This window comes from Streptomyces sp. NPDC046939, assembly GCF_040644575.1.
Lineage (GTDB): Bacteria > Actinomycetota > Actinomycetes > Streptomycetales > Streptomycetaceae > Streptomyces.
Genome location: NZ_JBEYWV010000032.1, coordinates 57672 through 114865, shown reverse-complemented (window position 1 = coordinate 114865; position 57194 = coordinate 57672). Strand labels below are relative to the sequence as shown.

General features: G+C 72.1%; 48 protein-coding genes (2 of these 48 cut by a window edge). 26 read left to right on the top strand and 22 right to left on the bottom strand.

Going from position 1 to position 57194, the window contains the following annotated elements; translation table 11 throughout:
* From ABZ877_RS30245 to ABZ877_RS30235, 3 genes are all read left to right on the top strand, one after another.
* Positions 1-670, top strand: partial view of an iron chelate uptake ABC transporter family permease subunit gene (locus ABZ877_RS30245; protein WP_361077422.1) — the 3' portion only. Its footprint begins 380 nt before the window's first position; only the last 670 of its 1050 coding nucleotides appear in the window; its start codon lies off the left edge, out of view; the stop codon is at positions 668-670.
* Positions 671-871: 201 nt separating this feature from the next.
* Positions 872-1738 carry an ABC transporter ATP-binding protein gene (locus tag ABZ877_RS30240; RefSeq protein ID WP_361077419.1) on the top strand — a complete coding sequence of 289 codons (867 nt, stop codon included), beginning with the start codon at positions 872-874 and terminating at the stop codon, positions 1736-1738.
* 75 nt (positions 1739-1813) lie between these two features.
* Entirely contained in the window at positions 1814-2830 is a 1017-nt protein-coding gene (locus ABZ877_RS30235) for an iron-siderophore ABC transporter substrate-binding protein (protein WP_361077416.1), read from the top strand.
* Between the two features lie 18 nt (positions 2831-2848).
* Here ABZ877_RS30235 and ABZ877_RS30230 read toward each other — a convergent pair whose 3' ends face one another.
* The 5 genes from ABZ877_RS30230 to ABZ877_RS30210 form a co-directional block, all read right to left on the bottom strand.
* Positions 2849-3664 carry an ABC transporter permease gene (locus ABZ877_RS30230; protein ID WP_361077413.1) on the bottom strand — a complete coding sequence of 272 codons (816 nt, stop codon included), beginning with the start codon at positions 3662-3664 and terminating at the stop codon, positions 2849-2851.
* Between the two features lie 17 nt (positions 3665-3681).
* Entirely contained in the window at positions 3682-4542 is an 861-nt protein-coding gene (locus ABZ877_RS30225) for an ABC transporter permease (RefSeq protein ID WP_361077410.1), read from the bottom strand.
* 1 nt (position 4543) lies between these two features.
* Complete coding sequence (locus tag ABZ877_RS30220; RefSeq protein ID WP_361077407.1) at positions 4544-5746, bottom strand: ABC transporter substrate-binding protein; 1203 nt, start codon at positions 5744-5746, stop codon at positions 4544-4546.
* 34 nt (positions 5747-5780) lie between these two features.
* On the bottom strand, positions 5781-6833 hold the full coding sequence (locus tag ABZ877_RS30215; protein ID WP_361077404.1) for an ABC transporter ATP-binding protein: 1053 nt from the start codon (positions 6831-6833) through the stop codon (positions 5781-5783).
* Positions 6834-6927: 94 nt separating this feature from the next.
* Entirely contained in the window at positions 6928-7989 is a 1062-nt protein-coding gene (locus ABZ877_RS30210; protein ID WP_361077465.1) for an oxidoreductase, read from the bottom strand.
* 241 nt (positions 7990-8230) lie between these two features.
* Here ABZ877_RS30210 and ABZ877_RS30205 point away from each other — a divergent pair, with 241 nt between their 5' ends.
* From ABZ877_RS30205 to ABZ877_RS30185, 5 genes are all read left to right on the top strand, one after another.
* Entirely contained in the window at positions 8231-8644 is a 414-nt protein-coding gene (locus ABZ877_RS30205; protein WP_361077400.1) for an SsgA family sporulation/cell division regulator, read from the top strand.
* Positions 8645-8945: 301 nt separating this feature from the next.
* Positions 8946-10580: an ABC-F family ATP-binding cassette domain-containing protein gene (locus tag ABZ877_RS30200; protein ID WP_361077396.1), complete on the top strand. Its 1635-nt coding sequence runs from the start codon at positions 8946-8948 to the stop codon at positions 10578-10580.
* A gap of 41 nt (positions 10581-10621) precedes the next feature.
* A complete protein-coding gene (locus tag ABZ877_RS30195) occupies positions 10622-12937 on the top strand; it encodes an excinuclease ABC subunit UvrA (protein ID WP_361077393.1) in 2316 nt (771 codons plus the stop codon).
* 133 nt (positions 12938-13070) lie between these two features.
* Entirely contained in the window at positions 13071-14048 is a 978-nt protein-coding gene (locus ABZ877_RS30190; protein WP_361077390.1) for an acyl-ACP desaturase, read from the top strand.
* Positions 14049-14202: 154 nt separating this feature from the next.
* Positions 14203-14829, top strand: coding sequence for a TetR/AcrR family transcriptional regulator (locus tag ABZ877_RS30185; RefSeq protein WP_361077387.1), 627 nt, complete (start codon positions 14203-14205; stop codon positions 14827-14829).
* A gap of 18 nt (positions 14830-14847) precedes the next feature.
* On the opposite strand, the gene ABZ877_RS30180 is transcribed toward ABZ877_RS30185, so the two are convergent.
* The 3 genes from ABZ877_RS30180 to ABZ877_RS30170 are packed head-to-tail and all read right to left on the bottom strand — an operon-like array spanning position 14848 to position 17296.
* A complete protein-coding gene (locus ABZ877_RS30180) occupies positions 14848-15537 on the bottom strand; it encodes a response regulator transcription factor (RefSeq protein ID WP_361077384.1) in 690 nt (229 codons plus the stop codon).
* The gene (locus ABZ877_RS30175; protein WP_361077381.1) at positions 15534-16745 is read right to left on the bottom strand and encodes a histidine kinase; all 1212 of its coding nucleotides are present in this window, start codon (positions 16743-16745) and stop codon (positions 15534-15536) included. The genes ABZ877_RS30180 and ABZ877_RS30175 overlap by 4 nt, the downstream gene beginning before the upstream one ends.
* A 2-nt stretch (positions 16746-16747) precedes the next feature.
* Positions 16748-17296 carry a hypothetical protein gene (locus tag ABZ877_RS30170; protein ID WP_361077378.1) on the bottom strand — a complete coding sequence of 183 codons (549 nt, stop codon included), beginning with the start codon at positions 17294-17296 and terminating at the stop codon, positions 16748-16750.
* 131 nt (positions 17297-17427) lie between these two features.
* Here ABZ877_RS30170 and ABZ877_RS30165 point away from each other — a divergent pair, with 131 nt between their 5' ends.
* A complete protein-coding gene (locus ABZ877_RS30165; RefSeq protein ID WP_361077375.1) occupies positions 17428-19905 on the top strand; it encodes a hypothetical protein in 2478 nt (825 codons plus the stop codon).
* Here ABZ877_RS30165 and ABZ877_RS30160 read toward each other — a convergent pair.
* Together ABZ877_RS30160 and ABZ877_RS30155 are read right to left on the bottom strand one after the other, a co-directional pair.
* Positions 19896-20150 (bottom strand): WhiB family transcriptional regulator, encoded by a 255-nt coding sequence (locus ABZ877_RS30160; RefSeq protein WP_361077372.1) that lies wholly within the window; start codon positions 20148-20150, stop codon positions 19896-19898. The two genes, ABZ877_RS30165 and ABZ877_RS30160, sit on opposite strands and share 10 nt — an antisense overlap.
* Positions 20151-20234: 84 nt before the next feature.
* A complete protein-coding gene (locus ABZ877_RS30155) occupies positions 20235-21026 on the bottom strand; it encodes a VOC family protein (RefSeq protein WP_361077369.1) in 792 nt (263 codons plus the stop codon).
* Between the two features lie 274 nt (positions 21027-21300).
* On the opposite strand from ABZ877_RS30155, the gene ABZ877_RS30150 reads away from it, so the two are divergent.
* Entirely contained in the window at positions 21301-22521 is a 1221-nt protein-coding gene (locus ABZ877_RS30150) for a glycoside hydrolase family 64 protein (RefSeq protein ID WP_361077366.1), read from the top strand.
* 64 nt (positions 22522-22585) lie between these two features.
* Here ABZ877_RS30150 and ABZ877_RS30145 read toward each other — a convergent pair whose 3' ends face one another.
* Positions 22586-23530 carry a multicopper oxidase domain-containing protein gene (locus tag ABZ877_RS30145; RefSeq protein WP_361077463.1) on the bottom strand — a complete coding sequence of 315 codons (945 nt, stop codon included), beginning with the start codon at positions 23528-23530 and terminating at the stop codon, positions 22586-22588.
* Between the two features lie 276 nt (positions 23531-23806).
* Here ABZ877_RS30145 and ABZ877_RS30140 point away from each other — a divergent pair, with 276 nt between their 5' ends.
* Both ABZ877_RS30140 and ABZ877_RS30135 read left to right on the top strand, forming a co-directional pair.
* Positions 23807-26320: a ThuA domain-containing protein gene (locus ABZ877_RS30140; protein WP_361077364.1), complete on the top strand. Its 2514-nt coding sequence runs from the start codon at positions 23807-23809 to the stop codon at positions 26318-26320.
* A gap of 6 nt (positions 26321-26326) precedes the next feature.
* The gene (locus ABZ877_RS30135) at positions 26327-28555 is read left to right on the top strand and encodes a family 16 glycoside hydrolase (protein ID WP_361077362.1); all 2229 of its coding nucleotides are present in this window, start codon (positions 26327-26329) and stop codon (positions 28553-28555) included.
* A gap of 28 nt (positions 28556-28583) precedes the next feature.
* Here ABZ877_RS30135 and ligD read toward each other — a convergent pair whose 3' ends face one another.
* A complete protein-coding gene (gene ligD, locus ABZ877_RS30130) occupies positions 28584-29615 on the bottom strand; it encodes a non-homologous end-joining DNA ligase (RefSeq protein ID WP_361077360.1) in 1032 nt (343 codons plus the stop codon).
* 92 nt (positions 29616-29707) lie between these two features.
* On the opposite strand from ligD, the gene ABZ877_RS30125 reads away from it, so the two are divergent.
* Together ABZ877_RS30125 and ABZ877_RS30120 are read left to right on the top strand one after the other, a co-directional pair.
* Complete coding sequence (locus tag ABZ877_RS30125) at positions 29708-30769, top strand: ATP-dependent DNA ligase (RefSeq protein ID WP_361077357.1); 1062 nt, start codon at positions 29708-29710, stop codon at positions 30767-30769.
* A 49-nt stretch (positions 30770-30818) separates the two neighbouring features.
* On the top strand, positions 30819-31727 hold the full coding sequence (locus ABZ877_RS30120; RefSeq protein WP_361077460.1) for a DUF3048 domain-containing protein: 909 nt from the start codon (positions 30819-30821) through the stop codon (positions 31725-31727).
* Between the two features lie 10 nt (positions 31728-31737).
* Here ABZ877_RS30120 and ABZ877_RS30115 read toward each other — a convergent pair whose 3' ends face one another.
* Positions 31738-32193: a MarR family transcriptional regulator gene (locus tag ABZ877_RS30115; RefSeq protein ID WP_361077457.1), complete on the bottom strand. Its 456-nt coding sequence runs from the start codon at positions 32191-32193 to the stop codon at positions 31738-31740.
* A 154-nt stretch (positions 32194-32347) separates the two neighbouring features.
* On the opposite strand from ABZ877_RS30115, the gene ABZ877_RS30110 reads away from it, so the two are divergent.
* From ABZ877_RS30110 to pcaD, 6 genes are all read left to right on the top strand, one after another.
* Positions 32348-33103, top strand: a complete 756-nt coding sequence (locus ABZ877_RS30110; protein WP_361077354.1) for a CoA transferase subunit A — start codon at positions 32348-32350, stop codon at positions 33101-33103.
* Positions 33104-33105: 2 nt separating this feature from the next.
* A complete protein-coding gene (locus ABZ877_RS30105; RefSeq protein ID WP_361077351.1) occupies positions 33106-33756 on the top strand; it encodes a CoA transferase subunit B in 651 nt (216 codons plus the stop codon).
* A gap of 6 nt (positions 33757-33762) precedes the next feature.
* On the top strand, positions 33763-34536 hold the full coding sequence (gene pcaH, locus ABZ877_RS30100) for a protocatechuate 3,4-dioxygenase subunit beta (RefSeq protein WP_361077348.1): 774 nt from the start codon (positions 33763-33765) through the stop codon (positions 34534-34536).
* Positions 34537-34542: 6 nt separating this feature from the next.
* Positions 34543-35148, top strand: a complete 606-nt coding sequence (gene pcaG, locus ABZ877_RS30095; RefSeq protein ID WP_361077345.1) for a protocatechuate 3,4-dioxygenase subunit alpha — start codon at positions 34543-34545, stop codon at positions 35146-35148.
* Entirely contained in the window at positions 35145-36455 is a 1311-nt protein-coding gene (gene pcaB, locus ABZ877_RS30090; RefSeq protein ID WP_361077342.1) for a 3-carboxy-cis,cis-muconate cycloisomerase, read from the top strand. Before pcaG ends, pcaB begins: the two co-directional genes overlap by 4 nt.
* Before the next feature lie 299 nt (positions 36456-36754).
* Positions 36755-37882 (top strand): 3-oxoadipate enol-lactonase, encoded by a 1128-nt coding sequence (gene pcaD, locus ABZ877_RS30085; RefSeq protein ID WP_361077338.1) that lies wholly within the window; start codon positions 36755-36757, stop codon positions 37880-37882.
* On the opposite strand, the gene ABZ877_RS30080 is transcribed toward pcaD, so the two are convergent.
* On the bottom strand, positions 37879-40467 hold the full coding sequence (locus tag ABZ877_RS30080; RefSeq protein ID WP_361077335.1) for an AAA family ATPase: 2589 nt from the start codon (positions 40465-40467) through the stop codon (positions 37879-37881). The genes pcaD and ABZ877_RS30080 overlap by 4 nt on opposite strands.
* A gap of 230 nt (positions 40468-40697) precedes the next feature.
* Between ABZ877_RS30080 and ABZ877_RS30075 the strand changes: the two genes are divergently transcribed.
* On the top strand, positions 40698-41738 hold the full coding sequence (locus ABZ877_RS30075; RefSeq protein WP_361077332.1) for a DUF2510 domain-containing protein: 1041 nt from the start codon (positions 40698-40700) through the stop codon (positions 41736-41738).
* Between the two features lie 177 nt (positions 41739-41915).
* Here the strand turns inward: ABZ877_RS30075 and ABZ877_RS30070 are convergent, their stop codons facing one another.
* Positions 41916-42551 carry a TetR/AcrR family transcriptional regulator gene (locus ABZ877_RS30070; RefSeq protein WP_361077329.1) on the bottom strand — a complete coding sequence of 212 codons (636 nt, stop codon included), beginning with the start codon at positions 42549-42551 and terminating at the stop codon, positions 41916-41918.
* Between the two features lie 276 nt (positions 42552-42827).
* On the opposite strand from ABZ877_RS30070, the gene ABZ877_RS30065 reads away from it, so the two are divergent.
* Both ABZ877_RS30065 and ABZ877_RS30060 read left to right on the top strand, forming a co-directional pair.
* The gene (locus ABZ877_RS30065; protein ID WP_361077326.1) at positions 42828-43820 is read left to right on the top strand and encodes a phosphatase PAP2 family protein; all 993 of its coding nucleotides are present in this window, start codon (positions 42828-42830) and stop codon (positions 43818-43820) included.
* Positions 43817-44743 carry a DMT family transporter gene (locus ABZ877_RS30060; RefSeq protein ID WP_361077323.1) on the top strand — a complete coding sequence of 309 codons (927 nt, stop codon included), beginning with the start codon at positions 43817-43819 and terminating at the stop codon, positions 44741-44743. Before ABZ877_RS30065 ends, ABZ877_RS30060 begins: the two co-directional genes overlap by 4 nt.
* 519 nt (positions 44744-45262) lie before the next feature.
* Here the strand turns inward: ABZ877_RS30060 and ABZ877_RS30055 are convergent.
* From ABZ877_RS30055 to ABZ877_RS30030, 6 genes are all read right to left on the bottom strand, one after another.
* Positions 45263-46093: a phospholipid scramblase-related protein gene (locus ABZ877_RS30055; protein ID WP_361077320.1), complete on the bottom strand. Its 831-nt coding sequence runs from the start codon at positions 46091-46093 to the stop codon at positions 45263-45265.
* A gap of 66 nt (positions 46094-46159) precedes the next feature.
* On the bottom strand, positions 46160-48214 hold the full coding sequence (locus ABZ877_RS30050; protein ID WP_361077316.1) for a phosphocholine-specific phospholipase C: 2055 nt from the start codon (positions 48212-48214) through the stop codon (positions 46160-46162).
* A 157-nt stretch (positions 48215-48371) separates the two neighbouring features.
* A complete protein-coding gene (locus ABZ877_RS30045) occupies positions 48372-49823 on the bottom strand; it encodes a carboxylesterase family protein (RefSeq protein WP_361077313.1) in 1452 nt (483 codons plus the stop codon).
* A gap of 545 nt (positions 49824-50368) precedes the next feature.
* On the bottom strand, positions 50369-51394 hold the full coding sequence (gene tgmB, locus ABZ877_RS30040; RefSeq protein WP_361077310.1) for an ATP-grasp ribosomal peptide maturase: 1026 nt from the start codon (positions 51392-51394) through the stop codon (positions 50369-50371).
* A gap of 13 nt (positions 51395-51407) precedes the next feature.
* Positions 51408-51599: a putative ATP-grasp-modified RiPP gene (tgmA, locus tag ABZ877_RS30035; protein WP_361077307.1), complete on the bottom strand. Its 192-nt coding sequence runs from the start codon at positions 51597-51599 to the stop codon at positions 51408-51410.
* Positions 51600-51806: 207 nt separating this feature from the next.
* The gene (locus tag ABZ877_RS30030; protein WP_361077304.1) at positions 51807-53156 is read right to left on the bottom strand and encodes a 6-phospho-beta-glucosidase; all 1350 of its coding nucleotides are present in this window, start codon (positions 53154-53156) and stop codon (positions 51807-51809) included.
* Positions 53157-53214: 58 nt separating this feature from the next.
* On the opposite strand from ABZ877_RS30030, the gene ABZ877_RS30025 reads away from it, so the two are divergent.
* From ABZ877_RS30025 to ABZ877_RS30015, 3 genes are all read left to right on the top strand, one after another.
* Positions 53215-54072, top strand: coding sequence for a hypothetical protein (locus ABZ877_RS30025; protein WP_361077301.1), 858 nt, complete (start codon positions 53215-53217; stop codon positions 54070-54072).
* A gap of 51 nt (positions 54073-54123) precedes the next feature.
* Positions 54124-55428 (top strand): MFS transporter, encoded by a 1305-nt coding sequence (locus tag ABZ877_RS30020; protein WP_361077298.1) that lies wholly within the window; start codon positions 54124-54126, stop codon positions 55426-55428.
* An 86-nt stretch (positions 55429-55514) separates the two neighbouring features.
* Positions 55515-56981 carry a glycoside hydrolase family 43 protein gene (locus tag ABZ877_RS30015; RefSeq protein WP_361077295.1) on the top strand — a complete coding sequence of 489 codons (1467 nt, stop codon included), beginning with the start codon at positions 55515-55517 and terminating at the stop codon, positions 56979-56981.
* A 4-nt stretch (positions 56982-56985) separates the two neighbouring features.
* On the opposite strand, the gene ABZ877_RS30010 is transcribed toward ABZ877_RS30015, so the two are convergent.
* On the bottom strand, positions 56986-57194 hold the 3' portion of the coding sequence (locus tag ABZ877_RS30010; protein ID WP_361077292.1) for a glycoside hydrolase family 3 C-terminal domain-containing protein. The gene runs 2635 nt beyond the window's last position; only the last 209 of its 2844 coding nucleotides appear in the window; its start codon lies off the right edge, out of view; its stop codon occupies positions 56986-56988.

Here is a 57194-nt window from a genome sequence, read left to right as displayed (position 1 = left end):
CGGGCTGAGCGGGACGCCGCTGTCGTTCGTGGCGCTCGCCGGGTCCCTGGCCACGGGGACGGCGGTCTATCTCCTCGCCTGGCGCAAGGGCGTGAGCGGATACCGGCTCGTCCTGGTCGGCCTGGGCATCGGCACGGGCCTGACGAGCGTGATCTCGTACCAGATGACACGCTCCGAGGTCACCGAGGCGCAGACGGCGTTCCTGTGGCTGGCGGGCAGCCTCAACGGGCGCTCCTGGCCGCACTTCTGGCCGCTGCTCGCCGGCGCGGCGCTGCTCGTACCGCTGACCGCCCTGGCCGCGCGGGCGCTGCCCGCGCTGCAACTCGGCGACGACACGGCGGGCGGGCTCGGCGCCCGCGTCGAACGGGACCGGCTCGCCCTGCTGGCCTGCGCCACCGCCCTCGCGGGCGTGGCCACCGCCGCCGCGGGCCCCGTCGGCTTCGTCGCCTTCGTCTCGCCGCCGATCGCCCGCCGCCTCGTCCCCGGGCAGGGCGCGGCGCTGCTGCCGTCGGCCGCCACGGGCGCGCTGCTCGTCCTCGTCGCCGACTTCACTGCGCAACACCTGATCCCGGGCACCCAGTTGCCGGTCGGCATCGTGACGAGCGTGATCGGCGCGCCATACCTGCTGTGGCTCCTGGCCCGCTCCAACCGCGCGGGGCAGGGCGGTTGACGTGCGCCCCGCGGCGAGACAGGACCGACCGGACGACCCGCTCAAGCCCGCACCACCCCGGGGGCCGGAACACGTCCTAACGCCCTTCAACAGCCGCACCGGTCACGGCTGCCAACCGTCACACCCGCCCCACCGTCACCCGTCACACCCGCGACACCGTCACACCCGCCACACCCCACCCCCTGACCTCACCCGCACCCCATGACGCCCCGCCCCGCACCCCCCGACCACAAGGAGACGACGACCCCCGTGGCTTCCGTGCACAGCTTGCAGGCCCGTGGTCTCGCGCTCGGTTACGGCGAGCGCCGGATCGTGTCCGGTCTCGATGTCGACATCCCGGCCGGGCGGATCACCGTCGTGGTCGGCCCCAACGCCTGCGGCAAGTCGACCTTGCTGCGCGCCATGGCCCGGCTCCTCACCCCGACCGCGGGCACCGTGCTGCTCGACGGGCGCAGTGTGCACGCCATGTCCACCAAGGATGTGGCCGCGGTACTCGGCGTGCTGCCGCAGACCCCGGTGGCGCCCGAGTCGATCACCGTCGCGGACCTGGTCGGCCGGGGCCGCTACCCGCACCAGGGCTGGTTCCGGCGCTGGACGCCCGCCGACGACGAGGCCGTGGCCACCGCCCTCCACGCCACCGACGTCCTCGATCTCGCCGAACGCTCCCTCGACGAGCTCTCCGGCGGCCAGCGCCAACGCGTCTGGATCGCCATGGCGCTCGCCCAGGAGACCGACGTACTGCTCCTGGACGAGCCGACGACCTACCTCGACATCAGCCACCAGCTCGACGTCCTCGACCTCCTCACCGACCTGAACCGGGAGCGCGGCGTCACCCTCGTCGTGGTCCTGCACGACCTCAACCTCGCCTGCCGCTACGCCGATCACCTCGTCGCGATGAAGGACGGCCGGATCGTCGCCGAGGGCGCGCCCTCCGACATCGTCACGGAGTCCCTGGTCGAGGAGGTGTTCGGGCTGCGCAGCGCCGTCGTCCCCGACCCGGCGTCCGGCACCCCGCTCATCGTCCCCATGGGGCGCCACCACATCAGCGCCACCACCCCGCGCAACTAGCAAGACCCAACTAGCAAGACGCAACTGACAAGACGCAACTGACAAGACGCGACCAGCAAGAAGAGAGAGCCCCTCATGTCCTCCCCCACCACCCCCCGCTCCGGCCGCCGCGTCCTCGTCGGCGCCGTCGCCCTCGCCCTGGCCGGTTCACTCGCGGCCTGCGGCTCGGGCTCGGACGACGAAGGCAAGGACACCGGCGCGGCACAGGCGGGCGCCGGCGCGTTCCCCGCCGAGGTCTCCACCAAGTTCGGCACGGTCACCGTCAAGGAGCGCCCGAAGCGCGTCGTCGCCCTCGGCTGGGGCGACGCCGAGACCGCCCTCGCGCTCGGCGTGCAGCCGGTCGCGGCGAGCGACTGGCTGGCGTTCGGCGGCGAGGGCGTCGGCCCCTGGGCCGAGGGCAAGTACGACAAGGCGCCGCAGCGGATCGGCACCTTGGAGCCCGAGTACGAGAAGATCGCCGCGCTCCGGCCGGACCTCATCCTCGACACGAAGGCGAGCGGCGACAAGACCCGCTACGACACCCTCAGCAAGATCGCGCCGACCGTCGGGGTGCCGAAGGGCGGCGACCAGTACAAGATCTCCTGGGAGAAGCAGACCACGATGGTCGCGCGGGCGCTCGGTGTCCCCGAGAAGGGCGAGAAGCTGATCGCGGACACCGAGAAGCAGTTCGCCGACGCCGCCGCCGCGCACCCCGAGTTCAAGGGCAGGACCATCACCGTCGGCTCCCGTACGGCCTCGTCCTGGGGCGCGTACGTGCACGGCACCGGGCGTCTGGACTTCGTCGAGCGGCTCGGCTTCACCAACAACCCGGAGGTGGAGAAGAAGGCGGGCAAGGCGTTCTCGGTGCCGGTGTCGGAGGAGAACCTCCAGATGCTCGACGCGGACCTGATGGTGATGGCGCCCATCGGCACGACCGCGAAGAAGATCACCTCGGACCCGCTGTTCGCGTCGGTCCCGGCGGTGAAGAAGGGCCACGCGGTGGTCTTCGACGACAAGGACCTCAGCTCGGCGTTCGCCACCGACTCGGTGCTCTCGGTGCGGTACGCGCTCAAGAACGTGGTGCCACTGTTCTCGGACGCCATCAAGAAGTGAAGGAGGGCACCGGGAGCGCTAAATGCGGCTGCCCGCCGTCGTGTCGGAGGACAGCCGCTGGGCCGCGTACACCGGCACGACCGACAGCAGGACGAGGACGACGGCGACGACGTTGACCACGGGTGCCTGCTGCGGTCGCGCCATGTTGGAGAAGATCCACAGCGGCAGGGTCTGTACGCCGGGGCCCGCCGTGAACGTCGTCACCACGATCTCGTCGAAGGAGAGCGCGAACGCGAGCAGCCCGCCGGCCGCGAGCGCCGAGCGGGTCAGCGGGAACGTGACGTCGCGGAACGTGCGGAAGGGCCCCGCCCCGAGGTCCATGGCCGCCTCCTCGTAGGAGCCCTGGAGCCTGCGCAGCCGGGCGGCGACGTTGTTGAAGACGATGACGACGCAGAACGTGGCGTGCCCGACGACGACCGTGAACAGGCCGAGCCCGATCCCGAGCGGCTCCAGGACCGTACGGAACGCGGTGTTCAGCGCGACCCCCGTGATGATGCCCGGCAGCGCGATCGGCAGGACGACGGCGAACGAGACCGCCTCCCGGCCGAAGAACCGGTACCGGGCGACCGCGAAGGCGACGAGCGTGCCGAGGACGAGCGCGATGAGCGTGGCGCCGAGCCCCGCCTTCACCGAGGTCCACAGCGCGTCCCTGGCGCCCGCGCTGTGCCAGGCGTCGCGCCACCAGCGCAGGGTGAGTCCGCTCGGCGGCCAGCCCGCGCTCCGGTCCCGGTTCAGCGAGTTGACGACGACCAGGAGCAGCGGCACGTAGAGGACGGCGAAGCCGGCGCAGGCGGCGGCGCGGAGCGCGATGCGCGCGGGGCGGGACAGGTGCACCACGGGCTCCCTACGGCTCAGAGGCTGCCCAGCGCGCCGGTGCGGCGCACGGCAAGGAGGTACAGGACGATCACGGCCACCGGCACGGTCCCGAGGGCGGCGGCGAGCGGCAGGTCGAGGGTGATGTTGGCGTAGACGACGTTGCCGATGAGCTGGGTCTTCCCGCCGACGATCTGTACGGCGATGTAGTCGCCGAGGCTGAGCGAGAAGGTGAAGACGGAGCCCGCCGCGACCGAGGGCAGGACGAGCGGCAGCAGCACCGTGCGGAAGGTGTGCCAGGTGCGGGCGCCGAGGTCGGCGGAGGCGTCGAGCAGGGCTTCGGGGACGCGTTCGAGCCCGGCGTGGATCGGCAGGATCATGTACGGCAGCCAGAGGTAGGTCAGGACGAGGACGGCGGCGGTGAGTCCGTAGCCGGGCCCGTCCAGGCCGAACGGGGACAGCAGCCAGTCCAGGAAGCCCCCTTCGGCGAGCATCACGCGCCACGCGTACGCCTTGACCAGGTAGCTCGCCCACAGCGGCGTGAGGATGGCGACGACGAGCAGCGGGCGCCACCGGGGGCGGGCGACGCGCGCCGTGCAGAAGGCGATCGGGAAGGCAAGGACGACGCACAGCGCCGTGACGGCGAGTGCGACGCCGACGCTGCGGAGGACGACCTGCCGGTAGACGTCCGTCGTGAACAGGGTGCGAAAGTTGTCCAGGGTCCAGGTGCGCACGATGTCCGAGGTGAACGGGTCCGTGGTCCACAGGCCCGACAGGAACAGCACCGCGAGCGAGCCGAGGTAGGCGACGACGAGCCAGGTCAGGGGCGCGGCGAGGAGCAGCGCGAGCCGCAGCCGGGGGCTGCGGTGCAGCGCCCCGGCGGCTTTTCCGGTGCGCATCTCAGCCCTTGATCTCGGTCCACGCCTGGACCCATTTCGCGTACGGCACGCACGTGACGTCGGTGCGGCCGTCGAGGCACTGCGGGAGGGGCGTGGTCCAGAAGTGGACGCGCTTCCAGTAGGCGGCGTCGTCGGCGTGGTACGTGGCGCAGTGCTGCTTGTCGGCGGTCTCCTGGCACGCCTTCGCGTTGGCGGGGGCCTCGCCGAAGTACTCGGCGACCTGGGCGTTGGCCTTCGGCGAGACGATCCAGTCGAGCCACTTGTAGGCGCAGTTGGGGTGTTTGGCCTTCGCGGAGACCATCCAGGTGTCGGACCAGCCGGTGGCTCCCTCCTTCGGCAGGACGGCCTTGACCGGCGCCTTCTCCGCCTGCGCGGTGTTGACGATGACCTGCCAGCTCGTGCCGATGACGGAGTCGCCGCTCTTGAAGGCGGAGATCTCCTTGAGGTAGTCGCTCCAGTACTCGCCGATGCTCCGGTTCTGCCGCTTCAGCAGGCCGACGGCGGCGTCGAACTGCTTCTGGTCGAGCGCGTACGGGTCCTTGATGCCGAGGCCAGGCTTGGTCTTCATCAGGTACAGCGCGGCGTCGGCGAGGTAGATCGGGGAGTCGTACGCGGTGACCTTGCCCTGGTGCGCGGGCGCGTCGTCGAAGACGGCCTTCCACGAGTCGGGCGCCGGGCTGACCTTGTCGGTGCGGTACATGAGGAGGTTGGCGCCGCGGCCGTGCGGGATGCCGTAGGCGACGTTCTTCACCGAGTTCCACGGCTGCATCTTCAGACCCGGGAAGACGTCCTTGTAGTGGGGTACGAGGTCGGTGTTGACCGGCGCCGCGTCGCCGGAGGCGATCAGGCGCAGGGAGGCGTCGCCGGACGCGGAGACGGCGTCGTACTGGCCGGTCTTCATCAGGTTGACCATCTCGTCGGAGGTTCCGGCGATCTTGGTGTTGACCTGGCAGCCCGTCCGCTTCTCGAACGGGGTGACCCAGTCGGCCTTCGGGTCGTTGGAGCCGTCCTCGGCGTATCCGGCCCAGGCGATGAGGTTCACCTGGCCCTCGGTCCTGCCGAGCGCCGCGGGCGCGGACATCTTCGGCGGGGTGAAGCCCCGCCCTCCCGGCCCGCCCTTGTCGTCGTCCCCCGAGGATCCGCAGGCGGTGACGAGCAGCAGTCCGCCGACTGCGGCGGCCAGACACGTTCGGGTTGCGCGCACGAGGTCTCCCTGTCGGTCGGTTCGCGTGGGTCGCTCAGGGTTTCCGGCTCAGTGGGACGTTGTGCCGCCGGTGCCAGCGCAGCAGGACGCGGCTGCCCGGCAGGGCGAGGGCGTCGGAGGCGGTGGTGTCGAGGTTCTGCCGTACGACGACGAAGCGGGCGCCGGCGTCGGTGTCGACGACGACGCGGGTGCTGTCGCCGAGGTAGACGGCGTCGGTGACGGTGCCGCGCACCTCGCTGTGGTCGCGGCCCCCGACGCCCGCGCCGCCCGCCGGGTCGCCGTCGGGCAGGAGCCTGATCTTCTCCGGCCGCACGCCGAACGTCCCGGGTTTGCCCGCGATCAGTTCGGCGGCGGCGCCGGTGAGGGTGTTGGAGGTGCCGACGAAGGACGCGACGAACGGGGAGGCGGGCGCCTCGTACAGCTCGCCCGGCGTGCCGACCTGTTCGACGCGGCCCGCGTTCATGACGGCGATCCGGTCGCTGAGCGCCAGCGCCTCGGCCTGGTCGTGGGTGACGAGCACGAAGGTGATGCCGACCTCGCGCTGCAACTCCTTCAGCTCGCCCTGCATCTGCTCGCGCAGTTTCAGGTCCAGGGCGCCGAGCGGTTCGTCGAGGAGCAGCACGCGGGGGCGGACGACGAGGGCGCGGGCGAGCGCGACGCGCTGGCGCTGGCCTCCGGAGAGCTGCCCTGGCCTGCGCGCGCCGAACCCTTCGAGGCGGACGGAGGCGAGCGCGGCGCGGGCCCGCTCCGCCTGCTCCCTGCGGCCGACGCCGCGCACCTTCAGCCCGTAGGCCACGTTCTGCTCGACGCTCATGTGCGGGAACAGGGCGTAGTCCTGGAAGACGGTGGTGACGTCGCGCTCGAAGGGGGCGCGCCGGGTGACATCGGCGCCGCCGAGGGCGACGGTGCCTCGGGTCGGTGTCTCGAACCCGGCGATCAGGCGCAGCACGGTCGTCTTGCCGGAGCCCGAGGGGCCGAGCAGTGAGAAGAACTCGCCCTCGGCCACGTCGAGCCCGACACCGGCGACGGCACGCACGTCACCGAAGGACTTGTGCACATCGCGCAGCGCGATCGCGGGCATGGCCATATGCGTAGATCATGCACACTTCAATCAGCCCCACAAGACCGCCGACGGCGCGCCGGTCCCGTTCGTGGCGCAATCGGAATGGTGCGCGGAGCGCTCAGCGCAACCCGTGTCCCATGCGCGCCACGCGCCCCTTCTCCCCCGCCGCCCAGCAGGCGCCGTCACGCGCGCAGTCGACGGTGTCGTACGAGCCCGGGTCCACGGTGCGCCAGGTGCGGCCCGCGTCCGTGGTGAGGTCGGTGCCGGTCGGGCCGACGGCGAGTGCGGCGGTGCGGCTGTGCGGGAGCCAGGCGACGCCGGAGCGGTAGGCGGGCGGCGGCCGGTCCGACGGGGCCCAGGTGCGGCCCCCGTCGCCGGTGGTCGCGGCGGCGCGCGGCGAGGGGTTGCCCGCGGTGTAGTCGCCGCCGACCGCGATGCCGTGGGCGCGGTCGCGGAAGGCGAGGCCGAAGACGCCGCGGGCCGGGTCGCCCGCCGGGACCGGGGTCTCGGTCGCCGTCCAGTTCAGGCCACGGTCGCGGGAGTGCAGGACGCGGGCGGTCGCGCCGCCTCCGGTGGCGAGCCAGACGTCCTTGGGGCCGGACGCCACGAGGCACTGCCCGGACGCGGCGAACCCGGCCTCGCCCGCCTGGGCCTCCGGCATCCCGGCGCTGGGCAGGACGCGCCAGGACCGGCCGCCGTCCCGGGTCGACAGGATGCGGAACTTCCCGTCGACCGGGTCGCTCATCGCCAGGCCGTTGCGGTGGTCGAAGAAGGTGACGCAGTCGTAGAACGCCTTCGGGTCGGGGTTGCGGAACGACTCCGTCCAGGTCGCGCCGCCGTCGTCCGTGCGGTAGACGCGGGACGCCTCGCCCTCGCCGATGGCCAGGACGACGGCGCGGCGCGCGTCGAACGCCTCGATGTCGCGGAACTCCAGCGCCTCCGCCGCCGCGCCGGGCGGTGAGACCGGCCTCCATTGCGCGCCGCCGTCCGTGGTGCGCAGCACCGTGCCCTTCGACCCGGCGACCCAGGCGGTGCGCCGGTCCACGGCGGCGAGGCCGCGGAAGCGGGCGTCGGTGTGCGTGTCCGTGAGCTGCCAGCGGGGGGTCGGCGCGTGGGCCGCTGCGGGGCCCGGCGCGGCGCCCAGCGCGAGGGTCACCGCCACCCCCGCGCCCATGGCCATCCGTCCCAGGAGCCCCGCGCTTCTCGTGACTCTCCGTATGCCCGTACGCCTCAGATCCGTCATGGCGCGGGGAGCGTAGTCCACCATCCGAGTGGCGTCCAGATCACTCTGATTGAAATCGGTGACAGAGGTCACTCGTCTTTCGTCCGGCTTCAGGTGCACGGAGTTACCCGTTCCGCCGTCTATTCAAGTGAGGCCGTCCGTCCGTCGTAGTCCGTGCAGTCGTCCCTAGGAGCAGGCGTTGTCCACCCTCATCGAGCAGGCCGTAGAGGCCCGAATCGTCGCCGCCGCACCCCGCATGGCCAGCATCCCCGCGACCCTCGGCTACGACGTGCGCGACCCGTTCGCCGTCCGCATGTCCTTCCCGGCCGCCGCCACCCTCGAAGGCGTCGACGTCTGCTGGACGTTCGCCCGCGACCTGCTCGCCACGGGGGTGCGGGAGCCCGCCGGCCTCGGTGACGTCCGCGTGCGGCCCTACGGGTACGACCGCACGGTCCTGGAGTTCCACGCCATGGAGGGCACGGCGATCGTGCACATCCGCACCGGCGAGCTGGAGCGCTTCCTCGCCAGCACGAGGGCGCTGGTCCCGGTCGGCGAGGAGTCCCTCCACGTGGACGTGGACAGCGACCTGGCGGAGCTGCTGGGACAGGCGTGAACCGTTAATCGGTTGACGCGCGGCCGGGGCGGTTCCTAGCGTGTATGGCGGTTCTGTTGTCGTCGATCGGAGTAGGACGTTGCTCGTCTGAGGTTCTGAGACACCGCGCATGTCACGCCGCGCACGTGCACCCGTACGTGCCTTCCCGCGTCCATGTCGCTGTGCGAGACCTCGGCATCCGAGCCCGAGCCGTCCTCCCCGCGCCGTCGCAGACCCTTCTTCTTGTGGCCCCGGCTTTCTCCGCGGTGTCTCGAACGTGTCGCACCCGTCACCGTTCGCACCGAGCCACCGCGAGGCCCGTATGTCCCTGTCCTCCCCCGCCCACGCCCACGGCCCCACGTCCGTCGCCGTCACCGGTCTCTCGTACGCCTGGCCCGACGGTACCGTCGTCTTCGACGACCTCCAGGTCTCCTTCGGCCCGGGCCGTACCGGGCTCATCGGCGTCAACGGGTCGGGCAAGTCGACCCTGTTGCGCCTCATCGCCGGTGAGCTGACGCCCGCCGACGGCACCGTGCGCGTCTTCGGCGACATCGGATACCTGCCGCAGAACGTCGCCCTGGACACCACCTCCCGGGTCGACGAAGTGCTCGGCATCGCCGGGACGCGGGCCGCCCTGCACGCCATCGAGGCCGGTGACGTGCGCGAGGAGCACTTCACCGCCGTCGGCGACGACTGGGACGTCGAGGAGCGCGCCCGCGCCACGCTCGGTGAGCTCGGGCTCGACCACATCGACCTGGACCGCACCATCGGCGAGGTGTCGGGCGGCGAGTCGGTGCTCCTGCGGCTCGCCGCGCTGCTGCTGCGCCGCCCCGACGTCCTGCTGCTCGACGAGCCGACCAACAATCTGGACCTGCACGCCCGGCAGCGGCTGTACGCCGCCGTCGAGCGCTGGTCCGGCGTGCTCGTCCTCGTCAGCCACGACCGTGAACTCCTCGACCGCGTCGACCAGATCGCGGATCTGCGCGGCGGCGGGATCACCTGGTACGGCGGGAACTTCTCCGCCTACGAGGAGGCCCTCGCCGTCGAGCAGGACGCGGCGGAGCGCATGGTGCGCGTCGCCGAGTCGGACCTCAAGAAGCAGAAGCGCGAACTGTCCGACGCCCATATGAAGCTCGCCCGCCGCAAGCGGTACGGACAGAAGATGTGGGACAGCAAGCGCGAGCCCAAGATCGTCATGGGCGCGCGCAAGCGAGCGGCCCAGGTCTCCGCGGGCAAGCACCGCATCCTGCACGAGGAGAAGCTCACCGAGGCCAAGGAGCGGCTCGACGAGGCGGTGGAGGCGGTGCGCGACGACGACGAGATCCGCGTCGACATGCCGTTCACCGCTGTCCCGCCGGGCCGCGACGTCCTCACGCTGCGCGATCTGCGGCTCGCCCACGGGGCGCGGGTGCGGGGCGCGTTCGAGCTGCGCGGGCCGGAGCGCGTCGCCCTCATCGGGCGCAACGGCGCGGGCAAGACGACGCTGCTGCGCACGATCGCCGGTGATCTCGCGCCGGTCGAGGGCGAGGCGACGGCCCATGTGCCGCTCCGCTTCCTGCCGCAGCGCCTCGACGTGCTCGACGACGGGCTGAGCGTCGCGGAGAACGTGGCCCGGTTCGCGCCGGACGCCACCAACAACCGGATCCGGGCCCGGCTCGCCCGCTTCCTGTTCAAGGGCGCGCGGGCCGACCAGCTCGCCGCGACCCTGTCCGGCGGCGAACGGTTCCGCGCGACCCTGGCCGCGCTGATGCTCTCCGAGCCGGCGCCCCAGCTCCTCATGCTCGACGAGCCGACCAACAACCTGGACATGGCGAGCGTCCGCCAGCTGACGACGGCCCTGGAGTCCTACGAGGGCGCCCTCGTCGTCGCCAGCCACGACCTGCCGTTCCTGCGGTCGATCGGAGTGACCAGATGGCTTCTGCTCGACGGAGCGCTGACGGACACCGAAGCCCCGTAAACATGACAGAACGTGTCGGGTATCCGCCCTAGCGTCGAACCATGCCGAGCACAACACCGAACACGACACCACCTGCCCACCCGTACCTGCGCATCGTCGGAGCCCGCGAGAACAACCTCCAGGACGTCACCCTCCGCATCCCCAAGGAACGCCTCACCGTGTTCACGGGGGTGTCGGGGTCGGGGAAGTCGTCGATCGTCTTCTCCACCATCGCGGCCGAGTCACAGCGTCAGCTCAACGAGACGTACCCGTGGTTCGTCCGCAACCGGCTGCCGAAGCACGAGCGGCCGCACGCCGACGCCCTGGAGGACCTCTCCCCCGCGATCGTCGTGGACCAGCGGCCGATCGGCGGGCACTCCCGGTCCACCGTCGGCACGATGACGGACGTCTACTCGGTGATCCGCGTGCTCTTCTCGCGGTGCGGGACGCCGAGCGCGGGCCCGGCGACCGCGTACTCGTTCAACGACCCCAGCGGCATGTGCCCCGAGTGCGACGGGCTCGGGCGCACGGTCCGCCCCGACTACGACCGCATCCTCGACCCGGCGAAGTCGCTCGCGGACGGCGCCGTGCTCTTCCCGCCGTTCGCCGCCGGCACCTGGCAGGGCCAGACGTACACCAACACCACCGACCTCGACACGCGCAAGCCGGTCGGCGAGTTCAGCGCCGCCGAACGGGAGTTCCTCCTGCGCGGGCGCGGGGCGCGGGTGAACGTCGACAACACCGGCGGCAGCCGCGACATCGCCTTCGAAGGGCTCGCCGACCGGTTCGAGCGGCTGTATCTGAAGCGGGACCTGTCGACGCTCAGCCAGCGCACCCGCGACATGGTGGAGCGGTACCTGACCGAGGGGCCCTGCCCGCTGTGCAGAGGCGCGCGCCTCACCGCCGCCGCACTCGCCACCCGGGTCGGCGGTCACTCCATCGCCGACCTCACCTCCATGGAGGTCAGCGAGCTGATCCCCGTACTGCGCCGCCTCACCGAGGGGAAGGACCCCGATCCGGTCGCCGTGCCGATCGTCGCGGCCGCCGTCGCCGCGCTCTCCCGCATCGAGGCGATCGGGCTCGGCTACCTGAGCCTCGACCGGCCCACGTCGACGCTGTCCGGCGGCGAGGGGCAGCGCCTGAAGACTGTGCGGCACCTGGGGTCGAGCCTGACCGGGATGACGTACATCTTCGACGAGCCGAGCGTCGGCCTGCACCCGCGCGACGTGGGGCGCCTGACCGATTTGCTGCTGCGCCTGCGCGACAAGGGGAACACCGTCCTCGTCGTCGAGCACGACCCGGATGTCATCGCCGTCGCCGACCACGTCGTCGACATGGGCCCCGGAGGCGGCGCCGACGGCGGGCGCGTGGTGTACGAGGGGCCGCCGGAGGGATTGCGGCGGGCGGCGACCCTGACCGGACGGTGCCTGCGGCGCACGGGCGGCGTGAAGGAGCGCCCGCGCCGGCCCACCGGCGCGCTGCACGTCAAGGACGCCGCGCTGCACAACCTCAAGGACGTGTCCGTGCAGGTGCCGACCGGTGTGCTCACCGCCGTGACCGGGGTCGCGGGCTCGGGCAAGAGCTCGCTCGTGTCGGGGGCGCTGTGCGCCGCGTACCCGGACGCGGTGGTCGTCGACCAGTCGTCCATCGGCATCTCGGCGCGCTCCACCCCGGCGACGTACCTGGGCATCATGGACACCGTACGGAAGATCTTCGCCCGGGAGACGGGCGCGGAGCCGGGGCTGTTCAGCTTCAACTCGGCCGGGGCGTGCGCCACCTGCCAGGGCCGCGGCGTGGTATACAGCGACCTCGCCTTCATGGACCCGGTCACCACCCGCTGCGACTCCTGCGACGGGCGGCGGTTCGGCGAGGAGGTGCTGCGGCTCACGGTGCGGGGCCGCAGCGTCGCCGACGTGCTCGACATGACGGCCGCCGAGGCCCTCGACCACTTCGGCGGCGCCGACCCGGGCGAGGAGGCGCTGCGCCGTCGGCTGCGCGCCCTGCGCGACGTCGGTCTGACCTATCTCACGCTCGGCCGCTCCCTCAGCACCCTCTCCGGCGGCGAGCGCCAGCGCATCAAACTGGCCACGCATCTGCACCGCACCGCCGCCACCTACGTCCTGGACGAACCGACCACCGGGCTGCACATGGCGGACGTCGACGGGCTGGTGGCGCTGCTCGACCAGCTGGTCGACGCGGGCAACACCGTGGTCGTCGTCGAGCACAACCTCGACGTGATCCGGCGGGCGGACTGGATCATCGACCTCGGCCCGGAGGGCGGGCGCCACGGTGGCCGGGTCGTGTTCGAGGGGACGCCGGCCGAACTCCTGCACGCGGACGGCTCGTTCACGGCCGAACACGTACGGCGTGTCGTGTGACGTGCCTCTCAGTCTGGTTTGCGGGGCTCCTGATGTGACATCGACCCTTTATCGAGCGCTTAACCTACGGCAACGTAACCTACGACACCGTAAGTAATACCGCTCGCTGTACCTCCGTCCCCCAGGAGCCCCTGTGACCGTGATCTCTCCCCGCCTCGGCTCGTCGACCACATGGACCGACGCCCGCCTCCTGCACGCACTGGAGGAAGTGGTCGAGAAGGAGCTGAACCGGCACCTCAAGGTCGCCAAGGACTGGATGCCGCACGAGTACGTACCCTGGTCCGACGCTCGCAACTTCCCCGGCTTCTTCGAGGACGGCGAGGCCTGGGACAAGGAGCAGTCGCAGGTCACGGAGATCGGCCGGACCGCGCTGATCGTGAACCTGCTGACCGAGGACAACCTCCCCAGCTACCACCACGAGATCGCCTCCCTGTTCGGCCGGGACGGCGCCTGGGGCACCTGGGTGCACCGCTGGACGGCCGAGGAGGGCCGGCACGGGATCGTCATGCGCGACTACCTCCTCGCGTCGCGCGCCGTCGACCCGGACAAGCTCGAGAACTTCCGCATGGCACACATGAGCGAGGGCTTCGAGTCGGACAACGGGCACTCGATGCTCCACTCGGTCGCCTACGTGGCGTTCCAGGAGCTCGCGACCCGGATCTCGCACCGCAACACCGGCCACCAGTCGGGCGACCCGGTCTGCGACCGGATGCTGGCGCGCATCGCCACGGACGAGAACCTGCACATGGTCTTCTACCGGAACCTGCTGAAGGCCGCCTTCGAGATCGCCCCCGACCTGACGATGCGGGCCGTGCGCGACGTCGTCGTCAACTTCCGCATGCCGGGGCACGGCATCCCCGGCTTCGAGCGGGCGGCGGCGCAGATGGCGATCGGCGAGGTCTACAACCTGCGCATCCACCACGACGACGTGCTCCAGCCCGTGCTCCGCTTCCTCAAGATCATGGAGATCGACGGGCTGGGCCCCGAGGGTGTCCGGGCCCAGGAGGAGGTGGGTCTGTTCATGAACGGACTCGACAGCGAGGCCGCCAAGTTCGACGAGAAGCTGGCCGCCCGCAAGGCCAGGCTCGCGGCACGGGCCGCCCAGGGCTGACGGTTCCGGCGGCGGTGCGCTGGCACACCCGTCCGCACCGCCGCGCCCCGCGCACCGCAGTGTCGATAACGTCCGTGATAGCTTCTAACGGAAGCTGCCGGCCGACGCCTCTGGCCGATCCGGACGGCGTACTCGACGGAAGGCGGTCGCGGCCGTGCCCGACACGAAGAGCCCGCGCGAGCGGTACCGCGCCCAGGTGCGCGCGGAGATCAAGCAGCACGCCTGGGAGCAGATCGCGACCGCCGGCGCCTCCGCGCTCTCCCTGAACGCGATCGCCAAGCAGATGGGCATGAGCGGTCCCGCGCTCTACCGCTACTACGCGGGCCGCGACGAGCTGATCACCGAGCTGATCCGGGACGCGTACCAGAGCCTCGCCGACACCTTCCGCGCGACCGAGAAGGAGGTCGCCGCCCTCGCGCGGGCGCTGCGCGGCTGGGCCCTCGCCGACCCGCACCGCTACTTCCTGGTCTACGGCACCCCCGTACCGGGGTATCACGCGCCCGACGACATCACCGCCATCGCGTCCGAGATCATGGCGCCGCTGCTCGACGCCTGCGCGGCGCTGGCCTACGACGAGGAACCGGCGCCCTTCGACACGCACATCGAGGCGCACCGGCAGTGGGCGGAGGGGCATCAGGTCCCGCCCGCGGTCCTGCACCGGGCGCTGTCCGTGTGGACGCGGCTGCACGGTGTCCTGTCCCTTGAGGCCGCGGGGCACTTCACCGGGATGGGGTTCGACCCCGGGCTCCTCTTCGAGGCCGAGCTGGACAGCCTGCTCTGACGCTCCTGCCGGGAGGGCTCAGGCCAGGCCCGCCGCGATCGCGCGGCGCACCGCGTCCGCCCGGTCCCGGATGCCCGCCTTGGCGAACAGGTTGTTGATGTGCGTCTTGACCGTGGCCTCGCTGATGAACAGCTTCTCCGCGATGGCCCGGTTCGGCAGGCCCTGGCCGATGAGGGTGAGGACCTCGCGCTCGCGGGGTGTGAGGTCGGCGGGGAGCGACCCGGGGTCCGGCGCGGCCGGGCGGGCCGTCCTGACCGTGGCGAGCAGCCGGTCCTGGACCTCGCGGTCGAGCACGGACTGCCCGGCGGCGGCCGCCCGGATGGCCCGGACGATGTCCTGGCGCCCGGCGTTCTTCGTGAGGTAGCCGCGGGCCCCGGCGCTCAGCGCGGCGAGGATCGAGTCGTCGTCGGCGAAGGTGGTCAGCACCACGACCGCGACCTCCGGATGCTCCTCGCTCAGCCGCCGGGTCGCCTCCGTGCCGTCCATGACCGGCATCCGCAGGTCCATGAGGACGACGTCGACCGGGCCCGCGCCGTCGACCGCCGCGAGGACCTCCGTGCCGTCGGCGGCCGCCGCGACCACCTCGATGCCCTCGGTCAGGCCGAGCACCGCGGCGAGGGGCTCCCGTACGGCGGCCTGGTCGTCGGCGACGACCACCCGCAACTGGCCGCCCCCCGCTGCCTGTTCACCCGCTCCGGCTTCGCTCATTCCGGGATCACCGCCTCCACCTGCCATCCGCCCTGGTCCGGCCCCTCGACGACAGGGCCCGCCGTGATGGTGCCACCCAGCAGGGCGACGCGCTCGCGCATACCGATCAGCCCCATGCCGCTGCCGCCGCCGGTGGCGCCCTCGCGTGTGCCGGGGCGGTTGACGACCCGCAGCGTGGTCGACGCGGCGGCGAACTCCAGCTCCACCCGGACCTCGCCGCCGGGCGCGTACCGGGCCGCGTTCGTCAGCGCCTCCTGGGCGATCCGCAGCAGGTTCTGCGTCACGCGTGCGGGCACCTCGCGGACGGTCCCCGTGACGGTGAGCGCGTCCCGGTGGCCGGACGACTCGACCATCGCCGTCAGGCTCTCGACCAGCGGCAGGGCGTCCTCGCGCAGCGCGTGCACCGTCCACTGCGCCTGTTTCAGGCTCTCCTTGACCATGCTGTGCGCCTTGTCGTTGGCCTCGCGGACCCGGTCCAGGTCGCCGGTGTCGAGGAGGGCGTCGGCGAGTTCCAGCTGCATGTTGATCCCGGCGAGCGAGTGCGCGAGGACGTCGTGCACGTCCCGGGCGATCCGGCCGCGCTCGGTGAGGACGGCGGTACGGGCCTCGGCCCGCGCGGCGCGCTCGGCGGACTCGGCCGCGTCGATCGCCGCCCGGATCGCGCGGTGGCGGCTGCGGTTGACGACGCCGATCACGACGGGGACGCCGGTCACGAGTCCGACGACGTACGGCAGTTCCTGGTAGCCGGGGCCGATCCGGAGGAACAGGACGCCGCCGCACAGCAGACTGCACCCCAGCGCGAGGAGCAGGGCCGGGCGGATCTCCAGTCGGTATCCGGCGTGCCCGGCGAGGAAGAAGGCGAAGAGGTAGGCCGTGCCGGTGGAGCTGACGCCGATCAGGGCGGCCGCCGCGACGACGCCGAGCGCCAGCCAGACCAGGGCGAGCCGCGGGGGCACCTTGGCCTCGGGCAGCCGACGGGCGAGCAGGGCCAGGCAGTTGACGACGAAGAGGGCGGTGACCGCGAGGCCGCGCCCGCTGAACCCCATGGGCCGGATCGTGAGCGCTCCGACGACGACGACCGCGAGCGTCGCGACCCACTGCGTACGGAGGTCCTGGCCCGGGAGCGGGCGCGGGCCCGCGCCCGTGGGCGGGGTCGCCCCGGGCGGCGGATCGGTCTCGGTTGCGGGCACGGCCGCACCATAACGCATGGTCAGCGGGTGTGGTCGAGGACGGGCGCGGGCGTCGCGGGCACGTCGGCGGCCTGGGCCGCGCGACCCCGTACGCCCCGGCTCCGTACGAAGATCGTGGCGAGGCGGGTGACCACCTCGGTGAGCGCCATCAGGACGAACGCCGCGACCCAGGCTTGGTCGCCGGTGATGTGGTGGGTGACGCTGAAGCGGGCCACGTCGTCGGCGCCGCCGTGCTCGACCCAGAGCTGGAACCCCATCCGGGCGCCCATGCCCAGCACCCACAGGGTCGCCGAGACGGCCCCGGCCTTGATCAGCAGGTGCTCGCCCGACGTCCGTATGCGGGTGAAGATCCCGCCGGCGACGCCGAGCGCCGCGCCGACCGCGACCAGCGTGCCGATCAGGACGAGATCGTTGCCGCCGGTCGGGACGGTGTCGAGGTAGGAGTGGGCCACGAAGGCCACGATGCCCAGCGGGATCAGGAAGGACCTGAGGTCCAGACGGCCTTCCCGGAGCTGGCGGAAGACGATGAGGAGGAGCGCGATGTCGGTGATCCACTCGGTCGTTGTCATGCCCCCAAGCCTGCTGCGGCGGGGCCTGCGATGCCTGGACCTACGGGTGGAACAACGGGTGGAGATGGCCCCCGGCGGGCACTAGCCGCGCCCCTCTCACGGTGCCACGGTGCGGGCAGGAGGTGGACTCCATGGCGCAGACGCACGAGTGGATGTTCTACGAGGTCATGTGGCGCGGGTTCGCCGGCCGGGCGCAGGTGCCGTACCCGGTGCCGTGGTGGGCGCAGGCGGCGATGCGGCGGTGGAGCGACGACTTTGACGCGGGGACGTACGACTGCAAGGAGGCGGCGTTCGCCTCGAACGCGCTGTACCGGTACTGGGGCATGGTCGGGGTGAAGGACCACCGGCAGGAGTCCCTGGTCGGGCAGGCCGGGGAGATCGAGCCGGTCTACGACAAGTACTGCCTGTCGTTCTTCCTGTTCGACCCGGCGACGGGCGCCCTGCACCTGCCGCAGCTCATGGACGGCGGGACGGTGCGGCAGCGGATGGAGGCCCCGCACCTGCCGGTCGTGCTGACGACGTTCCGCACGGCGGACGGGGTGGAGTTCGTGCAGCGGACGTTCGCGGTGCCGGTCGGGGCGCGGCAGCGGGACGCGGTGGTGACCCGTCTGACCGTGGGCTCGCCGACGGGGCGGGCGCGCGAGGGCCTGGTGTGCGCGGCGGTGATGCCGGCCGGGCCGAGCGGCTTCCAGCGCCACGACCGCAACGGGCGCGAGATCACCGACCGCCGTCTGACGTTCCTGCGGTACCTGCCGGGTGAGCGGCGGGTGGAGACGAACAGCGGCTGGGGCCCGGTCTTCGACACGGCGCCCGACGGCTACGGCGTGTACGGCAACCCGGACTTCAGCACGGACCCGGAGGTGTACGTGCGGCACAACCCGTTCCACGACCTGGCGACGGCCGGGAAGCTGAACGGGGCGGCGGAGGCGCAGGACCAGGTGGCCGGGTTGTGCAGCGCCGTGTTCACCTGGCCGTACCGGGTGGTCGAGGACGAGCTGAGGGAGATCGACGTACGGCTCCCCGTCGACCTGTACAGCGGCTCCGACGACCTGGCCGAGCTGCGGGCGACACCCGCCGACGAACTGGAGGGCAACAACCGGGACTTCTGGTCGGAGAAGCTGCTCCGGCAGGGCGTGCAGCCCCAGCTCCCGCGCCCGGTCTCCCACTTGGCGGACCTGTTCCGGCAGGCGCGCTCCGAGCTGCTCATCCTCTCCGACCTCGGGGAGATCCATCCGGGCCCGACCGTCTACGACTCGTTCTGGATCCGGGACTCGTCGGTGGAGGCGACGGCGTGCTCGCTCGTCGGCGACACGGCGCTCGCCGGGCACCAGCTCGGCACGCACTACCCGCTGAGGTTCAACCGGGGCGGCGGACGGATCGGGCCGTGCGCCGCGTACGGGTTCTACGGCGGCCCGCACGAGCGGGACGACCGCGAGTGGGACAGCAACGGGCAGGCGCTGTGGGCGCTCGGCCGCTTCGACCGGACCTCCGGCCGGGCCGCCGCGTTCGGCGCCCGGCTCTACACCCCGTACGTGCTCGACGGCGCGCGCTGGCTGCGGGACAACCGGGACGGCTACGGGCTGCTGCACAGCGGCTGGAGCGCGGAGCACCTCGGCGAGCGGGACAAGCCGCACTACTGGGACGACCTGTGGGGGCTCGCCGGGCTCTACGAGGCGGCGCGGCTCGCGGAGCGGATCGGCGCGCCCGAGGCGGGCGAGCTGTGGGGCGCCTTCGACGACCTGAAGGCGGCCACCGCCGCGTCGATGCGCTGGGTCCTCGCCGAGCAGCGGCGGCGCGGCGCCTGGGAGACGTATCTGCCGACGGGCCCCGCCGACGTGGGCCGGCTCGACTCGACGATGATCGGCGCGGCGGCGTACTTCCATCCGCTGCGCCTGCACATGGGCAGCAAGCTCGGCGACGACATCGACCTGGCCGCCCGCCACACCCTGGACACGATGTACGCGCACTTCGTGACGGGCGGCTTCCGGCACGAGGCGGCGTGGAACGCGTACGGGCCGTACCTCACCATGCAGCTCGCGCACGCCTACCTGCTGGCGGGGAACCCCGGGCGGGCCGACGAGTTGCTCGGCTGGGTCGTGGACGCGGCGTTCCCGCACTCCCAGGACCGGGCGGTGGCGCTCGGCGCGTGGAACGAGCAGCACGCCTTCCCCGTCGCGTCGGACTTCCGGGAGGTACCGGCCCGGCACTGGTACATGGGCGACATCCCGCACGGCTGGGCCGCGGCCGAGTATCTGCTGCTGCTCCGCGACATCCTGTTCTTCGAGGCGGACGAGGACCGCGACCCGCATCTCTACATCGCCCCGGGGGTGCGCCCGCACTGGCTGCGGGACGCGCAGCCCGTGGCGGTCGAGAACGCGCCGACGCTGTTCGGCCGGCCGTTCGGCTACCGGCTCACGCACGAGGCGGCGGCGAAACGGGTGCGCGTGCGGATCGGCTCGGCGCCGCACGGCGTGCGGTTCGTCTACCCGTGCCGCTTCGGCCCGGTGCGCTCGGCGGTCGCGGACGGCCGGAACCTGGACGTCGGCGGCTCCGGCGACGACGTCCACGTGCCCGCGGGGACGCGGGAGTTCACGGTGACCTACGCCTGAGGAGGTGTGCGCCGCAGGTGGTGGCGCTCCTTCTCGGAGAGGCCGCCCCAGACGCCGAAGCGCTCGTCGTGGCTGAGGGCGTACTCCAGGCAGGCGGGACGGATCTCGCACATCCGGCAGATCAGCTTGGCCTCGCGGACGGAGCTGCCCGGCTCGGGGAAGAAGAAGTCCCCGCCGGTCTGGGCGCACAGGGCCTGCTCCTGCCAGGCGGGAGCCGTGGGTGTGAGGGTCGTGTTCGCGTACATGGTGACGAGGGTGCCGCCCGGCGAAAAACGCGGGATCAACGAACGATCAACGCGGCTCGCCGGACGGCCGGGCGTGTGCCCCGACTATGTCTGGTTCGGATCGCCCTTGATCACGGCGAACACGGCCCCGTGCGGGTCGGTGAGCGTGGCGAAGCGGCCCACCCCGGCCATGCTCTCCGGCGCGGAGCGCACCGTGCCGCCCAGCTTCCGGGCCGCCGCGGCGGCCGCGTCGACGTCCGGCACGTGGATGTACGGCGTCCAGTGCGGGCCGAGCTCCGCCTCGCCCGGCTCGGTCCCCAGCGGGGCGATGCCGCCGAACATGGCGTTCTCGTCCGTGCCCGCCGGGTTGACCGTGGTGTAGGTGCCGCCCGGGAACGGCACGTCGAACGTGTCCCAGTCGAGGACCGCGTTGTAGAACTCCTTCGCGGCGCCCGCGTCGGTGGTGTGCAACTCCACCCAGTTCAGCCCGCCGTCCTGCGTCACGTGCTCGAAGCCCTTGTGGCGCCGGGGCTGCCAGATGCCGAACGCCGCGCCCGCCGGGTCGGCCAGGATCGCCATGCGGCCCTGGTCGAGCACGTCCATCGGGCGCAGGTACACGGTCGCGCCCGCCTGCTCGGCGGCCTTGACCGCCGCGTCCGCGTCCGCGCTGCGGAAGTACACCGTCCACCCCGGCGCGCCCTGGTCGGCGGTGACGGTCATGGCGCCCGCCACCTTCCTCCCGTCGAGCGTGAACATGCCGTACCCGCCCGTCTCGGCGCCGCCCGGCCGGAACTCCCAGCCGAAGACACCGCCGTAGAAGGCGGTCGAGGCGTCCAGGTCGGGGGTGGCGAGGTCCAGCCAGTTCGGCGCACCGTTCACGGAATCGGTCGTGATCATGGTGGTGCCCTCCTCGTCGAGGGATCTCTCGTCGGGTTTCCTTGCGGACTGCCGAGTCTTGCACCGCCCACTGACAATCCTCTCCGCACGCCGCTGACCAGGCAAGGTACGGACCAATGGCCGCGCGGACCCCTCACGTTCAACCCTTGAACGGACTCAACCGTCGGGAGCGCTCCCTGACATAAGTCTTGACGATTGCATGACCTCTCGCCACAGTGGGCCTCCCCCACAGTGGGTCCCCACAGTCAACCCCCCACAGCTCAGGAGTGCGATCGTGATATCGCGCAGGATGTTCCTCGCCGGCGCCGGAGCGACCGTCGCCACGGCCGCCGCCTCTCTCACCGTCCCCGCCTGGACCGCGGGCGCCGCGCCCGCCACCTGTGAACTGGCCCTCGTCAACAAGTCGTTGCCGGGCACCGTGCGCGCCTACGTCACCGGGCACGAGCAGTCCACCGGCAACTGGGTGCTGCTGCGCGCCGACGGCAGCGTCTACCGGCCCGCCTCGCCGAGCGCCCCGCAGACCCCCCTGCCCGTGGACTGCGCGATCCCGCTGAACCCGGCGGGCGCCGCGCCGAAGGTGGTGACGCTGCCTCAGATGTTCGGAGCCCGCGTCTACTTCGTCCGCGACAACACGCTCGACTTCTTCCTGAACCCGGGCCCCGGCCTCGTCGAACCGGCGTTCGCGACACCGGCCGACAAGAACTACAACAAGACCTGGTCGTTCTGCGAGTTCACCTTCAACTCGCAGCAGCTGTACGCCAACATCAGCTACGTCGACCTCGTGACGGCCCTGCCCATCGGGCTGAAGCTGGAGGGCGACACCACGCACACCGTCGCCCCGCTGCCGGACGGCGCCGTGGAGAAGATCGCCGCCGACCTCACCGCGCAGGCCGCCAAGGACGGGCAGCCCTGGGACAAGCTCGTCATCAGGGGCGGCGACGGCAAGGTCCTGCGGGTGATCTCCCCGCAGAACCTCATGGCGCCCTACTTCGACCGGCCCGACCAGATGCCGTTCCGCGACGTGTGGAACGGCTACATCGACCGGGTCTGGGACAAGTACCGCTCCACCGACCTGAGGATCGACCTCCAGGGCGGCCGGGGCGTCTTCACCGGCCGGGTCAGCGGCAACACCCTCACCTTCAACGGCGGCCACACCTTCACCAAGCCGACCTCGAAGGACATCTTCACCTGCAACCACGGCCCGTTCACCAACAACCCGGCCGACTCCGACGACAAGAAGGCGCTGCTCGCCCGTCTCGCCGCCGGATTCAACCGCAGCATCATGCTGACCCACCCCACCCAGCCGAACGGGGCGGGCACCGGCGACTACTACAAGGACGCCACGACCAACCACTGGGCCCGCGTCGTCCACGCCAACTCCCCCATCGGGTACGCCTTCCCCTATGACGACGTACGCCCCGACGGCCAGCCGGACGTCTCCGGCGCGGCGAACGACGGCAACCCGCGCCGCTTCACGGTGAGCGTCGGCTCCTGACCCTCCTCGCCTCGCGGCGCCCTCGCGGATCAGGCCGACGGCCTCCGCGAGGGCGCCCCCGGCGTCAGTGGTGCGGCGCGTCGTACGCCGGGATCGAGCCGTCCGCCTTCCTCACCAGGAACAACCCCGCCATCCCCATGTCCGAGTGGCTCTGCACATGGCAGTGGTACATCCAGGCGCCCGCGCCCACCCCCTCCCCCGCGATGATCTGGAAGCCGAAGGAGTCGGCCGGGCCGCAGATCTTGTTGTCCAGGATCTGGGTGGGGTCGTCGGGGCCGGTGAGCATGCCGGTGCGGTTGTCGGCCCAGCGGTGACCGTGCATGTGGAACGTGTGGTAGTACTCGCCGTGCGTGATCATGACGATCTCGACGCGGTCCCCGACCGTCGCCTCGAAGTTCGGCGCCTCGTGCATTCCCTTGTTGTTGATCGTCATGTCGTTGAAGACGATGGTGAACGTCTTGCCCGGGTCGGGCAGGATGTCACCCTTGCGCCGCACGATCACGGGCCCGTACAGGCCCTTCTTGATACCGCCCGTGCCGTGGTCCGTGCCGACGACATGGTCGTGGTAGTGCCAGTAGCCCGCCGAACCGGCCCGCCACGTCCCGTCCTTGCGGCGGCCCGGGGCGTGTGTGCGCCAGGTGTAGGTGCGGGTGCCGCCGGGCTCGACGTGGCTGCGGTTCATCCGCGTGCCGTCGCTGGAGATCTCGTAGTCCACGCCGTGCGCGTGCAGGCTCGCGTCGACGTCGGTGAGGTTGTGGAACTCGATGTGCGCGGTGTCGCCCTCGTTCAGCTCGATGAGCGGGCCGGGGATCGACGCCTTGCCCTTCTCGAAGCCGTAGCCGAGCTGGCCGTCGGCGAGCTTCTCCGCGTACAGGGTGAAGCGGCGCACCTCGCCGCCCGCCGGGGCCGTGCGGGGCGGGGTGTCGGCGCCCGCCGCCGTCGGGGCCGAGGCCGCGATCGACAACGATGTCACACCCGCCGTCGCCGCCACCGCCCCGCCGATCAGCATCCGGCGGCTCAGGGCGCGCCGGTCCTGGTCACTCGCCCGGGACGGCTCGTTCGCCCCGTGCACTTCGTCGCGGTCTGTCGTCACAGCCAACTCCCCACCCTCGTACGGGCTTTTCTGTCGCAGTGAGCGTCGCGCTTCGCACGGTAGCCAGGTGATCTTCGTTTATCCACACTCAGGACAAAGTTTGTGGAATCCCGGTCATACCTATTGGCGAACCGCGCAAAGAGGTCTAGCTTTCACCGCGCTGTCCGTGTCCTATGAGGAGTGGGTGAGCACATGCGGCGGTTACCGCATCAGAAGCCGTTGCCCGTACGGGAGTTCAGAGCGAGCAGGAGCAGACGCGGTCGCCTGTGGGCGGTCGGCGTCGCGGCGGGCGCCCTCGGCGCCGGGCTGCTGAGCGGACCCGCCGCCAGCGCGCGCCCGGCCCCGGACCTGTCCCTGACAACGATGTCCATCAAGTCGCCGCCCGGCGCCGCGTCCCCGCGCGTCCTCGTCTTCTACGGGTCCGCGGCCGGCGGCGACGAGTCGCCCACGGTCAACGCGGGCATCGAGGCGATCGAGAAGATCGGCCAGTCCGGACCCGTGGGCCAGCAGTTCACGATCACGGCGACCGACGACGCCTCCGTGTTCACGAACGAGAAGAAGCTGGGCCGGTTCAACTCGATCGTCTTCCTGACCGGGGGCGGGGATGTTCTCGACCCCGACCAGGAGGCCGGTCTCGAGGCGTACATGGAGGCCGGTGGCGGCTTCGTCGGCATCCACGACGCGGCGCGCGCCGAACCGTACTCCGACTGGTTCACCGGGCTGATCGGGGCGCGGCCCGCCGTCTCCTCGCCGACGGCCGTGCAGCGCGCGACCGTCGAGGTCGGCGACCGGCAGAACCCGGCGACGAAGAATTTGCCGGTGCAGTGGAAGCGCCCCGACCAGTGGCTGAACTGGGTGAAGAACCCGTCCGGGGACGTGCACACGGTCGCGCGGGTCAACGAGACCACGTACAAGCCGGGCGACAGCGCGAACGGCGCCGACCACCCCGTCTCGTGGTGCCGTGACTACGACGGCGGGCGCTCCTTCTACACCGGGATGGGCGGCACCGTCGCCTCGTACGACGAGACGGACTTCCGCGACCACCTGCGCGGGGCGCTGCTGTGGACGTCGCGGATCGTGCGTGCCGACTGCAAGGCCGCGATCAATGCCAACTACAAGGCGGAGCGGCTGACCCAGCCCAACAAGGCGGGCCAGAACGACCAGATCGGCGAGCCGCACGGGCTCGTCGCCGCGCCCGACGGGCGGATCTTCTACATCGGCCGCGGCGGCGCCGACTCCTCGCAGCCGGTGATCACCGACTGGAACAACCCGGACGTCGGCAAGGGCACCGGGCAGATCCACGTCTACGACCCGAAGACCAAGAAGGTGACCCTCGCGGGCGCCCTCACCGTCTTCGGCAACAAGGGCGGCGGTGACGAGCTGGTCAAGGTCGAGGAAGGGCTCCTCGGCATCGAGCTGGACCCGAGGTTCGAGCAGAACGGGTGGGTGTACCTGCACTACACGCCGCACTCGGGGCTCGACCGGGACAAGCAGTTGGCCGAGCGCCGGGTCTCCCGGTTCACGCTCGACCTGGCCACCAACAAGCTGGACATGAGCAGCGAGAAGGTGCTGCTCAAGTGGCCCGTCCAGGTCCACAGTTGCTGCCACGCGGGCGGCGGGATGGCCTGGGACTCCAAGGGCAACCTGTACATCGCGACCGGTGACAACAACTCCTCGCAGTTCAGCGACGGGTACTCGGGCAACAACCCGCAGCCGAACTACAAGGGCGTCTCCTTCGCCGACGCGCGCCGCACCGCAGGCAACACCAACAACCTCAACGGCAAGATCCTGCGCATCCACCCGGAGGCCGACGGCACGTACACCCTGCCGGAGGGCAACCTCTTCACCGGCAAGGAGACCGCCGAGGGCGGCGGCAAGACGCGCGGCGAGATCTATGTGATGGGTGTCCGCAACCCGGCGCGCATCTCCGTCGACAAGAAGACCGACACGCTGTACGCGGGCTGGGTCGGCCCGGACGCCGGCGCGCCGTCGACGACCTGGGGCCCGGCCAAGTACGACCAGTTCGCCGTCATCACCAAGGCGTCCAACCGGGGCTGGCCGTACTGCATGGGCAACAAGCAGCCCTACCGCGACCGCAATCTGCCGGACCCGACGAAGCCGCTCGGCTGGTACGACTGCGACCACCCGAAGAACGAGTCGCCGAACAACGACGGTCTCGTCAACCTGCCGCCGGTCACCGGCAACAACATCTGGTACTCGCCGCAGGGCGGCGCCCCGGACTTCCCGCGCGACGCCAACGGCGTCCCGTCGTACAAGCAGTCCGAGGCCAAGTACCTGCTTCCGTGGCTGAAGGGTGGCGGCCAGGCCGCGATGGACGGTCCCGTCTACCGCTACGACGCGTCGATCCCGAACGCGGACAAGTGGCCGAGCTACTGGGACGGCAAGTGGTTCGTCGGTGACTTCTACGACGCCGACCAGCCGCGCAACGCCGTTCTCACCGACCCGAAGACGCACGGGGAGGGGTCGATCCCGGTCCACTCCGAGTCGTTGAAGAAGATCATTCCGGTCGGCAACGACGGCATCAAGAACCTCATGGACTGGAAGTTCGGTCCCGACGGTGCTCTGTACGTCCTCGACTACGGGCGCGGCTTCTTCACCTCCGACTCCAAGTCGGCGCTGTGGAAGGTCACGTACACCGGCGGCGAGGCGACTCCGGCGGCCGACCAGCTGGTCGGGAAGGGCTGATCCCTCATGCGAACACCTCCATACGCACTGCGCAGACACAGGGTGCTGACCGCTCTGCTCGCCGCCGTCCTCATGTGCCTCGGGCTCGGCGCACTGCCCGCCGCCACGGCGGCCCCGGCGGCCTCGAATGCAGGGGCAGCGGCCGAGCAGGTGCTGACCTGGACGGCCGGTGACGACATCACGAAGTACACGTCGGCGCCGCAGACGGCGGTCGCGGGCAAGGCGACGATCGTCTTCGAGAACAGCGCGGCGACCGGCAACACGATGGGGATGCCGCACACGCTGACGTTCGACGTGTCGGACCCCGAGTACAACAACGACGTGCCGCTCAACATCATGGCCAACCCCAACGACGACCAGGGCGGCAAGCACACCGCCGAGGTCACCCTCTCCCCCGGCAAGTACCGCTACCACTGCACGATCCCCGGCCACCTCTCCATGCAGGGTGTGCTGGTGGTGACGGACGGCGGTGGCGGAGACGACACCACCGCGCCGGAGACGTCGGCGAAGGCGGAGGGGCAGACCAACGCGGACGGCGCGTTCGTCGGCTCCGCGTCGGTCACCGTGACCGCGACCGACGCGGGCTCGGGCGTCGACCGCATCGAGTACGCGCTCGACGGCGGCGCCTACACGCCCTACACGGCGCCCGTCGTCGTGAACCAGGTCGGCGCGCACACCCTGACGTACAAGGCGACCGACAAGGCGGGCAACGCCTCCGAGGAGAAGTCCCTGGCCTTCACGGTGGTCGCACCCGACACGAACGACACGACGGCGCCGGAGACCTCGGCGACCGTGACCGGTGACAAGGACGCCTCCGGCGCGTACGTCGGCATGGCGACGGTGACGGTATCCGCCTCGGACACCGGCTCCGGTGTCAACACGGTGGAGTACGCGGTCGGCGCCGACGGCGCCTGGCAGCCGTACACCGCGCCGGTCATGGTCCACGACCCGGGCACGTACAAGGTGCGCTACCGGGCCACGGACAAGGCGGGCAACCGGGCGGCCGAGAAGTCCGTCGACTTCACGGTCGTGGCGCCGCCCGCCCAGGACACGACGGCGCCGACGGTGTCCCTTTCGGTCACCGGGAACAAGAACTCCGACGGCGCGTACATCAACAACGCGAAGCTGACCGTGACGGCGACGGACGACGAATCCGGCGTCGAGAAGATCGAGTACTCGCTCGACGGCGGGCCCTACCTCGCCTACACCGCCCCCGTGGTGGTGGACCGGGTCGGCGCGCACTCCGTCTCCTACCGCGCGACCGACAAGGCAGGGAACGCCTCGCAGGCGCAGCTCTTCGTCTTCGCGGTCGCCTCGGGCGGTGGCGTCCCCGCGCCGAACTGCCCGGAGTACGACGAGCGGACGACGGTGTTCGTGGGCACCACCGACACGGGCATCCCGAACCGGGTCACCAACAACCGCTGCCGCATCGGTGAGCTGATCGAGGACGAGAAGGACTGGTCGTCGCACGCGCTGTTCGTCAAGCACGTGAAGACGGTCACCGACAGGCTCCTCAAGGACGGCGCCATCGACCAGCGCGAGTACAACAAGATCAACAAGGCGGCGAAGCAGTCCGAGATCGGCAAGCCGGGCCAGACCGACGGCTACACCAAGATCCTGGACGGCTCGCAGGAGCAGTTCGCGAAGTGGGAGCAGGTCGGCGGCGGCAGGTTCACGCTCAACGCCGACGGGTCGATCACCAGCAGCAGGACGGTGGACGGCATGGGCATGCTCTGGTTCCCGCAGCGCAAGTACGCGAACTACTCGCTGAAGCTCCAGTGGCGCGACGACGCCCCGGGCACCGGCAACGCCAACGGCGGTGTCTTCGTCCGCTTCCCGTGGGTCCACGACCACCCGGAGGAGTCCCGCCCCGAGTGGGTCGCCATCAAGTACGGGCATGAGATCCAGGTCCTCGACCGGCCCGACGGCGACATGTACAAGACCGGTTCGGTCTACGGCTTCGACCGGGTCGGCCTCGCGGGCGCGGGCGTCACCCAGAAGGGCACGTGGAACGATTACGAGGTCAAGGTGGTCGACCAGCACTACTCGATCTACCGCAACGGTGTGCTGCTCAACGAGTTCGACAACACCAGCGGCCAGGTCTTCGAGCCGCCCCGGTCGGACGACCCGGGCACCGACGGCCGGCGCTACTCCTCCGGCTACATCGGGCTCCAGGTGCACAGCACGTCGGACGTCGTCTCGTACCGGGACGTCCGTGTGAAGGAACTGCCGTAGCCACGGCGGGTACGTGAACCGAGCCGGGTCAGTCCTCGTGTCTGGCCCGGCTCGGCTGTACGCGCTTCGGCTCGCCCGGCATCTTCGGGTACTCGGGCGGGTACGGCAGGTCGCCGTGGCCGCGCTCGCGCTCGTCGTGGTTGGCGAGTTCGAGGAGCGCCTCAAGGGAGTGGTGCTCGTCGTCCATGCCCGCGTGCAGGTCGCCGACCTCGGCGAACCGCTTGGGCATGGTGACGATGTCGAAGTCGCGCGGCTCGGCGTCGTCCAGCTCGTCCCAGGTCAGCGGGGCGGAGACGGGCGCGTGCGGGCGGGCGCGGACGGAGTAGGCGGAGGCGATGGTGCGGTCCCGGGCCGTCTGGTTGTAGTCCACGAAGATCTTCTGGCCGCGCTCCTCCTTCCACCAGGCGGTGGTGACGGCCTGCGGCATCCGGCGCTCCAGCTCCCTCCCGACCGCGATGGCGGCGCGGCGCACCTGGGTGAAGGTCCAGCGCGGCTCGATGGGCACGAAGACGTGCAGGCCGCGCCCGCCGGAGGTCTTGGGCCAGCCGCGCAGGCCGCCGAACTCGTCGAGGACGGCGCGGAGTTCGTGGGCGGCGCGCACGGCGTCGGCGTAGTCGGTGCCGGGCTGCGGGTCGAGGTCGATGCGGAGTTCGTCGGGGTGGTCGAGGTCGCCGCGCCGCACCGGCCAGGGGTGGAAGGTGAGGGTGCCGTACTGGGCGGCCCAGAGCACGGCGCCGACCTCGGTGGGGCACATCTCGGCGGCGGTGCGCCCGGAGGGGAAGGCGATGGTGGCGGTCGGCGTCCAGTCGGGCAGGTTCTTCGGGGCGCGCTTCTGGAAGAAGGACTCGCCGGTGACGCCTTCCGGGTAGCGCTCCAGGGTGGTGGGCCGGTCGCGCAGGGCGCGCAGGATGCCGTCGCCGACGGACAGGAAGTACCGCGCTACGTCCAGCTTCGTGTACCCCGACGCGCCGCCCTCAGGGAAGTACACCTTGTCGGGGCTGGACAGCCGCACCGTCCGCCCGCCCGCTTCCAGCTCCACCGCCGCGCCCTTGCTGACCATGGACCCACGCTAGGCGGAGGGGACGTAAACCGCATACCGGGCGCTAACTGTTCATATAGCAGCAGGCGGGCATACGGGACAGAATCGGCGTCATGGATCTTCCCGTCATGCCGCCGGTCCGCCCGATGCTCGCCAAGTCCGCCGCCAAGCTGCCCGCCGGGATGCACTACGAGGCGAAGTGGGACGGGTTTCGCGCGATCGTCTTCCGCGACGGCCCGGAGATCGAGCTGGGCAGCCGCTCCACCAAGTCGTTGACCAGGTACTTTCCCGAGCTGGTGGCGGCGCTCGCCGAGCGGCTTCCGCAGCGGTGCGTGCTCGACGGGGAGATCGTCGTCGCGCGGGACGGGCGGCTCGACTTCGACGCGCTCAGCGAGCGCATCCACCCGGCGGCGTCCCGCGTGAAGACCCTGTCCGAGCGCACCCCGGCGTCCTTCGTCGCCTTCGACGTCCTGGCCCTCGGCGACGAGTCCCTGATGGGCGCGCCGCTCACCGAGCGCAGGCGGCGCCTGGAGGAGGCGCTCGCGGACACCTCGCCGCCGCTCCATGTGGCGCCCGCGACGACCGACGCCGACCTTGCGGGGCGCTGGTTCGACCAGTTCGAGGGCGCGGGGCTCGACGGCATCGTGGCCAAGCCCCTCGACCTGCGCTACCGCCCCGACGAACGCGCCATGATCAAGGTGAAGCACGAGCGGACGGCGGACTGCGTCGTCGCCGGGTACCGCCTCCACAAGAGTGGCCCGGTCGTCGGCTCCCTCCTGCTCGGGCTCTACGACGACGCGGGCACGCTCCAGCACGTCGGGGTCTGCGCGGCGTTCACGATGAAGCGCCGGGCCGAGCTGGTCGCGGAGCTGGAGCCGCTGCGCATGGACCCCGCCGACGACCACCCCTGGGCGGCGTGGACGGACGACGCGGCGCACGAGGCGTCCCGGATGCCGGGCGCGCCGAGCCGCTGGACCGGCAAGAAGGACATGTCGTGGGTGGCGCTGCGCCCCGAGCGGGTCGCGGAGGTGGCGTACGACCACATGGAGAACGGGGCGCGGTTCCGGCACACGGCCCGCTTCAAGCGCTGGCGCCCGGACCGGACCCCGGAGAGCTGTACGTACGCGCAACTGGAGGAGCCGGTGAAGTTCGACCTGGCGGACGTGCTGCGCTGACTTGGGGTGGCCCCCGGGCGGGTATGCAGGGGCCGTGGACGCGAACAGGATGGCGAGGCGCGGGTTCGTCGCGGGCGCGCTCGGGGTGGTCGTGGCGGCGTGCAAGCCCACGACACCGCCCGACGGGAACGGACCGGCGCGCGACTCGCCGCTCCTCGCGGTGAAGATCGACAACGTGGGCGCGGCCCGCCCGCAGACGGGCATCGACGCCGCCGACATCGTGTACGCCGAGCAGGTGGAGGGCGGTCTGAGCCGCCTGATGGCGGTGTTCGGCTCGAAGCTCCCGCCCGTGGTGGGGCCGGTGCGCAGCGCCCGCGAGACCGATCTGGAGCTGCTGCGCCAGTTCGAGCGCCCGACGCTCGCGTACTCCGGCGCCCAGGGCAGACTCCAGCCGCTGATCGACGCGGCACCGCTGCGGGCGATGCCGGCCGGGGCGAGCGGCGGCGCGTACTTCCGGGGCGGTGAGAAGCCCGCCCCGCACAATCTCTTCCTGCGCCCGGCGACGCTGGGCGGGCTCGCCACGGGGGCGGGCGCGGGGGAAGCGGCCGGTTTCCGGTTCGCGGCACGGGTGCCCGAGGGCGGGCGGCCGGAGACGGCGCGGACGGTGCGCTTCCCCTCGGCCCGGTTCACCTTCGACTGGTCCGCACAGCGCAGGCGCTGGCTGGTGAGCATGGACGGGAGCGCGGCGGTGACGGCGGGCGGGACGCGGCTCGCGGCGGCGACGGTCGTCGTGCAGTACGTCGACGTCCAGGACTCCCGCTTCCACGACAAGTTCGGCGCCACGTCGCCGCTGTCGCGCACCGTCGGCTCCGGGCGGGCCGTCGTGCTGCGGGACGGGCGGGCGTACGAGGCGCGGTGGCAGCGGCCGACGGCGACGGACGGCACGGCGTTCACGGCGGACGGTCAGCCGCTCGCGTTCGCGCCGGGGCAGGTGTGGGTGGTGTTCGCGAAGAGGTAGGCCCGAGGCGCTACACGTGGCTCTCCGCCGGGTTGCGCAGGCTCTCCGCCGCGTCCGCCACGCGCTGCATCAGATCGAAGAACATCGCCTGCTCGGCGCCGCTGAGCGGGGCCAGGAAGACCTGGTTCATGCGTGCGGTGCGGACGGTCAGCTTCTTGTGCGTGCGCGCGCCCTCCGGGGTCAGCCGCAGCAGCCAGCGGCGCCCGTCGCCCGGGTCCCGCTCCTTCTCAAGCAGCTCGCGCCGGGTGAGGCGGCTGATCACCTCGGCGATCGTGGACCGGTCGAGCCCGACGCGCTCGCCGACGGTGCGCTGGTCGAGCCCCGGCTCGGCGACGAGCGTGTTGAGGACCGCGAACTGCGGCGAGGTGATCTCTTCCGAGACCATCGTGTTCCACAGCAGGTGGTGCGCCTGCTGGAGTCGCCGGGCGAGGTGCCCGGGGTGGGTGGCCAGATCCACCGCGGCCATCTGCATCCCTCCGAACTGTGGGTGTACTGAGCGATCTTAGACCCTTGACGGGCCCGTGGGGCGATGGCAACGTGTGGGCCGTTCGACGAGGTACTCAGTGCGCTGAGCATTTCGCGAGACCTCCTCCCCAGACGAGAGAGACGGGCCGGCGGACATGGACAAGGTGATGGCCTCCGCCGCGCGGGCGGTCGCGGACATCGGGGACGGCGCGTCCCTGGCCGTCGGCGGCTTCGGCCTCAGCGGCGTGCCGAACGCACTGATCTCCGCGCTGCGCGAGCGGGGCACCACCGGTCTGTCCGTGGTGTCGAACAACTGCGGCGCCATGGAGTCGGGTCTCGCCGTCCTGCTCTCGGCGGGCCGCATCGCCCGGGTCACCGGCTCGTACATCGGCGCGAACAAGGAGTTCGCCCGGCAGTACCTGGCCGGTGAGATCGAGGTCGAGATGATCCCGCAGGGCACCCTCGCCGAGCGGCTGCGCGCGGGCGGCGCCGGGATCCCCGCGTTCTACACCCCGGCGGGCGTCGGCACCCAGGTCGCGGACGGCGGGCTGCCCTGGCGCTACGACGGCGCGGGCGGGGTCGCGAAGGCGTCGCCGCCCAAGGAGGTGCGGGAGTTCGACGGCACCGAGTACGTCCTCGAACACGCCATCCGCACCGACTTCGCCCTCGTACGGGCAGCCAAGGGCGACCGGCACGGGAACCTCGTCTTCAACAAGGCGGCCCGCAACTTCAACCCGCTCGCCGCGATGGCCGGAAGGATCACCGTCGCGGAGGTGGAGGAGCTGGTGGAGCCCGGCGGGATCGAGCCGGACGCGGTGCATCTGCCGGGGATCTTCGTGCAGCGGGTCGTGGCGCTCACACCCGAGCAGGCGGCCGACAAGGGCATCGAGAAGCGAACGGTGAGTGCCTGAGCATGGCGTGGACACGGGAGCAGATGGCCGCGCGCGCGGCGCGTGAGCTGCGCGACGGACAGTACGTGAACCTGGGCATCGGCCTGCCCACCCTCATCCCCAACCACCTCCCCGGCGACGTGGAAGTGATCCTGGAGTCCGAGAACGGCATCCTGGGCACCGGGCCGTACCCGGCCGAGGACGCCGTCGACCCGGACCTGATCAACGCGGGCAAGGAGACGGTCACCGTCCTGCCCGGCGCCGCGTTCTTCGACTCGGCGCTCTCCTTCGGGATGATCCGCGGCGGCCACATCGACGTCGCCGTGCTCGGCGCGATGCAGGTCTCCGCCCGCGGCGACCTCGCCAACTGGGCCGTGCCCGGCAAGATGATCACGGGGATCGGCGGGGCGATGGACCTCGTGCACGGCGCCCGTACGGTCCTCGTCACCATGGCACACACCGCGAAGGACGGCGCGCCGAAGCTCGTCGAGGAGTGCACGCTGCCGCTGACCGGCAAGGGCTGCGTGGACCGGGTCATCACCGACCTCGCCGTGCTCGACGTCACGGAACACGGCCTGGAACTGGTCGAGTTGGCGCCCGGCGTCGGCACCGCCGAGCTGCTCGCGAAGACGGCGGCGCCGGTCCGCGTCCCGGAAACCCGCAGGGAACGGTAGAGGACGATGGCTCTCACCCAGCACGACATCGACGCGGAGATGGCGGCCGCGCACGCCGCCTACGAGAAGCGGGTCGCCGAGGGCGCGCCCGTCGAGCACCATCCGCGCCGCGACTACGCCCCGTACCGCTCCTCCGTCCTGCGCCACCCCAAGCGGCCGCTCGTCGCCATCGACGTGTCCAAGGACCCCGAGCTGGTCGAGCTGGCGTCGCCCGCCTTCGGCGAACGGGACATCACCGAGACCGACAACGACCTGACCCGGCAGCACACCGGTGAACCCCTCGGCGAGCGCATCACCGTCTCCGGGCGCCTCCTCGACCGGGCCGGGCGCCCGGTGCGCGGCCAGCTCATCGAGGTCTGGCAGGCCAACTCCGCCGGGCGCTACGCCCACCAGCGCGAGCAGCACGCCGCGCCGCTCGACCCCAACTTCACGGGCGTCGGCCGCACCCTCACGGACGCCGAGGGCCGCTACCGCTTCACGACGATCCAGCCGGGCCCGTACCCGTGGGGCCAGCACGTCAACGCCTGGCGCCCGGCGCACATCCACTTCTCCGTCTTCGGCACGGCGTTCACACAGCGACTCGTGACGCAGATGTACTTCCCCGCCGACCCGCTCTTCCCCCACGACCCGATCATCCAGTCCGTCACCGACGACTCCGCGCGCCGGCGCCTCGTCGCGACGTACGACCACGACCTGTCCGTACCGGAGTTCTCGATGGGCTACCACTGGGACATCGTGCTCGACGGGCCGTCCGCCACGTGGCGCGAAGAAGGGCGCTGACCAGCCATGACGAAGATCGACACGAGCGGGGCGGGCGATGTGCCGCCGACTCCGTCGCACACCGTCGGGCCGTTCTACGGGTACGCGCTGCCGTTTCCCGGCGGCGAGGACATCGCGCCCGTCGGGCATCCGGACACGGTCACCGTGCGGGGGTACGTGTACGACGGCGCGGGCAGGCCGGTGCCGGACGCGTTCCTCGAAGTGTGGGGCGCCGACCCCGCCGGGCAGGTGTCGCGGGTCGACGGTTCGATGCGGCGCGACCCGGCGAGCGGCGGGTTCCTCGGGCGCAACGGCGTGGAGTTCACCGGCTGGGGCCGGGTCCAGACCGATGCCGACGGGCACTGGTACGTACGCACGCTGCGGCCCGGCGCGCGGGGCGTGGCCGCGCCGTACCTGAGCGTCTGCGTGTTCGCGCGCGGCCTCCTCGTCCACCTCTTCACCCGGATCTACCTGCCCGGCGACGACGCGGCGCTCGCCGCCGACCCGTTGCTCTCGGGGCTCGACGGCGCGCGGCGCGACACGCTGGTCGCACGGGAGGAGCCGGGCGGCACGTACCGTTTCGACATCCGCCTTCAGGGCGAGGACGAGACGGTCTTCCTGGAGTACATGTGAGTCTGTTCGACCCCGGCACGGAGGACGCGCCCACGGAGCGCACGACCTCCGAAGCGGCCTTCCTGCAAGCCCTGTTGGACGCGGAGGCCGCCCTGACGCGGGCCCAGGCGTCGCTCGGCCTCGCGCCCGCCGCGGCGGCCGACGCGGTGACCGCCGCCGCGGTGGCGTCCTCCTTCGACCTGCGCGACCTCGCCCGGCGGGCCCGCACCGGCGGCAACCCGGTGATCCCGCTGGTCGCCGACCTGACGGCGGCCGTCGCCCCGGAGCACGGGCCGTACGTGCACCGCGGCGCCACCAGCCAGGACATCCTGGACACGGCGCTGATGCTGGTCGCGGCGCGCGGCCTCCACGAGATCCTGGCCGAACTGGACCGCACCGCCGAGGCGTTGTCCCGGCACGCCGCCGCCCACCGGGACACGGTCATGCCCGGCCGCACCCTCACGCAGCACGCCGTGCCGACGACGTTCGGCCTGAAGGCGGCGGGCTGGCGGTCGCTGGTCCTGGACGCGCGGGACAGGGTGCGCAGGGTGCGGTCGGAGCTGCCGGTGCAACTGGGCGGCGCCGCGGGAACGCTGGCGGCGTTCGAGGCGTACGGGGCGAGCGCTCCGCTGGACCTGGTACCGGCGTACGCGGACGAACTCGGCCTTGCCGCGCCCTTGTTGCCGTGGCACGTCCTGCGCACCCCGGTGGCGGACCTGGCGGGCGCGCTGGCGTTCACGGCGGGCGCGCTCGGCAAGCCGGCCGTCGACGTGGCGACCCTCTCCCGCACCGAGATCGGCGAACTGGCGGAGGGCTCGGGCGGCGGCTCCTCCGCGATGCCGCACAAGGCCAACCCGGTCCGCTCCACGCTGATCACGGCGGCGGCCCACCGCGCCCCCGCGCTCGCGGCGACGCTGTACGGCTCGATGCCGGCACAGGACGAACGCCCCGCCGGCGCCTGGCACGCCGAGTGGACGACCCTGCGGGAGCTGCTGCGGCTGACCGGCGGCGCGGCCCGGGACGCGGCGGAGCTGACGACGGGCCTGGTGGTGCGCGCCGATGTGATGCGCGCCCATCTGGACCTGACGGGCGGCGCGATCGTCTCCGAGCGCTTGTCGGCGGAGCTGGCCTCTCTGCTCGGCAGGGGCCGCGCCAAGGAGTTGCTGAGTGACGCGACGCGCCGGGCCGCGCAGGAGAACCGCCCCCTCGCCGACGTCCTGGCCGAGGAACCGCACCTGAGGACGGTGGACGTGGCCGCGCTGACGGACCCGGAGCGGTATGCCGGGGCGGCACCGGAACTGGTGGACAGGGCGCTGAAACGCAGCTGAACACAGGGGCCGAGTTCCTGCGGCGCCGGGTCCGGCGGGGGTTCGGTCGCAGACGGCGAGTCCGCAGCCGGCGGACTCCGTGTCGGCCCGGACAACGGCGCCGGGCCCTCGGAACCGCCGGGCTCTGCGCCCGGCCCCGAAGGAAGACACCAGTCCCGCGGGCAACCGGACCCACCGGCCCCGGGCACGTCCCGCCCCGGCGGCTCACTTCTCGCCCCGGCGGCTCCCATAGATGGCCCCGCGCCGCGCCCCGCTCACCACAACCCCCACCCCGAGCCCGTTATAGCTGGAGTCACGCCATGTCCCACTCCCCCCTCCTCCACCACCGCGCCGAGGGTTCGCCCTCCGCGCCTGCGCTGATGCTCGGCCCGTCCCTCGGGACCTCGCTCGCGCTGTGGGACCGGGTCGCGCCCGAGTTGTCCAGCGGTCACCGTGTCGTGCGGTGGGATTTGCCGGGGCACGGTGGGTCCGACCCCGGGCTGATCCGGGCCGGGGCCACCGTCGGGGACCTCGCCGAGCTGGTGCTCGCGCTCGCCGACTCGCTCGGCATCGAGCGGTTCGCGTACGCCGGGGTGTCGCTCGGCGGCGCCGTCGGGATGTGGCTCGCGGTGCATCACCCGGAGCGGGTCGGCAGCCTCGCCGTGCTGTGTTCGTCCGCCCACTTCGGTGGTGCCGAGGCGTGGGAGGAGCGGGCGGCTCAGGTGCGGGCGCACGGGGTCGGCGGGGTCGCCGAGTCGGCCGCGGCGCGATGGTTCACGCCGGGGTTCGGTGTCGCGCGGCTCGTCCAGGACAACCGGGACGCCGATCCGGGCGCGTACGCCGCGTGCTGTGACGCCCTCGCCGCGTTCGATCTGCGGGAACGGCTCGCGGACATCGCCGTGCCGACGCTCGTCGTCGCCGGGCGCGAGGACCCCGCGACTCCGCCCGCGCACGCCCGGGAGATCGCCGACGCCGTGCCCGGCGCCGAACTCGTCGAGCTGGCCGGGGCCTCCCACCTGGCCGTCGCCGAGCGGCCGGACGCCGTGGTGGGGCTGCTCCGGACCCATCTGGGGCAGAACGCCACGCTCGGGATGGAGGTGCGGCGGGAGGTTCTCGGTGACGCGCACGTCGATCGGGCGCAGGCGCGGCAGTCGCCGTTCACGGCCCGGTTCCAGGACTTCATCTCCCGGTACGCCTGGGGCGAGATCTGGACCGACCCCACCCTGTCGCGGCGCGAGCGCAGCATGGTGACGCTCACCGCGCTCGTCGCCCACGGCCACCTCGATGAACTCGCCATGCACGTACGGGCGGCGCGCCGCAACGGGCTCAGCCCCGAGGAGATCGGCGCCGTGCTCCAACAGTGCGCCGTCTACGTGGGGGTGCCCGCCGCGAACGCCGCCTTCGCCGTCGCCCAGCGGGTGCTGGAAGAAGAAGGCGGCCAGGACTAGCGCAGGCCCCTGCCCGTCTCCAGGACCTCCCTCGCCCGCGCCGCCAGGCCGTCCGCGCCGCACGAACGCGCCAGCGTCAGGCCCCGGTTGAGCTCCGAGAGCGAGCGTGCCGCCATGCCGTACTCGACCCGGGCGAGGGCGTGCTCGTACGCGCACGGTGACGCTTCGAGGTAGGTGACCGCCTTCGCGTACAGGGTGAGCTGGCGCTGGCCGGTCTCCAGGGCGGCCGCGCAGCGCAGCGCCTCCCCTATCGCCGTGTCCGTGCCGAACCGCTCGGCCTGGACGCGGGCCTCCGCGACGAGTTCGGCCGCGCGGTGCGGGTCGGTGGGGGCGAGGGCGCGGGCCAGGTCGCAGGCCCACGGCGCCATGATCGTGTTGTGTCCGCCGCGGGCGATGGCGGCCTTGGCGGCGGTCTCCAGCTCGTTGATCCCCTCCTCGACGCGGCCGGTGGCGAGGAGGAGGCGGCCGCGGACGGAGTGCGCGTCGGGCAGCACGATGGTGGACGGGTAGGGCGGCCCGAACGAGTACCGTTCGGCGATCGCCTGCGCCTCCTCGGGCTTGCCGCGGGCGAGCAGTGTCTCGATGAGCATGCAGGCGGCGTCCCAGTGCATGGGCAGGCCGTGCCCGACCCGGTCGGCGAGGCGCAGCGACTCGCGCAGGAACGCCTCCGCGTCGGTGAGCCGGCCGCGCCTGCGGTGCACGTAGCCGACGAAGGCGTGGGCGAGGGAGAGGTGGCCGCCGCTCCAGCCGGCCGTCTCGTACTCGCGGACGGCACCCGTGAACAGGGACTCGGCGCGGTCGAGCCGGTCGGCGAAGAGGTAGGCGCTGCCGAGCATGGTGAGGACCTCGAAGCCCCATTCGGAGTCGAGCCAGCCGAGTCCGGGCGCGAGCCGCCGGTTGACGAGGGCGCGGTCGCAGCGCTCGATGACCTCCTCGGCGTTCTCCCCGCGGGTCATGGCGTCGAAGGCGCGCAGGATGAGCAGGACGCGCTCGGCGTTGTCCCGGCCCGTGAGCTGGTCGGCGAGGCTGGCGAGGGCGCGGGAGCGGCCCGGGGAGTCCTCCTCGCCCGCGTGGATGCCTTCCCACATGAAGCGGACGGCTTGCAGGCGCAGCCGGGCGGGGCCGGGTTCGAGGAGGTCGGCCTCGGTGTCGATGACGCGCAGCGCCTCTTCGAGCTGGTCGTTGTGGACGAGGGCCTGGGAGAGCCGGCAGACGGCGTCGACGCGCTGGTCGCCGACGAGGCCGGGCGTCGTGTCGAGCGCGGCGTCCAGGTGTCTGATGGTGGTGGCGGGCGAGGTGAGGAGGGTGGCGCAGCCCAGTTCGTAGTGGAGGTGCGGGCGGATCTCGGGCAGCGGCGGCTCCTGGAGCGCGCGCTCCAGGCAGCGCCGTGCGGCGTCGGGCGCGCCGACGGCGAGGTGTTCGCGGGCGGCGGCGCGCATCTGCTCGACCAGCTCCGGGTCGTCGTCCGGGTGGACTTCGAGGAGGTGGCGGGAGGCCGCGGCGGGCCCGTGCCCGGAGGCGGTGACGGCCCAGGCGGCCTGGCCGTGCATGGCGGTGCGGGTGGCGGGCGGGATCGCGTCGTAGACGGCGGAGGCGATGAGCGGGTGGACGAACTCCAGGGCGTTCTCCGCGCCGTCGACGGAGTCGGTGAGGATGCGGGCGGCGCGCAGCCGCTCGGCGCAGCGGCCCGCCTGCTCGGGGTTGAGCCCGGCGAGGAGGGCGGCGAGGCCCCGGCCGCGCGCCGACTTGTTGAGCGCGCGCAGTTGCCCCGCGGAGTCCTCCTCGGGGCTGAGGTCGCTGTCCTGCACCTTGGCGAGGAGTTCGACGGTCTCGTACGGGTTTCCGCCGGTGACCGCCCACACCTCGCGGCAGAACGGGTCGTCGGCGTGGTCGCCGAGGGTGGCGCGGGTGAGGCCCGCGGTGGCGTCGGGGGTGAGGGCGCGCAGGCGGGCCGTGCCGGGGCGGGCGGCGTCGGCGACCGCGTCCAGGCAGACGGCCGCGGCGTCGTTCTCGGGGTCGCGCTGGGCGACGACGAGGAGGACGGGCAGGTCGTCGAGGCGCTCGGCGAACGCGGCGAGCCACTCCAGGGTCTCCAGGTCGGCCCAGTGCGCGTCGTCGATGAGGATGACCAACGGCCAGTGCAGCCGGGCCAGTCGGGAGACGGCGGCGACGAGGCCGTCGCGCACGCCCTGCGGGTCGGCCTGGCGCCCGGTGGGTTCGGCTATGCCGAGGGCGGGGCCCGCGATGTCGTACCAGTCGCCGAAGTACTCGCGGGTCTCCTCGTCGGAGAGCGCGAGCAGCGCGGGCTGGAGGAGCTGGCGCACGACGTTGAACGGGACGGAGGTGACGGTCTCGCCGCCCCGGGCGGACCACACGGTGGCGCGGCCCTCCGCCAGTTCACGGACGCGGCCGAGCAGGGCCGTCTTGCCGATGCCGGCCTCGCCCCGGTAGACGACGAGGCTGCCCGAGGACGCGGCGTCCGCGCACAGGTCGTCCAACGCCCGCAGCGCCACGCCGAGTTCGGACTCCCGCTCCCACAACGGCGGGCCGGCGGAGGCGGCGTCGCTGTGCCGTCCCTGAGTCATCCCCGCACCCTCCTGGTGTTCGTGCACGCCGATCGGCCGGCGTGCTGGTCACGAGAGTAATGCGCGACGCCGCGCCGTGGTGGGGGGTCGGGGAGCCCGGCGGGATTTGGCCGGAGCCGGCGCATCCACGGGGTTGACAGGTTTCGGCCGGTAACACTTTCGGCAACGGTTCCGACCGCATCGCGGACCCTCTCATGCCCTTTTCAGGCACGCCTCATACTGTTTCGTTCATGACGTCGCAGACTCCCGCAGGCTGGTACCCCGACCCCGGCCAACCCCCCGAAGGACCGCGCACCGAACGCTGGTGGGACGGCGGCCGGTGGACGGACCAGACCCGGCCCGCCGCGGCCCCGCCGCCGTACCCGCAGACCGCGCCTGGCGCGCCGACAGCACCGAACGCGTACCCGGCGTACGGCGGCCAACCCGGCTACCCGGGTTACCCCGGCTATCCCGCCCAGGTGCCGTCCACGCCGCGCAATGGGGCGCGCGTCGCGATCGCGGCCGGTGTCGCGGTGGTAGTGCTCGCCGGTGTCGTCGGCGGGGTCTACGCGCTCACCTCCGGCGACGACGGCAAGAACGGCACGGTGGGCGCCGCCTCGGAGGGGCCGCGCGGCCCGAAGGGCCCCGAGGGCGGTCCGGGCGGCGGCAACGGCGGTGACGAGCCGTCACCCGAGGCGTCCGGCTCCTCGCAGCCGCCGCTCGACGAGGGCTACGCCACCGACGTCCTGAACGGGGTCGCGCTGCCGGTCCTCGACCACTGGACGGGCAGCGACGGCGCGGGCGCGGCTGGCGTGCAGACGGGCCCGTACAAATGCCCCGACGACGTGAAGCAGACCTGCGTGAAGGGCGGCGCATCCGTCGCGTCCGCGAAGAGCCTGAAGCTCGACGGGACCACTGCGGAGGCGGTGGCCAAGGAGGACATCCTCAAGAACTCCACGGCGTCCTACGGCGGTGAGGTCTACGGCGGCGTCGTCCAGCACGACGAGGTGCTCTCCGAGAAGGTCACGGTCGCCGGGCAACAGGGGTACCGGGTCCGCTGGAACGTGGACACCAAGTCGAACATCGACGCCTGGGTCGAGTCGGTCGCGTTCCCCTCGCCCTCCGACCCGCGGACGCTCCTCGTCGTACGCATAGGTGTGGACATGCCGCGTACGAAGAAGGAAGAGGCGGCCGGGCCGGACAACACGGCGATCGACAAGATCGTCAAGGGCATCAAGAAGGCCGAGGTCACCGGTGCGGACCTCGGTGGCGGCAACGGCAAGGACGTCTGAGCCGGCACGGGTTCGGCAGGAGACCGGTAGGGGCCCGGCACAGACCTGGGGCCGGGCGGTCTCCCCTCCGCTCATGGAGGAAACCGCCCGGCCCCGGGGGTGCGCGCCGCCCCCGTCCCCACGGTGCGGCGCGGGCAGACCGCCGGTCGGTCATCCCTGCGACCGGCGGCCTCCCGTTCAGGTGGCCCGGTCCGCCGGAGCGGTCAGGCCGAGCCCTGGGATCAGCACGTTCTCCACGAAGCCGACCAGGTAGTCGGCGTCCGCGTCGCGCCCTTCCAGGAAGGGGCGGCTGCGCATGACTCCGAAGAGCTGCGCGGCCACGTACGGCAGCGCGGGGTGGTCCGCGGCGATCTCACCGCGCGCCACGGCCCGCTCGATCATGGCGTCGATCGAGGCCAGCTCCGGCTCGACCAGCGCTTCCCGCAGGGCGACCTTCAGCTCGCCGTCCTGGCGCGCCGCGTGCCCGAGGGCCTGCAGCAGCGCCGTGTCCGGCGGTGACTGCGCCGCCGCGTTGCGCGCGGCGGAGACGAGGTCGCCCGCGAGGCTGCCCGTGTCGCACGCGGAGAACTTCGTACAGCGCCCGGCCCGCAGCGCCGCCGCCACCAGCTGCGGTTTCGTCCGCCACTGACGGTACAGCGTCGATTTGCTGCAGCAAGCCTGGGCCGCCACGCCCTCCATCGTCAAGGCGTCGTAGCCGTTCCTGCGCAGTTGGTCGAGGACCGCGTCGTAGAACTCCTGCGCGCGCTCGGGAGTGATCTTCGATCGGCGCGAGGCGGTCGGCGCTGTCGCGGTGGCCGGGTCTCGCTCCGTCATGTCTCTCCACTTCTCGCTCCGCGGGTTGTGTCGATGAGAACACACTCGCTATCGATACGCCAGTGTACCGGTACGCGGGCGTTTCGGTACACTGGCGTATCGGTACCGTAGCGTTTCGGTACAGCGTCGTTTCGGTACAGTGCCGTATCGGTACAGTGCCGTATCGATGAGGTCTGGTGCTTCGGCGTTTACCTACGCGTCACTAGCGCACCCAGGGCTCAGGCGCACCGCCAGCACCAACCGCACCACCCAGTCGTCACGAAAAGGGGCCGGGGGATGGATTCCCTTACCGAGCCTGTCGAACCGGAGCCGGACAGCCGATCTGCCCGACCGCCCCTGGTCCGCGAGCTCCTACTCGTCGTAGGACTTTTCCTCGTCTACAAGTTCGGCCGAGGTCTCGCCAACGGCCACACCGCCGAGGCGTTCCACAACGCCCGTGACGTGTGGGACCTCGAACGGGCCGTGCACCTGCCCGGCGAGGGCACGATCCAGAGCGCGCTGCTCCACGGCGACACCCTCGTGCACGTCGCGAACACCTACTACGCGACCGTGCACTTCCCCGCCACCGTCGCCCTCCTCGTCTTCCTCTACCTGCGCCGTCCGCGCCACTACGTGTGGACCCGCCGGGTGCTCGCCGCCCTCACCGCCGCCGCCCTCGTCCTGCACCTCGGCTTCCCGCTGGCGCCGCCGCGGATGCTGAGCGCGGCGCACCTCGTCGACACCGCCCAGGTCTACGGGCCCTCCGTGTACGCGGCGAAACCGTCCACGGACACCCTGGCCAACCAGTTCGCGGCCATGCCGTCGCTGCACTTCGGCTGGGCGCTCATGGTCGCGGTCGCGCTGATCGTCGCCACCAGGTCGCGGTGGCGGTGGCTGTGGCTGCTGCACCCGCTGCTGACGCTGCTCGTCGTCGTCGGCACCGCCAACCACTACTGGCTCGACGCGATCGTGGCCACCGGGCTGCTCGGCGTCGCCCTCGCGGTGATCCGCATGCCGCGCACCGTCGGAGGGCCCGCGGCGATCCGCCGCCACCTGCTGCCCGCCCCGGCGGCCACCGCGCCGCCGGCCGCCGCTCTCCGCGCCGGCGGCGCCTCCGAGCCCGCGCCCTGGGCCCCCGCCGCCGCCTTCCGAACGCCGCCGGACTCGCTGTCCGCCTCCGACGTACTGGCACACATGCCGTTGCGGATTCCGCTCAAGGTCTCCCCCACGCCGGGTTCCACCTCGGCGGCGACCGCCCCGCAGCCCGTCGCGACCGGGGCCGTGCGATGACCGCCACCCTGCTCGCGGTCGTCCTCTCCCTCGTCTCCGCCGTCGCCTACGCCGCCGCGGCGGTCGCCCAGGAACGGCTCGCCGCGCGTACCGCTTCCGCGGGGGCCGGCACCGGTGCCGGGCTGTGGCGGCTCCTCGGCACCGGTGCCTGGTGGTGGACCGTCGTCCTCAACGCCGGGGCCGCGCTGCTGCACGTCGCCGCGCTCAAGTACGGGCCGCTCACCCTCGTGCAGCCGCTCGGCGCGCTCACGCTCGTCGCCGCCGTGCCGCTGGGGGCGCGGATCGCCGGGCGGCACGTCACGGGGGTCGAGTGGCGGGGGACGGCGCTGACGCTCGCGGGGCTCGCCGCGCTGCTCGTCACCGCGTCCGGGCCCGCGCCCGACGACACGCTCTCGCTGCCCGAGGCGCTCGTGGTGGCCGGGGCCACGGCGGCGCTCATCGGGGCGTTGTCGCGGCGCGGCGCCAAGCCCGGGCTGCGGCACGCGACCGCCTCCGGCGTGGCCTCGGGGGTTGCCTCCGCGCTGACCCAGACGGTCACTGTCGCGGCTACCGATCGGTCCGGGCCGTTGTTCGCTCCGCAGGTCGTTGTGGTGGCCTTGCTCGTCGCGGCGTTCGCCGTAGGTGGGCTGCTGCTGTCGCAGACCGCGTACCGGGGTGGGCTCGGGGCGCCGCTCGCCATGGTGACCCTGGCCAATCCGGTGGCCGCGGCGGTCATCGGGCTGTCGATGCTGGGGGAGCGCCTGCACGGGGGTGTCGCGGGGTTCGTGCTGGCCGGGGTGGGGGCGGTGCTCGCCGCGCGGGGGGTTGTGCTGCTGACCCGGAGCCCGGGACGGGAGACCGAGCCTGTCGAAGCCTCCGTGGTGCCACTACCGGGAATCCCGACCCAGCCGGAACCCGAGGGACTCACCCTACGAGCGTCCTGAGCCGGCGGGGTTCGTGTCGCGGTCGGTTGTGCGGTGGGGCGGGGCCGGGTCAGGCGTGCGTGCGGGGGCGCTGTAGGGCGCGGTCGGTTGTGTCGTGGGGCGGGGCCGCGCCGGCGTACCTCCTCGGCCGGATCGGTCTGACCCCCCGCTGTCCGCCCAGAGGTCGCGTATCCGGCGCTGCATTCCGGCGGTGTCCTGCGGGGGCACCCCGACACGTCCCCTCCCGTAGCGACGCGGGTGCACCCCGGTGGCCCATACGGTGGCCAAAACACGGCCGGATACGCCCAGTGCCGCCGCCCACCGCCCCCACCCCGGGCGCCTCGCGCCCCGCCGCGGGCAACCTGCCGCTCCCCGCACCTACCCCGCCCGGGGCGCCCCCGCCCCGCCTTGGGCAATCTGCCGCCTGGGGCGGCAGGGTGGGCAAGGCGGCCCCCCAGCGCCGGGTGACCGGTGAAGGAGGCCCCCGCAAACACCCCGCCCCGCCTGGCGGCACCAAGGCCCGGGCATACGTCAGGCGCGTCAGCCGAGGCCCCGGGAATCCTGTTTCAGCGCCGTGTCCACCGTCAACGCCGTCGCCACGACAAGGCTGAGCAGCGGCTCGGGAAGCTGGAAGTGGATCTGCAGGACGTAGTTGTCCGCGGTCGTGAACATCGTCTTGGCCAGGCCCTCCCACGTCTTCGTGATGCGGGCGACCTCCTGTTCCGCGTGGTCGACGATCGCGAAGTTCCACGCCCGCCAGTTCTCCGCCTTGATCGCCCCGACCTGCTGACCGTTCACGTTCATCGCGAAGTTGATCTTCCCGATCACGTTCTGCTGGACGATCTCCCCGACCGGCGAACCGTCGGGGCGCTCCACCACGACCCGCGACTTCATGAACTTCGCGGGACGCGTCAGCACCAGTTGCGGCTGACCGTACGCGTCCCGGATCTCCAGCTTGTGCGTCATGAACTGGTCGACACTGGAGACGAAGCGCAGCGCCTTCTTCAGGCTGCTCTGGCCGATCTCGGTGACGGAGCCCAGGACGTTGCCGTTCTGGTCCATGACGCTGTACTCGTTGGTCAGCTCGATGAGCTTGGCCTTCTGGTTGACGACCAGGACCGGCTCGGTGAACAGCGAGCCGCCGCCCTGCGCGGTCGGCGCGATCCCGGCCTGCTGCTGCACCTGGCGCTGGACGGCGTGCGGCTGCGGCTGCGGCTGCGGCTGAGGGGCCTGTGCCTGCGGCTGCTGGGCCGCCGGGTTCTGGGCGTGCGTGTGCTCGGTCCACTGGGAACCGTCCCACCAGCGCAGTGACTGGGGAGCGCCCTGAGGGTCCGGGTACCAACCTGCAGGGGTGTTCGATTGCGTCGTCACCGGGGCACACTATCGCGGCCCCCTGTGCCCCCGCGGTGACCAGGGGCACAGGGTTCCGCTTCCGTCTCAGCCCGTCGCGATGCGCGGGTCGCTGACGCCCGGCTGCCCGTTCTCCACGTGTCCGGCGAGGCGGCGCAGATAGCCGGCACTGCCGTCGAGCACGATCTTCAGGTCGTACCAGCGCTTGGTCGCGCGCAGGCCGAGGGTGTGGCGGACGGTGGCGCCGGACCGCACCGTGAACGTCTGCGCCTGGCCGTCGTAGGCGTTGGTGACGGTGAGGTGGGCGTCCGTGGGGGTCGGGTTGCGGAGGGTGAGGGTGAGGTTGCCCGTGGGCTCGTGGCGGGCGGTGATCTCCGGCTCGGCCTTCTTGTTGTCGCCCTGGAAGGTGCGCAGGAAGCCGTTCGGGCCGTGCACCGTGAGGTCGTACCTGCCGCCGGAGTAGAGCGAGTTCCAACTGTCGGAGAGCGACTTCGCCGCCTCCGTGGTGTACGTCCACGGGCCGTCGCCGCGGCTCTGGGAGCGCACGTGGAAGACCGCGCCCTTCTTGTCGCCGCCGCTGAACGTCAGCTTGTACTTGCCCGTCGACAGATCCTGGGCGCCGTCGACGTAGGGCGCGTAGGCGAGCGGGCGGCTGGGGCGTGTGCCCTTCTCCTGCTTGGGGAGCGCGCCCTGTGCCGGCGGCTTCGGCACGTAGCTGGTGTGGCGGTCGCGGTCCGGCGGCTCGTAGGCGGACGTGTCCGGCAGCTCCGCCGGGGCGGTGACCTCAAGGGAGAAGTCGAAGGCGGAGGTCAGGTCGCCGCAGATGGCGCGGCGCCACGGCGAGATGTTGGTCTCCTTCACCCCGAAGCGCTTCTCCATGAAGCGGAGGATGGAGGTGTGGTCGAAGGTCTCCGAGCAGACGTAGCCGCCGGTCGACCACGGGGAGACGACCAGCATCGGCACGCGCTGGCCGAGGCCGTACGGGCCCGCCGCGCGGAGGCCGCCGCCCGGGTAGTAGTCCAGTTTTGTGTCGACGGTGGACAGGCCCTGGTTCGCCGAGGCCGGCGGGTACGGAGGTACCACGTGGTCGAAGTAGCCGTCGTTCTCGTCGTACGTGATGAACAGCGCCGTCTTGCTCCACACCGCCGGGTTGGAGGTGAGGGCGTCCAGGATCTGGGAGATGTACCAGGCGCCGTAGTTGGCGGGCCAGTTGGGGTGTTCGGTGAACGCCTCGGGCGCCGCGATCCAGGAGATCTTCGGCAGCTTCCCCGCCTTCACGTCGGCCCGGAGGATGTCGAAGTAGCCGTCGCCCGCCTTGGCGTTGGTGCCGGTGCGGGCCTTTTCGTACAAGGGGGTGCCGGGTTTGGCGTTGCGGAAGGTGTTGAAGTAGAGGAGCGAGTTGTCGCCGTAGTTGCCCCGGTAGGCGTCGTTGATCCAGCCCCAGCCGCCCGCGGCGTCGAGTCCGTCGCCGATGTCCTGGTACACCTTCCAGGAGACGCCCGCCTTCTCCAGGCGTTCGGCGTACGTGGTCCAGCCGTAGCCCGCTTCCTCGTTGCCCAGGACCGGGCCGCCACCGGTGCCGTCGTTGCCGACGTGGCCGGTGAGCATGTAGTAGCGGTTCGGGTCGGTCGCGCCCATGAACGAGCAGTGATAGGCGTCGCAGACCGTGAACTTGTCCGCGAGCGCATAGTGGAAGGGGATGTCCTGCCGGGTGAGGTGGGCCATCGTGCCCGTGCCCTTGGCGGCGATCCAGTTGTCGTACTTGCCGCCCGCGAATGCGCTGTGGCCGCCCGCCCAGTCGTGGTCGAGCCCGGCGATGAACTGCATGCCCAGGTTGTCGGCGTCCGGGTGGTACGGGAGCGTCTCCTTGCCCGCGCTCGACTGGTGCCAGACCGGTTTGCCGCTGGGCAGTGTCACCGGGCGCGGGTCACCGAAGCCCCGGACGCCCTTCATCGTTCCGAAGTAATGGTCGAAGGAACGGTTCTCCTGCATGAGCACGACGATGTGCTCGACGTCCTCGACGGTGCCGGTGCGGCGCGCCGCCGGGATGGCGGCGGCGCGCTCGATCGATCCGGACAGGGCCGTGAAGGCGGCGGTGCCGCCGGCGATCTGGAGGAAGCGGCGCCGATTCAGTTCGGTCATGGGTGCGGGGGTCTCCGTTGCCTCGGAAGTGGGGTCCGTGTGCGTTGAGGGGCAACGGGGAGTGTTCAAGACGAACGGGGGCGAGCGAAAGGGGGCCGAAGTGACGGTCGCGCAAAATGTAGGCCCCCGTCCAGCGTCCTGACCGTCCCGGAAGGTCTCAGCGGACGTCCTCCCACAGTTCCCGCTCCGCTCGGCGGGGGTCGTGTTCCTGGTGGGACGTCGTGTCGAAGACCATCGTCGTACGGTCCTTCTCCGGGTCGTACGCGGGCCAGCCCGGGTCGCCGGTCGTCGCGAAGTCGACCCATGCCGCGTGCATCGTACGGGCCAGATCGTGCGGGGCCTTCTCGCCGGTCAGCGCCGCGTAGTCGGGGTCGTCGGGGAGGTCGAAGACGAAGGGGAGCTCCAGGGCGTGGCAGGCGCCCAGAGCGCCGTCGTACTGCGGGGAGCGCCAGGCGAACTCGTAGAGGTGGGTGCCAGGGACGGACTCGGCCAGGCGGATCGCCGGGACGCGCCAGAACCAGTCGGTGATCAGCCCGTCCAGGAGTTCGCCGGGGGTAGCGTCGGGGCGGATCTCCCGGTAGGCGGGCAGGTCCACGCCGTAGGCGTCGGCCTGGCGGCGGACACGGCCTTCCGAGATCGTGTCGAAGCGGCCCGTCGGCGCCATGTACAGGCGGTTCTCCTCGCGGTTGGAGCCGACCAGGAGGTCGACGCCGAGGTCGGGGCCTGGGAGGCGGAGGCCCGGCGCGACCGGTTCGAAGGCCATGCCGTTGAGCGCCGCGTCGCCCCACACCGCCGGGTCGGGGCGGCTCGCGAAGTCGGCCCGCAGCATCGCTTGCGCGTCGATGAGATCGGGCAGGGGGACCGCCGCGAACGCCTCCGCCGTGTGCGGGACGCCGAGTCGCTCCGCCATCCGCTCCCCGATGCGGCGCGCCGTGTCCGGGCCGATGAAGTGGTGGCAGGCGCCGCTCTGGAGCACCGCCCGCCGGAACAGGCCGCGGGCGCCGGGCTCGGCGAGGAGCTGCCCGATCGCGACGCCGCCCGCCGACTCGCCGAAGACGGTGACGCGGTCCGGGTCGCCGCCGAACGCCGCGATGTTCTCCCGCACCCACGTGAGCGCGGCGATCTGGTCGAGGAGCCCTCGGTTGTCGGGGGCGCCCGGCAGGTGCAGGAAGCCGTCCGTGCCGAGGCGGTAGTTGACGCCGACGAGGACGACGCCGTCGCGGGCGAAGGTGTGGCCCCGGTAGCCGGAGGCGTTCGCGGAGCCGTTGGAGAAGGCGCCGCCGTGCAGCCACACCATCACGGGCAGCCGCGCGCCGGGGCCGGGTTCCGGGGTCCAGATGTTGAGGTTGAGGCAGTCCTCGCCCGGCATGGACGTGTCCGGGATGAGCGTGTCGAAGGGCGGCGCGTACGGGGCCTTCGGCGCGGTCGGGCCGTAGGCGGTGGCGTCGCGGACCCCGGTCCACGGCTCGGGGGGCGCGGGCGCGGCGAACCGGCGTGGCCCGAACGGCGCGGCGGCGTAGGGCACGCCGAGGAACGCGGCGACACCGTGCTCGGCGCGGCCGCGCACGGCGCCCTGCCGGGTGGTGCACTCGGGCGACGCGTCGGTCATGGGCGAACTCCTCACTGAGGACAACAAAATGAAGCGGCTACGTTCACCTCTTCCCTCCGTACCTTGCCACCTCCCCGGCACGCATTTCCCCGCGCGGAACACACCACAGCAAACCCCGGCACGCCGGGCCCCGCCTCCGCCGACGGCCCTCCGCCCCCAACCTCCGCCACCGCCACCGCCACCGCCACCGCCACCGCCACCGCCACCTGCGGCACCATCCGCCCTGCGACTCTCCCCGTGGCGGCCCTCCAGCACCGACCCACACCACGGTCACCTGCGGACCCGTCCGTCCCACGGCGGCTCCCGCGAGCCGCCCCATCACCCCGGCCCCGTACCGATCACCAGGCGGAACGCGGCGCAGAACACGACGCCCCGGCCCCCCCACGGCGGCCCTCCGGCGCCGGCCTCCGCCACCGTCGCCTGTGGCATCACCCCTCCCACGACTCCCCCGCGACGGCCCTCCAGCTCCGGCCCCGCCACCTGCGGCACCACCCATCCCCACGGCCCTCCCGCGAGCCGCTCCCGCCACCCCCGCCCCGTACAGATCACACCCCGCCCGGCCCCGCCTCCCGCGGCAGTCCCCCGGCGCCCGCCTCCGCCGTAGGCGTCTGGGGTGTCGCCCGGCCCCATGGCTCTCCCGCTAGCCATTCCGCTACCGCTCGGCCGATGGGCTGGCCCGTTTCGATTTCGATGAAGCCGAACTGGCCGGACTGGTTGCACTCGAGGAACCACCAGATTCCGTCGGCGTCCTCGGCGAAGTCGAAGGCGCCGTATGCGAGTTGGGCGCGGGTCAGGTACGCGTGGACCGATTCCGCGACGCGTCGTGGCACGCTCACCGGGCGCCAGGGCCCCGCGCCGGGGTCGAAGCGGACGTCGACCACGGCGTCGGCGTCCTCGATGTCCGGGGCGGCCGTGGCCCGCGCCGCGAAGAGCCGGTCCCCGACGCAGGTGAGGCGGATGTCGGCGACCTTGCGCACCCGGCGCTGGAGCAGCGTCGGCCCGTGCGCCACGTCCTGGTAGTCCTCGTCGGGCCGGACCCGCGTCGTGGGCACGGCGAACGCGCCGTCGCCGGGGTGCGCCCCGGAGACCGGCTTCACGACGAGGTCGGGGTAGCGCTCGGCGAACTCCCGTGCGACGCGCGGGAACGTGGTGATGAGCGTTGCGGGCACGGGCAGCCCGCACTCCCTCGCGAGCCACAGCTGCCAGGGCTTGTGCCGTGCCTGGTTCGCGGCGTCGGGGTGGTTCATCCAGCGCGCGTCGGTGCAGCGCAGCATCCCGTACAGCGCCTGCGACGCCTCCTCGGTGAGCCAGGGCGAGGCGGCGCGCGAGCGTGCGGCTGGCACGCCGGGTCTGCGCACCCAGACGGAGCGCAGACCACCCATGCTGACGACGCGTCCGGCGACGGAGAGGTGACCGTGGAACACGCCGTGCGCGTACTCCCCGGAGACGTCGACCCCGCCGGGCAGTTCGGCCGGGTCGAGCCGGAGCACGGGGATTCCCCGGGCGTTCAATTCGACGACCGCCATGTCGGCCGTCACATCCTGTTCACTCGTCAGGATCAGCACCGTCATTCCGGGCGGCCGTTCAGTCGTCGAAATGGGTTTTGGATCCCGCTGTCGAGGTGGTGGCGGCGCATTCTCGCAACACTGCGTAGTCACGCGCGGCCACTCCGCCGTCGGGCAGCACGTTCAACTGCAGTGCGGAGTCGTACGTGTACACCGCGCTGACCTCGGTCTCTCGCGTGGGGCGAGCGTAGTTCAGGGCGAACGGTCGCATCAGTACTCCTAGTTGGGGGGCGCACCAAGTCAAGCGCATGGTGACTCTCCGACGTCACACTCCTGAGGAATTTCTCAGATTCTCTGTGTAGAACGCATCACACCCACGGAGGAGTTGCTTCCGGCGCCGAGGAGGGTGAGGCGGTCTTGGGCATGCAAAAGAGGCGGCCTTTGGGCCGCCTCTTCCGACTACCGCCTTTACAAGCCTTTACACGTCCTTTCGGCGTCCTCCACGAGAGAGGTAGGCGAGGCCGGAGTGGGCCGCGAGATAGCCGTCGACCAGGCGTTTCGCAACTGTCACTGAGTCAACGAGAGGGTGCAGGGCGAACGCCTTGACAGCCGTCTCGCGCGACCCGGACTCGGCCGCGGCGAGCACTTCGCGCTCCACGGCCTTGACGGCGGTGACCAGTCCAACCGCATGGAGTGGCAGCGGGTCGACGGCGACGGGGTGCGCGCCGTTCGCGTCGACGAGGCAGGGCACCTCGATGACGGCGTCCGCGTCGAGCGCGGCGAGGGTGCGCCGGTTGCGGACGTTGAGGATGAGCGTGGCGCGTTCGTCGCGGGCGATGGCGCGCATGAGGGCGAGGGCGACTTTCTCGTATCCGCCGGACTCCTCCAGGTCCGCGGCGTCCCGTTCCCCCGCGCCCGATGCCTCCCGGTTGTGGGCCATGTACGTGGCTTCGCGCTCGGCGCGGGTGCGGTCCCAGGCGGCGAGGGACGGATCGGCGTAGAACGCGGACTGCTGTTCGGCGAGGAAGGCGCCGCGTGTGCGCTCGGCCTCGCGGTAGGTGCGGACGGTCTCGCGGTTGAAGTAGTAGTAGTGCAGGTACTCGTTGGGGATGGCGCCGAGGGAGCGGAGCCAGTCCGTGCCGAGGAGGCGGCCCTCCTCGAAGGAGCCGAGCAGCTTCTCGTCCGCGAGCAGGCGCGGCAGTGCGTCCCGGCCGCCGACGCGCAGGCCGCGCAGCCAGCCGAGGTGGTTGAGGCCCACGTAGTCGGCCCAGGCGTCGGCGGGGTCGGCGCCGAGGACGCGGGCGACGCGCCGGGCGAGGCCGACGGGCGAGTCGCAGATGCCGATGACCCGGTCGCCCAGGATCCGCGACATGGCCTCGGTGACCAGGCCCGCCGGGTTGGTGAAGTTGATGACCCAGGCGTCCGGGGCGACCGCCTGGACGCGGCGCGCGATGTGGGTCGCGACGGGCACGGTGCGCAGCCCGTACGCGATGCCGCCCGCGCCGACCGTCTCCTGCCCGAGGACGCCCTCGGCGAGCGCGACCCGTTCGTCGGCGGCGCGGCCCTCCAGGCCGCCGACGCGGATCGCGGAGAAGACGAAGTCGGCGCCGCGCAGCGCCTCGTCGAGGTCGGTCGTGGCGCGCACGGCGGGCGCGTCGGGGGCGCCGGTGGCTTGTTCTCGCAGTACTCCGGTGATGGCGCGCAGCCGGTCCTGGTCGACGTCGTGCAGCGTGACCTCGGTGACCCTGCCTGGCGCGTGATCGGCGAGCAGCGCTCCGTACACGAGGGGCACCCGGAATCCGCCACCGCCGAGAATCGTCAGCCTCATGGCGCGATCGTAGGGCAGCCTTGTCCCCGACCTGATCTTCGACCGGCGGAGGACCTCCATGACACCCCCCACGCGACTCTCCTTGCCGCGGCGCACGAGACGCGGGCTCACCGCTCTCGCGGCGCTGACCGGTGCGCTCACCCTCGGCGTGAGCGCCGCGTCCGCCGCGGCCGCGCCCGCCTGGACCGAAACCGGCACGTCGTCGGTGAACTCGCTCACCGGCGGGCAGGGCCTCGCCACCCGCGCCGACGGCTCCCTCGTGACGCGCGGGCTCGCCTCGATACCGCTGGCCCTGCGCATAGCCGGCTGGTCGCACGTCGGCGATCCGGACGTGGCGGGCGGCTATGTCTTCGACGCGTACCAGGGCGGCGACGACGCGAAGAAGAAGATGTTCGCCGCGACGGGCCCCGACGGGAAGCGCACCACGTACGAACACGCCCTCGATCCGGGCGAGATGCTGAACAACTCGTTCGCGGCGGTGGCGCCGGACGGGCAGTGGCTGGTGGCGGGCGAGTGGGGCGCGATGAAGCGGCTCCAGGTCTTCCCAACGCCGGTCCTGAACAAGTCGGCTCCCGCGCCGGGCGCCAATCTGCCGCAGGCCGGGCAGATCACCCTCGACAAGGGCGTCGAGAACATCCAGGGCTGTGACTTCACCGACGCCACGCATCTGCTGTGCTCCTCCGACAACGCCGTGAAGGAGGTCGTCGAGGTGGCGCTCGACCGCCCGCTCGACGGCAAGCCGGTCACGGGCCACGTCTCGACCGCGTTCGCCATCCCGCAGCGCAGCATCTGTTCGGGCTCCTTCGAGGCGGAGGGCATCGACTACGACGCCCCGCGCGGCACCCTGCGCGTCGCGATCGTGCCGCCCGCGCCGTGCCTGGTGACGACGACGGTCATCGCGTACAAGCGAGGCTGACCGCACAGGGGTGAGGTGTGGGGCGGCGGGGTTCGGGGGATGGTCGCGATCATGACAGATCGCACGACCCCGCCGCCCACCACCTCGGTCACCGCTCCCCCGCGCCGCCCCGCCCGCCAGCTCCTCGCCGCGTCCGTCGGCAACGCCGTGGAGTGGTACGACTGGTACGCATACACCTTCCTGGCCACCTACATCGCCGACCAGGTCTTCCCCAAGAGCGCGGACAACTCGCTCGTCCCGCTCCTGTCCACGTTCGCCGTCTTCGCGGTCGGGTTCTTCATGCGCCCGGTGGGCGGGCTGCTCATGGGCGCGGTCGCGGACCGGCACGGGCGGCGCGCCGCGCTCACGGTGACGATCCTGTCGATGGGCGGCAGCAGTCTGCTGGTCGGATTGACCCCGACGTACGCGGCCGTGGGCGTCCTCGCCCCGGTCGTGCTCGTGCTCGCCCGGCTGCTGCAAGGGCTCTCGGTGGGCGGGGAGTTCGCCGCGTCCACGACCTTCCTGGTCGAGTCGGCGGGCCCGGGGCGGCGCGGTCTGTTCTCCTCCTTCCAGTACGTGTCCACGTCCGTCGGACAGTTGGCTGCGTCGGGCCTCGCCGCGCTCCTGGTGGCCCTCCTGGACGACGGGCAGATGGACGGATGGGGCTGGCGCGTCCCGTTCGTCGTGGGCGCCCTGCTGAGCCTCGTCGGGTTCTGGATCCGGCAGGGCGCGCAGGAGACCCGGAGCGAGGACCTCGCCGAGCCGCAGACGCGTCCGGGCCTCTTCGACGCGCTGCGCCACCACCCGCGCGAGTCGCTGCTGATCTGCGGCATCACGGCGGGCGGCACGCTCGCGTACTACACGTGGACGTCGTACCTGCCGACGTACGCGGAGCTGAACACCGGCATCACCAAGTCCGACGCGCTGCTCGTCGGCACGATCGCGCTCGCCTTCTTCGCGCTGCTCCAGCCGGTCGGCGGCCTGCTCTCGGACCGGCTCGGGCGCAAACCCCTGCTGCTGTTCTTCGGCGTCGGCTTCGCCCTCCTCAGCGTGCCGCTGCTGCACTCCCTGACGGGCTCGTTCGCCTCGCTGCTGCTCGTCCAGTGCGCGGGCATGGTGCTGCTCACCGGCTTCACGTCGATCTCGGCGGCGGTCAACGCGGAGGTGTTCCCGGCGCGGGTCCGGGCGGCCGGGATCGGCTTCCCGTACTCGCTGACGGTCGCTCTGTTCGGCGGCACGGCCCCGTACATGGGGACGCTGTTCAAGGAGTGGGGGCACAGCGGGCTCTTCCCCTGGTATGTGGCCGTGCTGTGCCTGGTGTCGTCGGCGGTGTACCTGCGGCTGCCGGAGAGCGCGCACCGGGAACTGGAGCGCTGACCTCTTGTCCCGGTGTCGGCGGGCTGGCTAGCCTCGGCGGGCGAAGCGCTTCGACGCCGTCGCAGCCCCCTCCTGAGAGGCACCGCATGACAGGCGGACACCCGGTCGCCCCCGTCCTTCCCGGCTTCCACCCCGACCCCAGCGTCTGCCGCGTCGGCGACGACTACTACCTCGCGTGCTCCAGCTTCGAGTACTTCCCCGGCATTCCCCTCTTCCACAGCCGCGACCTGCGGCACTGGACGCGGATCGGCAACGTCCTCGACCGGCCCGAGCAACTGCGGCTGCCCGTGGGGTCCCCGTCGTCCGGCGGCCTCTACGCGCCGACGCTGCGCCACCACGACGGCCGGTTCTGGCTGATCGTCACCAACGTCAGCGACGCGGGGAACTTCCTCGTCACCGCCACCGACCCGGCCGGGCCCTGGTCGGACCCCGTCCCGCTGCCCGGCGTCCCCGGCATCGACCCGGACCTCGCCTGGGACGACGACGGCACCTGCTGGTGCACCGTCGCCGGGGTCTCCCAGGTCCGCATCGACCCGTACACCGGGAAGACGCTCGGCGAGCCGCGCCGCATCTGGTCCGGCACGCCGGGCGCCAAGGCCCCGGAGGCGCCGCACCTGTACCGCGTCGGCGACCACTGGTACCTGCTGATCGCGGAGGGCGGCACCGAGCGCGGTCACGGCGTGTCCATCGCGCGGGGTCCGGCGCCGGACGGCCCGTTCGAGCCGTGCCCCGCCAATCCGGTCCTGACGCACCGCTCCACCGACGACCCCGTGCAGAACACCGGCCACGCCGACCTCGTACAGGCGCCGGACGGCACGTGGTGGCTGGTGTTCCTCGGGGTGCGGGCGCGCGGCGGGTCGCCGGGGTGGCATGTGCTCGGCAGGGAAACGTTCCTCGCGCCGGTGACGTGGGAGGACGGCTGGCCGGTGGTGGGGCCGCTGGTCAGCGGCGCGGAGCGGTCCACGGCCGGGTACCGGGACGACTTCACGCGCCCCGGCCTCGCCCCCGAGTGGATCTCGCCGCGCAGCCGCCCCGCCGCGCACGTCACCACGCAAGAACCGCCAGGGCGACTGACGCTGCGCGCCGCCGGAGCCTCGCTCGACGCACCCGACGCGGTCTTCGTCGGACGGCGGCAGGAGGATCTGACGTGCCGCGTCCGCACCCGTATCGACGCGGCACAGGGGCGCGGCGGCCTGGCGGTGCGCCTCGACGAGCGGCACCACTACGAGATCGAGGCGGACGCGGAGGAGGTGCGCGTCGTCGCCCGGATCGGCCCGGCGCGCACCGTGCTCGCGGCGCGGCCCGCGCACGGGCGGCCGCTCGTCCTCGGTGTCGGCATCGCCGAGACGCGCACGCTCAGCGACCCCCGCACCGGCCCGGACACGGTGACCTTCGGGGTCGAGGAGGCGGACGGCACGTTCACCGCGCTCGCCGCCCTCGACGGCCGGTATCTGTCGACGGAGGTGGCGGGCGGCTTCACCGGCCGCGTCATCGGTCTCTACGCCACGGCCGGCACCGTCCGCTTCGACTGGTTCGCGTACGAGCCGGTCTGAGGGCCTACACCGCGCGCACGCCGTCGGCCGTGGCCCCCCGGGGGACGAAGGCGAGCCGGGCGAGGCGGACCTCGCCGTGCAGCCGGACGCGCAGGTCGCGCACGCCGGTGGCCGTGAGGTCGGCGTGCAGGGTGACGTACGTGTACGGGTCCGGGGTCGCCGGGACGGTGACGGAGCCGCCGTCGACGATCTCGACGACCCCCTCGCCCGCCG

Coding starts and splice junctions, on each gene's coding strand:
- ABZ877_RS30215 (WP_361077404.1), bottom strand. CDS start 6,833: ATGGCCATGCCCGCGATCGCGCTGCGCGATGTGCACAAGTCCTTCGGT.
- ABZ877_RS30180 (WP_361077384.1), bottom strand. CDS start 15,537: ATGAGCGAAGCCGGAGCGGGTGAACAGGCAGCGGGGGGCGGCCAGTTG.
- pcaD (WP_361077338.1), top strand. CDS start 36,755: ATGTCCCACTCCCCCCTCCTCCACCACCGCGCCGAGGGTTCGCCCTCC.
- ABZ877_RS30175 (WP_361077381.1), bottom strand. CDS start 16,745: ATGCGTTATGGTGCGGCCGTGCCCGCAACCGAGACCGATCCGCCGCCC.
- ABZ877_RS30235 (WP_361077416.1), top strand. CDS start 1,814: ATGTCCTCCCCCACCACCCCCCGCTCCGGCCGCCGCGTCCTCGTCGGC.
- ABZ877_RS30125 (WP_361077357.1), top strand. CDS start 29,708: ATGGATCTTCCCGTCATGCCGCCGGTCCGCCCGATGCTCGCCAAGTCC.
- ABZ877_RS30195 (WP_361077393.1), top strand. CDS start 10,622: ATGCCGAGCACAACACCGAACACGACACCACCTGCCCACCCGTACCTG.
- ABZ877_RS30170 (WP_361077378.1), bottom strand. CDS start 17,296: ATGACAACGACCGAGTGGATCACCGACATCGCGCTCCTCCTCATCGTC.
- ABZ877_RS30155 (WP_361077369.1), bottom strand. CDS start 21,026: ATGATCACGACCGATTCCGTGAACGGTGCGCCGAACTGGCTGGACCTC.
- tgmB (WP_361077310.1), bottom strand. CDS start 51,394: ATGACGGTGCTGATCCTGACGAGTGAACAGGATGTGACGGCCGACATG.
- ABZ877_RS30105 (WP_361077351.1), top strand. CDS start 33,106: ATGGCGTGGACACGGGAGCAGATGGCCGCGCGCGCGGCGCGTGAGCTG.
- ABZ877_RS30200 (WP_361077396.1), top strand. CDS start 8,946: ATGTCCCTGTCCTCCCCCGCCCACGCCCACGGCCCCACGTCCGTCGCC.
- pcaH (WP_361077348.1), top strand. CDS start 33,763: ATGGCTCTCACCCAGCACGACATCGACGCGGAGATGGCGGCCGCGCAC.
- ABZ877_RS30165 (WP_361077375.1), top strand. CDS start 17,428: ATGGCGCAGACGCACGAGTGGATGTTCTACGAGGTCATGTGGCGCGGG.
- ABZ877_RS30020 (WP_361077298.1), top strand. CDS start 54,124: ATGACAGATCGCACGACCCCGCCGCCCACCACCTCGGTCACCGCTCCC.
- ABZ877_RS30135 (WP_361077362.1), top strand. CDS start 26,327: ATGCGAACACCTCCATACGCACTGCGCAGACACAGGGTGCTGACCGCT.
- tgmA (WP_361077307.1), bottom strand. CDS start 51,599: ATGCGACCGTTCGCCCTGAACTACGCTCGCCCCACGCGAGAGACCGAG.
- ABZ877_RS30060 (WP_361077323.1), top strand. CDS start 43,817: ATGACCGCCACCCTGCTCGCGGTCGTCCTCTCCCTCGTCTCCGCCGTC.
- ABZ877_RS30065 (WP_361077326.1), top strand. CDS start 42,828: ATGGATTCCCTTACCGAGCCTGTCGAACCGGAGCCGGACAGCCGATCT.
- ABZ877_RS30025 (WP_361077301.1), top strand. CDS start 53,215: ATGACACCCCCCACGCGACTCTCCTTGCCGCGGCGCACGAGACGCGGG.
- ABZ877_RS30080 (WP_361077335.1), bottom strand. CDS start 40,467: ATGACTCAGGGACGGCACAGCGACGCCGCCTCCGCCGGCCCGCCGTTG.
- ABZ877_RS30140 (WP_361077364.1), top strand. CDS start 23,807: ATGCGGCGGTTACCGCATCAGAAGCCGTTGCCCGTACGGGAGTTCAGA.
- ABZ877_RS30210 (WP_361077465.1), bottom strand. CDS start 7,989: ATGGCCATGGGCGCGGGGGTGGCGGTGACCCTCGCGCTGGGCGCCGCG.
- ABZ877_RS30160 (WP_361077372.1), bottom strand. CDS start 20,150: ATGTACGCGAACACGACCCTCACACCCACGGCTCCCGCCTGGCAGGAG.
- ABZ877_RS30120 (WP_361077460.1), top strand. CDS start 30,819: ATGGCGAGGCGCGGGTTCGTCGCGGGCGCGCTCGGGGTGGTCGTGGCG.
- ABZ877_RS30015 (WP_361077295.1), top strand. CDS start 55,515: ATGACAGGCGGACACCCGGTCGCCCCCGTCCTTCCCGGCTTCCACCCC.
- ABZ877_RS30070 (WP_361077329.1), bottom strand. CDS start 42,551: ATGACGGAGCGAGACCCGGCCACCGCGACAGCGCCGACCGCCTCGCGC.
- ABZ877_RS30030 (WP_361077304.1), bottom strand. CDS start 53,156: ATGAGGCTGACGATTCTCGGCGGTGGCGGATTCCGGGTGCCCCTCGTG.
- ABZ877_RS30240 (WP_361077419.1), top strand. CDS start 872: ATGACGCCCCGCCCCGCACCCCCCGACCACAAGGAGACGACGACCCCC.
- ABZ877_RS30225 (WP_361077410.1), bottom strand. CDS start 4,542: ATGCGCACCGGAAAAGCCGCCGGGGCGCTGCACCGCAGCCCCCGGCTG.
- ABZ877_RS30050 (WP_361077316.1), bottom strand. CDS start 48,214: ATGACCGAACTGAATCGGCGCCGCTTCCTCCAGATCGCCGGCGGCACC.
- ABZ877_RS30145 (WP_361077463.1), bottom strand. CDS start 23,530: ATGCTGATCGGCGGGGCGGTGGCGGCGACGGCGGGTGTGACATCGTTG.
- ABZ877_RS30115 (WP_361077457.1), bottom strand. CDS start 32,193: ATGGCCGCGGTGGATCTGGCCACCCACCCCGGGCACCTCGCCCGGCGA.
- ABZ877_RS30075 (WP_361077332.1), top strand. CDS start 40,698: ATGACGTCGCAGACTCCCGCAGGCTGGTACCCCGACCCCGGCCAACCC.
- ligD (WP_361077360.1), bottom strand. CDS start 29,615: ATGGTCAGCAAGGGCGCGGCGGTGGAGCTGGAAGCGGGCGGGCGGACG.
- ABZ877_RS30045 (WP_361077313.1), bottom strand. CDS start 49,823: ATGACCGACGCGTCGCCCGAGTGCACCACCCGGCAGGGCGCCGTGCGC.
- pcaG (WP_361077345.1), top strand. CDS start 34,543: ATGACGAAGATCGACACGAGCGGGGCGGGCGATGTGCCGCCGACTCCG.
- ABZ877_RS30110 (WP_361077354.1), top strand. CDS start 32,348: ATGGACAAGGTGATGGCCTCCGCCGCGCGGGCGGTCGCGGACATCGGG.